This is a genomic window from Pseudomonas segetis, from assembly GCF_900188155.1.
GTDB lineage: Bacteria > Pseudomonadota > Gammaproteobacteria > Pseudomonadales > Pseudomonadaceae > Aquipseudomonas > Aquipseudomonas segetis.
The window spans coordinates 997,025-1,054,695 of the sequence record NZ_FZOG01000002.1 but is presented as its reverse complement, the minus strand read 5'-3'; the positions used below and the strand labels follow the sequence as shown (position 1 = coordinate 1,054,695).

At 57.7% G+C, this 57,671-nt stretch carries 45 protein-coding genes and 1 riboswitch; of the genes, 33 read left to right on the top strand and 12 right to left on the bottom strand.

What is annotated here, in order from left to right; all coding sequences use genetic code 11:
* Positions 1-105: 105 nt before the first annotated feature.
* Positions 106-2,769, bottom strand: a complete 2,664-nt coding sequence (locus CHB79_RS10690; RefSeq protein WP_089359839.1) for a putative bifunctional diguanylate cyclase/phosphodiesterase — start codon at positions 2,767-2,769, stop codon at positions 106-108.
* A gap of 78 nt (positions 2,770-2,847) precedes the next feature.
* Between CHB79_RS10690 and CHB79_RS10685 the strand changes: the two genes are divergently transcribed.
* On the top strand, positions 2,848-3,378 hold the full coding sequence (locus tag CHB79_RS10685) for a hypothetical protein (protein ID WP_089359838.1): 531 nt from the start codon (positions 2,848-2,850) through the stop codon (positions 3,376-3,378).
* 87 nt (positions 3,379-3,465) lie between these two features.
* Here the strand turns inward: CHB79_RS10685 and aceF are convergent, their stop codons facing one another.
* Positions 3,466-5,406: a dihydrolipoyllysine-residue acetyltransferase gene (gene aceF / locus CHB79_RS10680; protein ID WP_089359837.1), complete on the bottom strand. Its 1,941-nt coding sequence runs from the start codon at positions 5,404-5,406 to the stop codon at positions 3,466-3,468.
* Positions 5,407-5,417: 11 nt separating this feature from the next.
* Positions 5,418-8,063 carry a pyruvate dehydrogenase (acetyl-transferring), homodimeric type gene (aceE, locus tag CHB79_RS10675; protein WP_089359836.1) on the bottom strand — a complete coding sequence of 882 codons (2,646 nt, stop codon included), beginning with the start codon at positions 8,061-8,063 and terminating at the stop codon, positions 5,418-5,420.
* 264 nt (positions 8,064-8,327) lie between these two features.
* Between aceE and glnE the strand changes: the two genes are divergently transcribed.
* From glnE to CHB79_RS10610, 13 genes are all read left to right on the top strand, one after another.
* Positions 8,328-11,276: a bifunctional [glutamate--ammonia ligase]-adenylyl-L-tyrosine phosphorylase/[glutamate--ammonia-ligase] adenylyltransferase gene (gene glnE / locus CHB79_RS10670; RefSeq protein WP_089359835.1), complete on the top strand. Its 2,949-nt coding sequence runs from the start codon at positions 8,328-8,330 to the stop codon at positions 11,274-11,276.
* A gap of 71 nt (positions 11,277-11,347) precedes the next feature.
* Positions 11,348-12,271: a branched-chain amino acid transaminase gene (locus CHB79_RS10665; RefSeq protein ID WP_010488480.1), complete on the top strand. Its 924-nt coding sequence runs from the start codon at positions 11,348-11,350 to the stop codon at positions 12,269-12,271.
* Between the two features lie 100 nt (positions 12,272-12,371).
* Entirely contained in the window at positions 12,372-13,406 is a 1,035-nt protein-coding gene (gene waaF, locus CHB79_RS10660; RefSeq protein WP_089359834.1) for a lipopolysaccharide heptosyltransferase II, read from the top strand.
* Positions 13,406-14,407, top strand: coding sequence for a lipopolysaccharide heptosyltransferase I (gene waaC / locus CHB79_RS10655; RefSeq protein WP_089359833.1), 1,002 nt, complete (start codon positions 13,406-13,408; stop codon positions 14,405-14,407). The genes waaF and waaC overlap by 1 nt, the downstream gene beginning before the upstream one ends.
* Positions 14,407-15,534, top strand: a complete 1,128-nt coding sequence (locus CHB79_RS10650; RefSeq protein ID WP_089359832.1) for a glycosyltransferase family 4 protein — start codon at positions 14,407-14,409, stop codon at positions 15,532-15,534. Before waaC ends, CHB79_RS10650 begins: the two co-directional genes overlap by 1 nt.
* Positions 15,525-16,346 (top strand): lipopolysaccharide core heptose(I) kinase RfaP, encoded by an 822-nt coding sequence (gene rfaP / locus CHB79_RS10645; protein ID WP_089359831.1) that lies wholly within the window; start codon positions 15,525-15,527, stop codon positions 16,344-16,346. The genes CHB79_RS10650 and rfaP overlap by 10 nt, the downstream gene beginning before the upstream one ends.
* Positions 16,346-17,080 (top strand): lipopolysaccharide kinase InaA family protein, encoded by a 735-nt coding sequence (locus tag CHB79_RS10640; protein ID WP_010488474.1) that lies wholly within the window; start codon positions 16,346-16,348, stop codon positions 17,078-17,080. Before rfaP ends, CHB79_RS10640 begins: the two co-directional genes overlap by 1 nt.
* Entirely contained in the window at positions 17,077-17,823 is a 747-nt protein-coding gene (locus tag CHB79_RS10635) for a lipopolysaccharide kinase InaA family protein (protein ID WP_010488471.1), read from the top strand. Before CHB79_RS10640 ends, CHB79_RS10635 begins: the two co-directional genes overlap by 4 nt.
* Positions 17,820-19,271 carry a lipopolysaccharide kinase InaA family protein gene (locus tag CHB79_RS10630; RefSeq protein WP_089359830.1) on the top strand — a complete coding sequence of 484 codons (1,452 nt, stop codon included), beginning with the start codon at positions 17,820-17,822 and terminating at the stop codon, positions 19,269-19,271. Before CHB79_RS10635 ends, CHB79_RS10630 begins: the two co-directional genes overlap by 4 nt.
* A gap of 97 nt (positions 19,272-19,368) precedes the next feature.
* A complete protein-coding gene (locus tag CHB79_RS10625) occupies positions 19,369-21,123 on the top strand; it encodes a carbamoyltransferase family protein (protein WP_089359829.1) in 1,755 nt (584 codons plus the stop codon).
* Complete coding sequence (locus CHB79_RS10620; RefSeq protein WP_089359828.1) at positions 21,116-22,027, top strand: glycosyltransferase family 2 protein; 912 nt, start codon at positions 21,116-21,118, stop codon at positions 22,025-22,027. Before CHB79_RS10625 ends, CHB79_RS10620 begins: the two co-directional genes overlap by 8 nt.
* Positions 22,027-23,172, top strand: coding sequence for a glycosyltransferase family 4 protein (locus tag CHB79_RS10615; protein ID WP_089359827.1), 1,146 nt, complete (start codon positions 22,027-22,029; stop codon positions 23,170-23,172). The genes CHB79_RS10620 and CHB79_RS10615 overlap by 1 nt, the downstream gene beginning before the upstream one ends.
* On the top strand, positions 23,165-24,034 hold the full coding sequence (locus CHB79_RS10610; RefSeq protein ID WP_089359826.1) for a glycosyltransferase: 870 nt from the start codon (positions 23,165-23,167) through the stop codon (positions 24,032-24,034). The genes CHB79_RS10615 and CHB79_RS10610 overlap by 8 nt, the downstream gene beginning before the upstream one ends.
* Before the next feature lie 22 nt (positions 24,035-24,056).
* On the opposite strand, the gene CHB79_RS10605 is transcribed toward CHB79_RS10610, so the two are convergent.
* Both CHB79_RS10605 and CHB79_RS10600 read right to left on the bottom strand, forming a co-directional pair.
* Positions 24,057-24,722 (bottom strand): BUD32 family EKC/KEOPS complex subunit, encoded by a 666-nt coding sequence (locus CHB79_RS10605; protein WP_089359825.1) that lies wholly within the window; start codon positions 24,720-24,722, stop codon positions 24,057-24,059.
* Positions 24,719-25,900 carry an O-antigen ligase family protein gene (locus tag CHB79_RS10600; RefSeq protein WP_245851428.1) on the bottom strand — a complete coding sequence of 394 codons (1,182 nt, stop codon included), beginning with the start codon at positions 25,898-25,900 and terminating at the stop codon, positions 24,719-24,721. Before CHB79_RS10600 ends, CHB79_RS10605 begins: the two co-directional genes overlap by 4 nt.
* Positions 25,901-26,075: 175 nt before the next feature.
* Between CHB79_RS10600 and msbA the strand changes: the two genes are divergently transcribed.
* From msbA to CHB79_RS10580, 4 genes are all read left to right on the top strand, one after another.
* Positions 26,076-27,875 carry a lipid A export permease/ATP-binding protein MsbA gene (msbA, locus tag CHB79_RS10595; RefSeq protein WP_089359823.1) on the top strand — a complete coding sequence of 600 codons (1,800 nt, stop codon included), beginning with the start codon at positions 26,076-26,078 and terminating at the stop codon, positions 27,873-27,875.
* A gap of 38 nt (positions 27,876-27,913) precedes the next feature.
* Positions 27,914-29,335: a bifunctional D-glycero-beta-D-manno-heptose-7-phosphate kinase/D-glycero-beta-D-manno-heptose 1-phosphate adenylyltransferase HldE gene (gene hldE / locus CHB79_RS10590; protein WP_089359822.1), complete on the top strand. Its 1,422-nt coding sequence runs from the start codon at positions 27,914-27,916 to the stop codon at positions 29,333-29,335.
* A 120-nt stretch (positions 29,336-29,455) separates the two neighbouring features.
* A complete protein-coding gene (locus tag CHB79_RS10585; RefSeq protein WP_089359821.1) occupies positions 29,456-30,739 on the top strand; it encodes an acyl-CoA dehydrogenase family protein in 1,284 nt (427 codons plus the stop codon).
* Between the two features lie 44 nt (positions 30,740-30,783).
* The gene (locus CHB79_RS10580) at positions 30,784-31,989 is read left to right on the top strand and encodes an acyl-CoA dehydrogenase family protein (protein WP_089359820.1); all 1,206 of its coding nucleotides are present in this window, start codon (positions 30,784-30,786) and stop codon (positions 31,987-31,989) included.
* An 18-nt stretch (positions 31,990-32,007) separates the two neighbouring features.
* Here CHB79_RS10580 and CHB79_RS10575 read toward each other — a convergent pair whose 3' ends face one another.
* The 4 genes from CHB79_RS10575 to CHB79_RS10560 all read right to left on the bottom strand — a co-directional run bounded on the left by CHB79_RS10575 (position 32,008) and on the right by CHB79_RS10560 (position 35,505).
* The gene (locus tag CHB79_RS10575; RefSeq protein WP_089359819.1) at positions 32,008-32,964 is read right to left on the bottom strand and encodes a metal ABC transporter ATPase; all 957 of its coding nucleotides are present in this window, start codon (positions 32,962-32,964) and stop codon (positions 32,008-32,010) included.
* A gap of 106 nt (positions 32,965-33,070) precedes the next feature.
* On the bottom strand, positions 33,071-33,898 hold the full coding sequence (locus CHB79_RS10570) for an aldo/keto reductase (protein ID WP_089359818.1): 828 nt from the start codon (positions 33,896-33,898) through the stop codon (positions 33,071-33,073).
* Complete coding sequence (locus tag CHB79_RS10565) at positions 33,880-35,052, bottom strand: NAD(P)/FAD-dependent oxidoreductase (RefSeq protein ID WP_089359817.1); 1,173 nt, start codon at positions 35,050-35,052, stop codon at positions 33,880-33,882. The genes CHB79_RS10570 and CHB79_RS10565 overlap by 19 nt, the downstream gene beginning before the upstream one ends.
* Positions 35,053-35,172: 120 nt before the next feature.
* Positions 35,173-35,505 (bottom strand): DMT family transporter, encoded by a 333-nt coding sequence (locus tag CHB79_RS10560; RefSeq protein WP_010488442.1) that lies wholly within the window; start codon positions 35,503-35,505, stop codon positions 35,173-35,175.
* Positions 35,506-35,589: 84 nt separating this feature from the next.
* Here CHB79_RS10560 and CHB79_RS10555 point away from each other — a divergent pair, with 84 nt between their 5' ends.
* Entirely contained in the window at positions 35,590-36,474 is an 885-nt protein-coding gene (locus CHB79_RS10555; RefSeq protein WP_089359816.1) for a LysR family transcriptional regulator, read from the top strand.
* Positions 36,475-36,522: 48 nt separating this feature from the next.
* Positions 36,523-37,812 (top strand): lipid IV(A) 3-deoxy-D-manno-octulosonic acid transferase, encoded by a 1,290-nt coding sequence (waaA, locus tag CHB79_RS10550; protein ID WP_089359815.1) that lies wholly within the window; start codon positions 36,523-36,525, stop codon positions 37,810-37,812.
* A 59-nt stretch (positions 37,813-37,871) separates the two neighbouring features.
* Here waaA and CHB79_RS10545 read toward each other — a convergent pair whose 3' ends face one another.
* Positions 37,872-39,317: a TolC family outer membrane protein gene (locus CHB79_RS10545; RefSeq protein WP_089359814.1), complete on the bottom strand. Its 1,446-nt coding sequence runs from the start codon at positions 39,315-39,317 to the stop codon at positions 37,872-37,874.
* Positions 39,318-39,646: 329 nt separating this feature from the next.
* A riboswitch (TPP riboswitch) is annotated at positions 39,647-39,753 on the top strand.
* 97 nt (positions 39,754-39,850) lie between these two features.
* Here CHB79_RS10545 and thiC point away from each other — a divergent pair.
* Together thiC and cytX are read left to right on the top strand one after the other, a co-directional pair.
* Positions 39,851-41,743 (top strand): phosphomethylpyrimidine synthase ThiC, encoded by a 1,893-nt coding sequence (gene thiC, locus CHB79_RS10540; protein WP_089359813.1) that lies wholly within the window; start codon positions 39,851-39,853, stop codon positions 41,741-41,743.
* Between the two features lie 86 nt (positions 41,744-41,829).
* Positions 41,830-43,119: a putative hydroxymethylpyrimidine transporter CytX gene (gene cytX / locus CHB79_RS10535; RefSeq protein ID WP_089359812.1), complete on the top strand. Its 1,290-nt coding sequence runs from the start codon at positions 41,830-41,832 to the stop codon at positions 43,117-43,119.
* On the opposite strand, the gene CHB79_RS10530 is transcribed toward cytX, so the two are convergent.
* A complete protein-coding gene (locus CHB79_RS10530) occupies positions 43,088-43,828 on the bottom strand; it encodes an RsiV family protein (protein ID WP_029529587.1) in 741 nt (246 codons plus the stop codon). The genes cytX and CHB79_RS10530 overlap by 32 nt on opposite strands.
* 215 nt (positions 43,829-44,043) lie before the next feature.
* Between CHB79_RS10530 and CHB79_RS10525 the strand changes: the two genes are divergently transcribed.
* From CHB79_RS10525 to CHB79_RS10485, 9 genes are all read left to right on the top strand, one after another.
* Positions 44,044-44,661, top strand: coding sequence for an NUDIX domain-containing protein (locus tag CHB79_RS10525; RefSeq protein WP_089359811.1), 618 nt, complete (start codon positions 44,044-44,046; stop codon positions 44,659-44,661).
* Positions 44,652-45,104 carry a DUF1249 domain-containing protein gene (locus CHB79_RS10520; protein ID WP_089359810.1) on the top strand — a complete coding sequence of 151 codons (453 nt, stop codon included), beginning with the start codon at positions 44,652-44,654 and terminating at the stop codon, positions 45,102-45,104. The genes CHB79_RS10525 and CHB79_RS10520 overlap by 10 nt, the downstream gene beginning before the upstream one ends.
* Before the next feature lie 457 nt (positions 45,105-45,561).
* Positions 45,562-46,377 (top strand): 3',5'-cyclic-AMP phosphodiesterase, encoded by an 816-nt coding sequence (gene cpdA / locus CHB79_RS10515; protein ID WP_089359809.1) that lies wholly within the window; start codon positions 45,562-45,564, stop codon positions 46,375-46,377.
* Between the two features lie 93 nt (positions 46,378-46,470).
* A complete protein-coding gene (locus CHB79_RS10510; protein WP_089359978.1) occupies positions 46,471-47,079 on the top strand; it encodes a YqiA/YcfP family alpha/beta fold hydrolase in 609 nt (202 codons plus the stop codon).
* 98 nt (positions 47,080-47,177) lie between these two features.
* On the top strand, positions 47,178-49,067 hold the full coding sequence (gene parE / locus CHB79_RS10505; RefSeq protein ID WP_089359808.1) for a DNA topoisomerase IV subunit B: 1,890 nt from the start codon (positions 47,178-47,180) through the stop codon (positions 49,065-49,067).
* A complete protein-coding gene (locus CHB79_RS10500; protein WP_010488424.1) occupies positions 49,064-50,065 on the top strand; it encodes an esterase-like activity of phytase family protein in 1,002 nt (333 codons plus the stop codon). The genes parE and CHB79_RS10500 overlap by 4 nt, the downstream gene beginning before the upstream one ends.
* On the top strand, positions 50,062-50,586 hold the full coding sequence (locus CHB79_RS10495) for a retropepsin-like aspartic protease family protein (protein WP_089359807.1): 525 nt from the start codon (positions 50,062-50,064) through the stop codon (positions 50,584-50,586). Before CHB79_RS10500 ends, CHB79_RS10495 begins: the two co-directional genes overlap by 4 nt.
* Before the next feature lie 7 nt (positions 50,587-50,593).
* Positions 50,594-52,843, top strand: a complete 2,250-nt coding sequence (gene parC, locus CHB79_RS10490) for a DNA topoisomerase IV subunit A (RefSeq protein WP_089359806.1) — start codon at positions 50,594-50,596, stop codon at positions 52,841-52,843.
* Positions 52,844-53,146: 303 nt separating this feature from the next.
* A complete protein-coding gene (locus CHB79_RS10485) occupies positions 53,147-53,851 on the top strand; it encodes a PqiC family protein (protein ID WP_089359977.1) in 705 nt (234 codons plus the stop codon).
* Between the two features lie 133 nt (positions 53,852-53,984).
* Here the strand turns inward: CHB79_RS10485 and CHB79_RS10480 are convergent, their stop codons facing one another.
* Entirely contained in the window at positions 53,985-55,559 is a 1,575-nt protein-coding gene (locus tag CHB79_RS10480) for an AhpA/YtjB family protein (protein ID WP_089359805.1), read from the bottom strand.
* A 301-nt stretch (positions 55,560-55,860) separates the two neighbouring features.
* On the opposite strand from CHB79_RS10480, the gene serB reads away from it, so the two are divergent.
* Both serB and thpR read left to right on the top strand, forming a co-directional pair.
* A complete protein-coding gene (gene serB / locus CHB79_RS10475; protein WP_176443166.1) occupies positions 55,861-57,075 on the top strand; it encodes a phosphoserine phosphatase SerB in 1,215 nt (404 codons plus the stop codon).
* 34 nt (positions 57,076-57,109) lie between these two features.
* Positions 57,110-57,640: an RNA 2',3'-cyclic phosphodiesterase gene (gene thpR / locus CHB79_RS10470; RefSeq protein WP_089359803.1), complete on the top strand. Its 531-nt coding sequence runs from the start codon at positions 57,110-57,112 to the stop codon at positions 57,638-57,640.
* Positions 57,641-57,671: the final 31 nt, after the last annotated feature.

The following is a 57,671-nucleotide window of genomic DNA, read 5'->3' as shown; positions in this document are numbered from 1 at the left end:
TCATTTTCATGTACTGGGTAGACCGCCATTGTGCGACGACGTTACAAAATCGGCCAGCCCGTATTGAGCATCTGGCATTAATTCCAGGCGAAGACTTGTGTCGACTCAGTTGCGAATATAGCGCTTGAGGCTATCAATCAGGTTACGCCCGGCGATTGCCTTGTCGAATAGAAACCCCTGGCCAATATCGCAGTGCTGGCGGCGCAGGAATTTCAACTGGGCGCTGGTTTCAATACCTTCGGCGACCACTTTTATTTTCAGGTTGTGGGCCATGGCGATCACTGCCGAGGTGATCTCCATGTCGTCCTGGTTCTCCGGGATGTCCTTGATGAAACTGCGGTCGATCTTGATCACATCAATCGGGAATTTCTTCAGATAACTAAGCGATGAATAACCTGTGCCGAAGTCGTCCATTGCCAGGCTCAGGCCTAGCTTCTTCAAGTCGATAAGTTGGCTGCGGGTGTCGCTGGTCGCTTCCAGCAGCAAGCTTTCCGTCAGCTCAAGCTCAACTCGGTCAGGCGGGAGTTGTTCTTCCTCGATAATGGTACGAATCGCGCCGACCAGGTCCGGGTCGGTAAATTGCTTGGGCGAGACATTGATCGCGACCTGAATGGCGCCCATGCCCACCGCCGCGAGTTGCACACTCATCCGGCAGGCTTGGCGCAATACCCATTTGCCAATGGGGATGATCAGTCCAGTCTCTTCGGCAACGCCAATGAAGTGATCCGGGCTGATCATGCCCTTTTGTGGATGATTCCAGCGTAGCAGCGCCTCAATACCCACCAGTGCACCGGTCTTCAGGCACAGTTTGGGTTGGTAGAACACTTCAAGCTCGTTCTGCGTCAGGGCGCGACGCAGGTTGTTTTCGACAAAGAGCTTATGGTCGGCCTCGGCATTCAGTGCCTCGGTGAACACGCAGACCTGATGCTTGCCGTTGGCCTTGGCCTTATGCAGCGCCAGCCCGGCGTGCTTGGTCAGTATTTGTGGGTCGGTGCCATGGGCGGGGGCGCAGGCCAGCCCGATTGAGCCGGTAATGCTGATCAGTTGGTTATCGACAAACAGTGGTTTGTCCAAGGTTTGCAGAACCTGCGCGGCCACGGCTTGCCCTGCATCAAGATCGTGCTTATCAAGCAAGATGGCAAATTCATTGCTGGCAAAGCGCGCCAGGATCGCCGCTGGGCTCAGGGTGTTGCGCAGGCGCTTGGCCAGGCTGGACAGGAGTTTGTCGCCGGTTTGGTGACCCAGGCTATCGTTGATCCGCTTGAAGTTGTCGATGTCCACCAACAACAGGCTGATACCCGTCTTGTCGGGCACCGCAAAGCGTTTTTCCAGGGCGCGGATAAAGGAATAGCGATTGCCAAGGCCAGTCAGGTTATCGCGAAAGGCCAGGCGTTCAATGCGCTGCAATGCGCTCTTGCTTTCGGTGATGTCTTCGTAGATACCGATGTAGTGGGTCAGCGCGCCGTCATCGGCATGGACCTTGGAGATCGACAGCTGGCTCCAGTAGGGCTCAAGGTTTTTGCGCCGGCTCTTGAATTCACCTTGCCAGCTATTATGACCCGATAGGCCCGACTGGCTGCTGAATAACAATTCGCTCAGGTTCTCCAGCGCCGGTAACTCGGAAATAAGCCGGCCTTGTACTTCTTCAGCGCTGTACAGGGTGATCGCGGTAAAGCTCGGGTTCACGTACTCAACAAGGCCATCGCGGTTGAGCAATATAAATGCGCTGGCGCTTTGCTCGACCGCACGCTGAAACAGGTAGAGCGCTTGGGTCGCCGTGCGTCGTTCCTGGTTGGACAACACCTGGGCATACTGGTCAGCCAGTTCGCCGCAGAAGGCGATCTCGTCGGATTTCCACTGGCGCGGCCCACCAAGGTGTTCGAGGCACAGAAGGCCCACGACTTCACCGTCCACACGAATGCCTGCGTCCAGCAGGGCGCCAATATTCAGCGGCCTTAGGTAGTGCTGCAGCTCAATGGTTCGCGGATCATTGAGTGCATCCTCGATATGCAGCGAGCGCCCTGCACGCATGAAGTTCATGTAGTTCGAGAAGAGCTTGAGGCTCAGGTGCGTTTCTTGATGATGTTGCTGGGTGTCAGCCTGATACACAGTCACCGACTGCAAATATTCCCCATTGACCAGCCAAATGGATGCGCGCTTGAGTGCATAGGTTTCGCACGCCGCCTGGGTAATCAGCCTGGCTGCATCCTGTAGCGCGTCTTCCTGATAGATGTGGCTGGCCAGGCGCAGGATCAGCTTTTGCTGGGCAAGGGTGCGCTTTTTCTGTTGTAGCGGATCCTCGATCTGCGGCATGAGTTGTTCTGGCAACGCATGGGCGGGGCCTGGTTGAACGCCTGCTGTCAGCTCCGGTTGGCGCGTTGCCGTTACCAGCAGGTAGCCGCGCAGCAGATTATGCCCACGCTGCTTGAACGCCTCGCCCATTTCAATGAGGTTAAGCGCGCCCAGTGGCGTATGCAGGGTGTAATTCACGAGATAGTGGGGTTGCTGGCTCAGTTGCTGCTGGATCTGGTCGTGCAGTGAGTGGCGCGCTTCTGGCTCCATCAGGCTGGCATAGGGTGATTCGACCAGGGCACATAAATCGCTCGCAGCAATGCCCAGTTGACGCTCACAAGAAGGGTCAAGAAACAGCAAGGCCCAACTGGCCTCATTCATCCGTTCGAAACGCAGCATGCCCAGTCGTGATGGTACTGGCAACTGCGTCACAACCTCGGCCGCCAGTTGGTTGGCGGCGGTGGGATGGCTTCTCATTAAATGGCTTGCTTCCAGTATGCTGCGCAGGGCGAGAAAGTCTGCCCAATTCACTATAGCGTCAAGTAAGGGTGCATTATGCAAATGCGACTGACAAGAAAACTAATTTTTGCCTTATTGATCAGCAGCGGTTTGGTTTCTACATCCACTGTATCGGCCGACCCAGCCGCGGGCTTGAGCAGTCCTGAGCAAGCCAATTACCTGCATGAGATAAAGCGTCTCTACAACACCCAGGACGAGCGCAAAGCGCTGCTTGCCCATGTCAATAAATTGCTCATGACCTATGCCCTGCGCGCCGGTTACCAGGTCGGTCAGGCCGATCGCCGCGACCTCATATACAGTGTTGCGCTCAGCGCCAAGGGCGAGTTGCTATTGCGTGAGGAAAGCCGTGGTGAAAGCAGCACTGATATCGCCGTGCGTAATCAGCGTATCGATGTGTTTGGGGTTGATCCTTATATCCGCTACGACTGCCCGACGAGCGGGATCAGCTGCACCCTGAATAATCCGCACAGCGGCAGCGCCATGATAACCATAGTGCGCGATAACAATGGCGCGGCGGAACTGGCCAAGGCCATGAGCTTTTTGATTCGCAATGTGCAAAAAGGTTGACGCACCAGCGCAGCAGGATAAAAAAACCCCGCCAATGGCGGGGTTGAGGATGCGAGCGTGGCGTGCTCGAAACGTATCGCTAAGTCGTTACAGGAGCATGGTGCGGATATCGCCCAGTACATCGCCTAAACGCTTGGTAAAGCGCGCCGCAGAAGCGCCATTGATCACACGGTGATCGTAGGACAGCGACAGCGGTAGCATCAGTTTTGGCTGGAAGGCCTTGCCATCCCAAACCGGCTGGATGGTCGCCTTGCTGACACCAAGGATCGCAACTTCAGGCGCGTTGACGATCGGCGTGAAGCCGGTGCCGCCAATGTGGCCGAGGCTGGAAATGGTGAAGCAGGCACCCTGCATGGCGTCTGGGGACAACTTTTTGTTGCGCGCCTTATCTGCCAGTTCAGCCGCTTCAGCAGCCAGTTGCAGCAAGCTCTTTTTGTCGACGTCGCGGATAACCGGTACGAGCAAGCCGTCCGGGGTGTCCACTGCGAAGCCGATGTGCACGTACTTCTTGCGGATGAAGGCTTTACCGCTAGGCGCCAGCGAACTGCAGAAATCGGGCATTTCCTTGAGCAGGAAGGCGCAGGCCTTGAGCAGCAATGGCAGCACGGTCAACTTGACCCCGGCTTTCTCGGCAACCGCTTTCTGCGCAACACGGAAGGCTTCCAGTTCGGTGATGTCGGCCGAATCGAACTGAGTGACGTGTGGCACGTTCAGCCAGCTACGGTGCAGGTTGGCGGCGCCTATCTGCATCAGGCGAGTCATCGCCACTTCTTCGATTTCACCGAACTTGCTGAAATCAACAGCCGGAACCGGAGGAATGCCTGCGCCGCCTGTTGCGCCAGTGGCTGCTGGTGCCTGCTTGGCCTTGTTCATCATGGATTTGACGTATACCTGCACGTCTTCCTTGAGGATCCGGCCTTTCGGGCCGCTGCCCGGTACATCTGCCAGGTCAACGCCAAACTCGCGCGCCAGTTGGCGAACAGCAGGGCCGGCGTGAACCTTGCCGCTGGTCACTGGGGCCGAGCTGGCTGCTGCAGCCGGAGCTGGAGCTTTTTCCGGTGCTTGAGGTGCTGCTTCTGCTTTGGCTGGCGCCTGGGCAGGTGCGGCTTCGGCAGGGGCGCTGCCAGCAACCTTGAGCTTGAGGATCAGGTCGCCAGTACCGGCTTCGTCGTCCAGCTTGATCTCGACGCTTTCAACCACGCCAGCTGCGGGAGATGGCACTTCAAAGCTGGCTTTGTCCGACTCAAGGGTGAGCAGGGACTGATCAACTTCGATGGTGTCGCCAGCCTTGACGAACAGTTCGATGACTTTGCCTTTGGCATCCGAGCCGGTGTCAGGGATGCGCACTTCTTCAATCGAAGCGCCCTTGGCTGGAGCCGGTGCGGCCGCTGCAGGTGCTGCTTTAGCCGGCGCCGGGGCGGATTCTTCTTTAGCCGCCGGTGCCGAGCCAGAGCCAGCAACCTTGAGCTTGAGGATCAGGTCGCCAGTGCCGGCCTCGTCGTCAAGTTTGACTTCGACGCTTTCAACCACGCCCGCTGCAGGGGATGGCACTTCAAAGCTGGCCTTGTCCGATTCGAGGGTGATCAAGGATTGATCAACTTCGATGGTGTCGCCAGCCTTGACGAAGATCTCAATGATCTTGCCCTTGGCATCCGAACCTGTGTCCGGAATACGCACTTCCTCGATGCTTGAGCTACCTTGGGCGGCTGGCGTCGGGGCTGCTTCGGCTTTTGGCGCCGGGGCTTTTTCTGCCTCGGGTTCAGGCTTTTTCTCAGGCTCGGCTGCTGCGCTTTCGCCCGCAACTTCGAGTTCAAGCAGTTCGTCACCTTCTTTCAGGGTGTCGCCGAGCTTGACCTTGATGCTTTTGACGACCCCGGCCTTAGGCGCCGGGATCTCCATGCTGGCCTTGTCAGACTCAAGGGTCAGCAGGCTTTGTTCGGCTTCAATGGTGTCGCCGACCTTAACGAACAACTCAATTACTTCACCCTCACCACTGCCGATGTCGGGTACGCGAATCAATTCACTCATCGTTTCGCTCCTTAGCAGTCCAGTGGGTTGAGTTTTTCTGGGTTGATGCCGAACTTGGCGATGGCTTCAGCCACTACCTTAGGTTCGATATCACCGCGATCAGCCAAGGCTTCAAGCGCGGCCAGCACGACGAAGTGACGGTCAACTTCGAAGAAGTGACGCAGCTTCTTGCGGCTGTCACTGCGGCCAAAGCCGTCAGTGCCCAGGACTTTGTACTCTTTGCTTGGAACCCACTGGCGAATCTGGTCAGCAAACAGCTTCATGTAGTCGGTGCTGGCGATAACCGGGCCTTTACGCCCGCTCAGGCACTGCTCAACGTAGGTTTGCTCAGGTTTCTGTTCTGGGTGCAGGCGGTTGCGACGCTCCACAGCCAGGCCATCGCGGCGCAGTTCGTTGAAGCTGGTAACGCTCCACACGTCAGAGGCGACATTGAATTCGTCACGCAGGATCTTCGCGGCTTCGCGCACTTCGCGCAAGATGGTGCCGGAACCGAGAAGCTGCACGTGGTGGGCGGCTTCCTTGGTGTCTTCTTCGAGCAGGTACATGCCCTTGATGATGCCTTCTTCGGCACCTTCAGGCATTGCTGGCTGCTGGTAGGCTTCGTTCATCACGGTGATGTAATAGAAGATGTTCTGTTGCTCTTCCATCATCAGGCGCGTGCCTTCACGAATGATCACCGCCAGCTCGTAGCCGTAGGTTGGGTCGAACGTGCGGCAGTTCGGGATGGTCGCCGCCATGATGTGGCTGTGGCCATCTTCGTGCTGCAGGCCTTCGCCGTTCAGCGTGGTGCGCCCAGCGGTACCGCCGATCAGGAAGCCACGGGTGCGGCTGTCGCCTGCGGCCCAGGCCAGGTCGCCAATGCGCTGGAAGCCAAACATCGAGTAGAAGATATAGAACGGCAGCATCGGCTGGTTGTGGCAGCTGTAGCTGGTGCCGGCGGCGATGAACGAAGACATCGCGCCTGCTTCGTTAATGCCTTCTTCGAGAATCTGGCCTTTCTTGTCTTCGCGATAGAACATCACCTGGTCTTTATCGACCGGCTCGTACAGCTGGCCTACGGATGAGTAGATGCCAAGCTGGCGGAACATGCCTTCCATACCGAAGGTACGGGCTTCGTCGGGGATGATCGGAACGATGCGCTGGCCGAGTTCCTTGTCCTTGACCAGTTGCGCGAGAATCCGCACGAAAGCCATGGTGGTGGAGATTTCACGGTCACCCGAGCCGTCAAGGATCGCTTTGAGCGTATCCAGCGGTGGTGTTGGGATATTGAAGCTGTTGGCGCGACGCTGAGGTACGAAACCGCCCAGTGCTTCGCGGCGCTTGTGCAGGTACTTGGCCTCGGCGCTGCCTTCTTCAGGTTTGAAGAACGGCAGGTTCTCGAGCTGGTCGTCATTGACTGGGATGTCAAAGCGATCGCGGAATTTCTTCAGGCTTTCAACATCCACTTTCTTGGTGTTGTGCGCTGTGTTCTTCGCTTCGCCTGCGCCTGTGCCGTAACCCTTGATGGTCTTGGCCAGAACCACGGTCGGCTGACCTTTGTGGTTGACCGCATCGTGGTACGCGGCATAGACCTTGTACGGGTCGTGGCCGCCACGGTTGAGCTTCCAGATCTCGTCGTCGGAGAGGTCAGCGACCATCGCCTTGAGTTCTGGGGAGTTGAAGAAGTGTTCGCGAACGAAGGCGCCGTCTTTGGCCTTGTAGTTCTGGTATTCACCGTCGATCACTTCATCCATGCGGCGCTGCAGAATGCCGTCGGTGTCCTTGGCCAGCAGCGGGTCCCAGAAACGGCCCCAAACCACTTTGTTCACATTCCACTGGGCGCCACGGAATACGCCTTCGAGTTCCTGGATGATCTTGCCGTTGCCGCGAACCGGGCCGTCGAGGCGCTGCAGGTTGCAGTTGATGACAAAGATCAGGTTGTCGAGCTTCTCGCGGCCAGCCAGGGAGATGGCGCCGAGCGATTCCGGCTCGTCACATTCGCCGTCGCCGAGGAAGCACCAGACTTTCTGCTTACCTGCAGGGATAAAGCCGCGATCTTCGAGGTACTTCATGAAACGTGCCTGGTAGATCGCCTGGATCGGGCCGAGGCCCATCGATACAGTCGGGAACTGCCAGAAGTCAGGCATCAACCATGGGTGCGGGTATGAGGATAAGCCCTTGCCGTCGACTTCCTGGCGGAAGTTGACCATTTGCTCTTCGCTGATGCGGCCTTCCATGAATGCGCGGGCGTAGATGCCGGGGGCAACATGGCCCTGGAAGTAAATCAGGTCGCCGCCGTGCTCTTCGGTCGGGGCTTGGAAGAAGTAGTTGAAGCCGATGTCATACAGGGTCGCACTGGAGGCGAAGCTGGAAATGTGGCCGCCCAGGTCAGGGTCGAACAAGTTGGTGCGCATCACCATCGCCATTGCGTTCCAGCGTACCAGCGAGCGAATGCGGCGTTCCATGAACAGGTCGCCAGGCATGCGTGCTTCGTGGGTTACCGGGATAGTATTGCGGTAGGGCGTGGTGATTGCGTAAGGCAGTTGCGCACCACTGCGGGTGGCCAACTCACCTAGGCGAGTCATCAGGTAGTGAGCGCGGTCTTCGCCTTCTTTGTCGAGTACAGACTCAAGTGCGTCCAGCCATTCCTGGGTTTCGACGGGATCGAGGTCTTGCATGGCTTGCTCCAGGGCGGAAAGGCTTCCAGAATCGGAGGCCAGGATTCACAGCCGGTTTTGTAAACTGGCCATTTAAAATTCTTGGATGTACCGGAGGTAGGACCGGCGCCGTGTAGTTTTACTACATTTGGACGTTTATTTCAGCACTTTGGATACAATCTTTCGTAGCAAAACTACAATTTTTTTGGTTGCAGCTTGTGTAAAGCGCTCTAGATCAAGGGTTTAGCCTTTTTACACGATTGCAGCCTGTCAAAAGGATAGACCATGAGCCTGCCCATGCTGGTTGCTTTACCCGCCACCTTGCAAGCCCTGGCAAACAGTGCCAAGCAATCGCTGTGTAGTGCCATGAGCGAACTCTCTGCCGATGCCCGTGCCCAGTTCGACAACTGGCCGGCTGAATATCAGGAGGCGCTGCTGCGTGTCTGTGCGTGCAGTGATTTTGTATTGCAGCAGTCTTTGCGCGATCCGCAGATGCTGCTTGATCTGCAAGCCAGTGGCGAGTTGCAAGCTGCGCTTGCGCCAGGCGAGTTGCGCGGGCAGTTGGCTGGCGTGCTCGATCAGTGCGCCGACGAAGATGGGATGTCGAGCGGCTTGCGGCGTTTTCGCAATCGTCAGCAGGTGCGCATCATCTGGCGTGATATCAATCGTCTGGCGGACTTGCGCGAAACCTGCCGCGACCTTTCCGACCTGGCCGATTCCAGCATCGACCTGGCCTACCATTGGTTGTACCCGCGCCACTGCGAGCAGTTCGGCACGCCAGTCGGGCGACGAACGGGCGAGACGCAACACATGGTCATTCTCGGCATGGGCAAGCTCGGCGCCCATGAGCTTAATCTGTCATCCGATATCGACCTGATCTTTGGCTATCCCGAAGGCGGCGAGACAGAAGGCGTCAAGCGGCCGCTGGATAACCAGGAGTTCTTCATTCGCCTGGGCCAGCGGTTGATCAAGGCCCTGGATGTGATCACCGTTGACGGCTTTGTATTTCGTACCGATATGCGCCTGCGTCCTTACGGGTCTTCGGGTTCGCTGGTGTTCAGCTTCAATGCGCTGGAGCAGTATTACCAGGATCAGGGGCGTGACTGGGAACGCTACGCCATGATCAAGGCGCGGGTGGTCGGGGGTGATCAGGCCAAGGGCGCCGAGTTGCTGGAAATGCTGCGTCCCTTTGTCTACCGGCGCTACCTGGATTTTTCGGCGATCGAAGCGCTGCGCAACATGAAGCAGTTGATCCAGCAGGAAGTGCGCCGCAAGGGCATGGCGGCAAATATCAAGCTTGGTTCCGGCGGTATTCGTGAAGTCGAGTTTATTGCCCAGGCGTTCCAGTTGATTCATGGCGGGCGTGACCTGAGCTTGCAGCAGCGGCCGTTGCTCAGCGTGCTGGCAACGCTTGAGGGTCAGGGGTATCTGCCGGCTGCGGTAACCGATGAACTGCGCCAGGGTTATGAGTTCCTGCGCTACACCGAACATGCGTTGCAGGCGATTGACGACCGGCAGACGCAGATGCTGCCCGACAACCAGCAGGACAAGCAGCGCGTGGCGCTGATGCTGGGTTTCGACGACTGGGATGCATTCCACCAGCAGTTGATGTACTGGCGGGGCCGGGTCGACTGGCACTTCCGCCAGGTCATCGCTGACCCCGATGAAGATGAGAATGCCGCCGACGCCACTGAAGTGGTCGGCTGCGAGTGGATGCCGTTGTGGGATGACGTGCAGGACGAGGAATCGGCCTGTCGGCAACTGACCGACGCTGGCTTCAGTGACGCCCAGGCGGCGTGGCGACGCCTGGTGGATCTGCGCACCGGCAACCAGGTTCGCGCCATGCAGCGCTTGGGGCGCGAGCGCCTGGATGCCTTTATCCCCAGGCTGCTGGCACAGGCGGTCGAGCACGACAACCCGGACTTGGTGATGGAGCGGGTGCTGCCGCTGATCGAGGCCGTGGCGCGGCGCTCTGCCTATTTGGTGTTGCTCAGCGAAAACCCGGGGGCGCTTGAAAGGTTGCTCAACCTGTGTGCGGGCAGCCCCTGGATTGCCGAGCAGATCACCCGCTTCCCATTGTTGCTTGATGAGCTGCTGAACGAGGGGCGGCTGTTCAACCCGCCGTTGGCGCCTGAACTTGCGGCCGAGTTGCGTGAGCGGCTGGCGCGGATACCTGAGGATGATCTCGAGCAGCAAATGGAAGCCCTGCGTCACTTCAAACTGGCCCATCGCCTGCGGGTTGCGGCTTCTGAAATTACCGGGACCTTGCCATTGATGAAGGTCAGCGACTATTTGACCTGGCTGGCCGAGGCCATTCTTGACCAGGTGCTGGCATTGTCATGGCGCCATACTTGCGCCAAATACGGCACGCCCAAGCGTGTGGATGGCAGCGATTGTGATCCGGGTTTTATTATTGTCGGCTACGGCAAGGTCGGCGGGATTGAAATGGGCCATACCTCGGACCTTGACCTGGTGTTTATCCACGACGGTGATCCGCAGTCCGAGACCGACGGTCCCAAGTCAATCGATACCGCGCAATTCTTCACCCGCCTGGGTCAGCGCATCATCCACCTGCTGACCACCCAGACCAACTCGGGGCAGCTCTACGAGGTCGATATGCGCCTGCGTCCATCTGGTGCGTCCGGCCTGTTGGTCAGTTCGCTCGGTGCATTTGAGCGCTATCAGGAAAACGAAGCCTGGACATGGGAGCATCAAGCACTGGTGCGGGCCCGTATGTTGGTTGGCTGTAAGCTTGTTGCAGCAGAATTTGAGCGGGTGAGGGCGTCTGTTCTGGGGCGTAAGCGTGATCTGGATAAGTTGCGCGCAGAAGTCAGTGAGATGCGTGCGAAGATGCGCGACAACCTTGGAACCCGGAAAACGGCAGCGGGGACGGCTGAAAATGCCTTCAGCGCGGATTCGGTGTTTGACCTCAAGCAGGATGCTGGAGGTATCGTCGATATTGAATTTATGGTGCAATACGCGGCTCTGGCATGGTCGCACGAACACCCTGAACTCCTTGAGTTTACCGACAATATCCGCATATTAGAGGGATTGGAGCAGGTCGGCGCCCTGGCTGGAGACGATGTTCTGTTGTTGCAGGATGTCTACAAGGCTTACCGTTCAGCCGCTCACCGTCAGGCGCTACAGAAGCAGCCGGGGGTGGTTAGCGGTGATCAGTTTCATGAACAAAGACGCAGCGTCCTGCGAATCTGGCAGGTACTGGGTCTAACCTGAATTTAGCTCGGCTGTGGGGCGCGAGACGCTCTGGGCTGGTGTGTTTGAATCAAACTTGAGGACTGGCAACTATGTCGATGGCCGACCGTGATGGCGTGATTTGGTATGACGGCGAACTGGTTCCGTGGCGCAATGCGACCACGCATGTGCTGACCCACACGCTGCATTACGGCATGGGTGTTTTCGAAGGCGTCCGTGCCTACAACACCCCTGAAGGCACCGCGATCTTCCGTTTGGAAGCGCACACCGACCGCCTGTTTGATTCGGCCCACATCATGGGCATGAAGATTCCGTTCAGCAAAGAGCAGATCAACGAAGCCACCCGTGCCGCAGTACGTGAAAACAACCTTGAGAGTGCCTACATCCGGCCCATGGTGTTTTACGGATCAGAAGCCATGGGCTTGCGTGCTCACGGCCTGAAAACCCAAGTGATAGTCGCGGCCTGGAATTGGGGCGCCTACATGGGTGATGAAGCCTTGCAGGTGGGTATCAAGGTGCGTACCAGCTCCTTTACCCGTCATCACGTCAATATCTCGATGACACGTGCCAAGGCCAACGGCAACTACATCAACTCGATGCTGGCGCTGCAAGAAGCCATTTCCGGCGGTGCTGATGAAGCGATGCTGCTTGATCCGGAAGGCTATGTTGCCGAGGGGTCGGGCGAGAACATCTTCCTGGTCAAAAATGGCGTGGTGTACACGCCGGAAGTGACTTCATGCCTCAATGGCATTACCCGCGACACCATTCTTACCTTGGCCGAAGAGCAGGGTATCAAGGTTGTCGAGAAGCGTATCACCCGCGATGAAGTCTATATTGCCGATGAGGCGTTCTTCACGGGCACTGCTGCTGAAGTCACGCCAATTCGTGAGGTTGACGGTCGCCAGATTGGCGAAGGTCGTCGTGGCCCTGTAACCGAAGTGCTGCAGAAGGCTTACTTTGACCTGGTTACCGGCCAGACCAGTGCTCACGCACAGTGGCGCACGCTGGTTAAATAAGGCCTGGGGTTAACCGCAACAGGGAGGCATGCAGGCCGGTTAAGCGTTGTTCGTGACGCTTGCCGGCCGGTCTGCCTCCTTGGTCGTTTCTGGAATGAGCATGAAAATACTGATCGTAGGCCCTAGTTGGGTGGGTGACATGGTGATGGCGCAGACACTGTTCCAGTGTCTCAAGGTGCGCTATCCCGGCTGCGAAATTGACGTTCTGGCGCCAGACTGGAGCCGACCGATCCTTGAACGCATGCCTGAAGTGCGCAGCGCGCTCAGCTTCCCCCTGGGCCACGGCGTACTGCAGTTGGCGACGCGACGCAAAATCGGCAAGTCGCTCAAGGGCCAGTACGACCAGGCAATCTTGCTGCCTAATTCGCTGAAGTCGGCATTGGTGCCGTTTTTTGCCGGCATTGTCAAGCGCACGGGCTGGAAAGGCGAGATGCGCTACGGCCTGCTCAATGACGTGCGCACGCTGGACAAAGAGCGTTATCCGCTGATGATCGAGCGCTTTATGGCGCTGGCATTCGAACCGGGCGCTGAGCTGCCAAAGCCGTATCCGAAGCCATTGCTGGAGATCGATCCAGTCAGCCGTGATGCGGCGCTGGCCAAGTTTGGACTGAGTCTTGATCGTCCGGTGCTGGCGCTCTGTCCCGGTGCTGAGTTCGGTGAGGCCAAGCGCTGGCCGAGTGAGCATTACGCCAAGGTTGCAGAGCTGAAGATTCGCGCGGGCTGGCAAGTGTGGCTGTTTGGCTCGAAGAATGACCATGCTGTTGGCGAAGATATTCGCAGTCGCCTGATCCCCGGCTTGCGTGAAGAGGTCAGCAACCTGTCGGGTGATACCAGCCTGGCCGAAGCGATCGATCTGCTCTCATGTGCCCAGGCCGTGGTCTCCAACGACTCTGGCTTGATGCATGTTGCCGCAGCGCTGGGGCGTCCGCTGGTTTCGGTGTACGGCTCTACTTCGCCGCAATTCACCCCGCCACTGGCCGAACAGGTGGAAATTGTCCGCCTGGGGATCGAGTGCAGTCCATGCTTTGATCGTACCTGCCGGTTTGGTCACTACAATTGCCTGCGCCAGCTAAAGCCTCGTCCAGTCATTGAAGCGTTGGATCGCTTGGTGGCTGACCCGGCTGAGGTGCAATAGTGCGAGTTCTGCTAGTCAAAACATCTTCGCTTGGCGATGTAGTGCATACCTTGCCTGCGTTGACTGATGCTGCGCGGGCAATTCCCGGTATCCAGTTTGACTGGGTGGTCGAGGAAGGCTTTGCCGAGATACCGGCATGGCATCCCGCCGTGGCCCAGGTTATTCCCGTGGCGATCCGTCGCTGGCGGAAAAACCTGCTGCAAACCTTGAAAAATGGCGAGTGGAGCCGGTTCAAGGCACGCTTGCGCGAAACCCGCTACGACTTGGTCATCGATGCCCAGGGCTTGCTGAAAAGCGCCTTGTTGACGCGCTATGTCGACGCGCCGGTTGCCGGGCTAGATCGTGATTCGGCGCGCGAGCCAATTGCCTGTCGCTTTTACGACCGGCGCTATGCCGTACCGCGCGAGCAGCATGCCCTGGAGCGAGTGCGCCAGCTCTTTGCCCAGGCCCTGGGGTATTCGTTGGCCGGGCACGGGGCTGACTACGGTCTTGATCGCGTGGCAATGGCCGGGGACGTGGGCGAGCCTTACTTGTTGTTCCTGCACGGCACGACCTGGGCCAGTAAGCATTGGCCGGAAGCCAACTGGCGCGAGCTGGTAGGGTTGATGAGCCAGCAAGGTTGGGCCGTACGTCTGCCGTGGGGCAATGAGGCCGAGAAGGCTCGCGCCGAACGTATTGTCAGTGGCTTTGACAAGGCCCAGGTTCTGCCTAAGTTGAACCTGGCGGGCATGGCCAAGGTCATCGCCGGTGCGCAAGCCTGCGTTGCAGTCGATACCGGACTGGGCCATCTGGCGGCGGCACTCGATGTGCCGAGCATCTCCTTGTATGGGCCAACATTGCCCGGGCGGGTAGGTGCGTACGGTCGTTCGCAGGTACACCTGTGCGCCACAGGCCCGAATGCAGGGTCGGGTGACCGGCATAAGCCATGTTTTGAAAATCTACCAGCGAGCCAGGTTGCGGCTGAGCTGGACACGCTGCTTTCAAACCGGGGGGCGGTGTAATGCGTCTGGCTTTTGTTCTCTATAAATATTTCCCGTTCGGCGGCCTGCAGCGCGATTTCATGCGCATCGCCCTTGAATGCCAGCAACGCGGCCATAGCATTCGCGTGTACACACCCATTTGGGAGGGTGAGATACCCGAAGGTTTCGAGGTCGTGGTGGTGCCGGTCAAGGCGCTGTTCAATCATTGGCGCAACAAGAAGCTTACCGCTTGGATCAAGGCGGACCTGGAACGACGTCCAGTCGACCGCGTGGTCGGTTTCAACAAGATGCCAGGGCTTGATGTCTACTATGCCGCCGACGGCTGCTTTGAGGACAAGGCGCAAAACCTGCGCAACTCGATCTACCGCAAATGGGGGCGCTACAAGCACTTCGCCGATTACGAGCGCGCGGTGTTTGCGCCGGAGTCAAAGACCGAGGTGCTGATGATCTCCGAGGTCCAGCAGCCGCTGTTCATCAAGCATTACCAGACTCCGCTCGAGCGCTTTCATCTGCTGCCGCCGGGTATCGCCCAGGACCGCCGCGCACCTGCTAACGCTGCCGAGATCCGTGCCGGGTTTCGCCGCGAGTTCAAGCTGGCCGATGATGATCTGTTGCTGGTGCAAATTGGCTCCGGGTTCAAGACCAAGGGCCTTGATCGCAGCTTGAAGGCACTGGCCGCACTGCCGCGGGAGCTGAAGAAGCGCACACGGCTGATCGCGATTGGCCAGGATGATCCGACACCCTTTTTACTGCAGGTCAAAGCCCTGGGTTTGTCGGATCAGGTGCAAATTCTCAAGGGCCGCAGCGATATTCCGCGGTTCTTGCTGGGGGCTGATTTATTGATTCACCCCGCCTATAACGAAAACACTGGCACGGTATTGCTCGAGGCCCTGGTTGCCGGGCTGCCGGTGTTGGTAACCGATGTGTGCGGCTATGCCCACTACATCAGTGATGCCGATGCCGGGCGAGTATTGCCCAGCCCCTTTGAACAACAGCGCTTGAATACAATGCTGGCCGAGATGTTGGCCGATGACCAGCAGCGGGCAAGCTGGCAGCGAAATGGATTGGCCTACGCCGATCACGCGGATCTATACAGCATGCCGCAACATGCGGCTGATGTGATATTGGCGGAGCGCCCATGCAAGTGATATTGAACGAACCGTTCAAAACCCTGTGGGCCGGCAAGGACCCCTTTGTAGAGGTCGAACAGCTGCAAGGCGAGGTTTACCGCGAGCTGGATGGACGCCGCACGCTGCGTACGGTGGTGGACGGGCGTGGTTTTTTTGTGAAGATCCATCGTGGCATTGGCTGGGGTGAGATCGTCAAGAACCTGCTTGTGGCCAAGCTGCCCGTGCTGGGCGCGCGCCAAGAGCATGATGCGATCGAGCGTCTGCAAAGGGTAGGCATTGACACCATGACCTGCGTGGCTTTTGGTGAGCGCGGCAGCAACCCGGCGCGACAGCATTCATTCATCATTACCGAAGAGCTGGCGCCGACCATCAGCCTTGAAGACTACGCTGTCGATTGGCCGGCGCAACCGCCCCAGCCAGGTCTCAAGCGCGCGCTGATCAAGCGTGTGGCGCAGATGGTTGGACAAATGCATCGCGCCGGAGTGAATCATCGCGACTGCTACATTTGCCATTTCTTGCTGCACACTGAAAAAACGGTTGTGGCGGACGACTTCAAGCTCTCGGTGATTGACCTGCACCGTGCCCAGCTGCGTGACGCAGTACCGCGTCGCTGGCGTGATAAAGACCTCAGCGCTTTGTACTATTCGGCGCTGGAGATTGGTCTGACCGAGCGTGATAAATATCGTTTTCTGCGAGACTACTTTGCCGCTGCGGGTCGTGCGCGGCCGCTGCGGCAGATCCTTGCCGAAGAACAACCTTTACTGGCGCAACTGGAGCGCCAGGTGGCAAAGCTTTATGCGCGTAAAGAGCGTTATGGGGGCGCACTGTAATGGCGGGTTGGAAACTGGAGGCCGCTTACAGTGGCTTGGCCAAGGATTTTGGCAGTTTGGATGCAGTTTTTGCTTTGCAAGGCGACCCGATTACCCGCGATCCAATCTCCGAGGTTATTCGGGTTGAGCGTGAAGGGGTGCGCTACTACGTCAAGCGTTACAAGAGCGCTGGCAAGGGCTTCAGGCGTTATATCGGGCGTACGCGGGTGCGCACTGAATCTCGCAATCTGAAGCGTTTCGCCAAGTGGGACATACCAACATCGAAAGTGGTTGCCTCGGGCCTTGAGCGTAACAATGGCGCCTTTGTGCGTGGAGCCCTGGTGACCCAGGAACTGCCGAATACGCAAGACCTGGCTGCCATGGCCAATGCTCAGGATCCACGCTTGAAGCAGGGTGGCTGGGTGCGTCAGGTCAGCGAGCAGATCGCAACGCTGACACGCCGCATGCACGACAATAACTTCACGCACAATGATCTAAAGTGGCGCAATGTGCTGGTCGACAGCCAGGGCAAGGTCTTTCTGATTGACTGCCCGACCGGTGGTTTTTGGTGGGGCGTTTTCCTGCGGTACCGCATTATCAAAGACCTGGCCTGCCTCGATAAAGTGGCCAAGTACACCTTGTCGCGCACCCAGCGCTTGCGCTTTTATATGCAATACAGCGGGCATCAGCGGTTGGATATGCGTGATAAAAAGAATATTGGCCAAATCCTGAAATTCTTCGAGGGGCGAGAGTGAAAGATTTTATCGCCAGCGAGGAACAGCAACTCCTTGCGCGCAATGGCCTGGATAGCTTCGATGCGCTTTGGGCGCTCAAGCTCGAGGCCGTGGACGAACCAAACACCGAGCGTGGCGGTTGGAGCACAGTGTTTCGCCTGGAGTTGGAAGATAAGGCCTTTTACCTCAAGCGCCAGAGCAATTACCTGACGCATACCTTGTCGCACCCATTTGGCGAGCCGACGTTTTCGCGTGAGTTTCGCAATATCCAGCGTTATACCGAGCTTGGCATACCGGCGTTGCAAGCCGTGTTCTATGCCCAGCGTAGAGTGGCCGGTGAGCAGCGAGCCGTGCTGCTGACCCGCGCCCTGGATAACTGGCAAGACCTCGACCAGGTATTGCAAGACTGGCCTGCAATGCCACTGGCGCAACGCAATGCGGTGCTTGATGCGTGCGGGCTGCTGGCCCGGCGGCTGCATGGGCGCGGCCAGATCCACGGCTGCTTTTATCCCAAGCATATCTTCTTGCAGCCACGCGGAGAGGCATTTGCAGCGCAACTGATTGATCTGGAGAAAACCCGCCCTGTGTTGTGGGGGGAGCGTGACCGGGTCAAGGATATCGAGCCCTTGCTGCGCCGGGCACAGGTCTGGCAAGACGCTGATATTCAGCGTTTCCTCAGTGCCTATCTGGGGTCCAGGGCAAATATGGATCATTGGCTTGAACGCTTGACCAAGCGCCGCAAAGCCAAGGCGGTGAGCGCATGAGGCTCGGTGAGCTCAAGGGAGCGGGGCGCTCGCCTGAGCTGCCCTTGCTCGTTGAAGGTGTTGCTCAGTCGGCAATACAGTTGCAGAGTCTGTTGCGTGTGCTTCCCGGCCAGCGTTATGTCGGCAAGGCTTTGTGGAATGAACAGCCAGTACTGGCGAAGATTCTGACGGGCGCCAGCGCCCAGCGGCATTTCCAACGCGAGCTTGACGGTGCCCAGGCGCTCGCGGCGCAAGGCTTGCTGACCCCCAGGTTGCTGGAGCATGGCTCAAGCGCCGAGGGTGGCTGGCTGCTCTTTGAATACCTGGACAATGCGCAGAGCCTGGCCGATGCATGGCGCCAGCTGCCGGCACAGGCTGCACTTAGCGCGGCCCAGCAGGCACTTTTGGGCGAAGCGCTTGCGGTCATTGCGCAAATGCATAGCCGTGGCCTTTGGCAGGATGATTTACACCTCGACAACCTGATGCGCCGTGCCGACCAACTTTACCTGGTCGATGGCGGTGGCGTTCGTGCTGAAGTGCCGGGTCAGGCACTGAGTCGCGACAAGGTGTTGGCTAACCTGGGTGTTTTCTTTGCACAGTTACCGGCCAGTGTCGACGGCCACCTTGAAGAGCTGCTGGTTCACTATGTGCTGGTCAATGGCGAACATGCCTTGCCGCTTGAGGCATTGCAGAAGGAAATAGCCAAGGTTCGTCGCTGGCGCCTGGGCGACTACATGCACAAGCTCGGGCGCGACTGCAGCCTGTTCAGTGTGCAGCGTGGGGCATCGCTGCTGCGTATTTTCAAACGTGACGAGCAAGCCGGGCTTGAGCCTCTGTTGGTCAATCCAGATGCGGCAATCGAGGCGGGCAAGGCGCTCAAGCTCGGAGGCTCATCAACGGTCACCCAAGTGCAGTTGGGCGAGCGCAAACTGGTAGTCAAGCGCTATAACATCAAGAACTTCATGCACTGGCTAAAACGCTTCTGGCGTCCGAGTCGGGCCTGGCATAGCTGGTGTGAAGGTAATCGCCTGGCGTTTTTGGGCATTGCCACTCCCCTGCCGCTGGCCATGCTGGAGTTGCGCAGCTTTTGGTTACGACGCCGGGCATATCTGATTACCGAACATCTTGCCGGTGAGGATATAATCAGCCGTTTTGAGCCCCATGCCGCAGCAGATTCGCAGTCGATGCCTGCAGAATCCGAGCTTGGCGCCCTGGATGAGTTGTTTGCAGCGCTCAAGCGCGAGCGGATCAGCCATGGTGACCTCAAGGGCACCAACATACTGTGGCAAGAGAATCGCTGGGCCTTGATTGATCTTGATTCGATGCAACAGCATGGGTCTGAGCGTAGTTTTGCACCGGCATTTGCCCGTGACCGGGCACGGTTTCTGCGTAATTGGCCAGCAGGCAGTCGCTTGCACCAGTTACTTGATCAACGTTTACCCAAGCCTGGCGAGGCCGCTGAAGACTGAGTGTCGAGGCCTGCTGGTGTAAGTAGCCATCAAGGCTATGTAAATAAATTTTGCGCCGCGCTTTGTTCTGCGCGGCAGATTTCAAGAGGTTTACCCTGTGGCACTGACGATTCTTGGATTATCTGGCGCACTGAGCCATGACCCATCGGCTGCACTGTATATCGACGGCAAGTTGATCGCAGCTGCAGAAGAAGAGCGCTTCGTGCGAGACAAGCATGCAAAAAACCGCATGCCCTATGAATCGGCAAAGTTCTGTCTTGAACAAGCGGGGATCAAGCCGTCTGATGTCGATGTCGTCGCCATTCCCTTTGCGCCGATCAGCATTTTTGACAAGGCACGTTGGCACTATGCCAAGCGCTACTGGTATGCGCCGGATCGCGCACTGGATGCGATCCTGACCGGCAACCGTCGCTACAAGCGCTACCGCAACAAGATCAAATGGTGTCTGGAACAGCTTGGCTTTGACCTGAAGAAGGTCAAGATCGAAGCCGTGGAGCACCATTTGGCCCACGCTTCCAGCGCCTATCACTGCTCCGGGTTCACCGAGAAAACGGCGATCCTCGGCATTGATGGTAAGGGCGAATACGCTACGACCTTCTTCGGTTATGGCGAGAACGGCAAGATCCACAAAATCAAAGAATTCTTTGATCCGGACTCGCTCGGCGGCCTCTATGGCGCCATGACCGAGTTCCTTGGCTTTGAAATGCTCGATGGTGAGTTCAAGGTCATGGGCATGGCGCCTTATGGCGACGCATCCAAGTACGATTTGTCGCGCCTTGCGTCCTTTGAAAACGGCGAACTGGTGATCAACACCGAGTACGCCAACGTGATTGGCCTGCGCCGCTACAAGGAAAACGGCAAGGGCTTCTACTTCTCGCAAAAGCTGATCGACTGGCTTGGTCCAAAGCGAGAAGGCGATATCGCGGATGACCCATACATCCATTATGCCGCCAGCATTCAGGCACTGTTTGAGAAACTGGCGCTGCAGATGATGGATTACTACCTGGGCGACATCATCAAGGAAACCGGCAAGATTGCCTTTGCTGGCGGCAGCGCCTTGAACGTGAAGCTCAATCAGAAAATCATCGCTCGTCCTGAGGTCAAGGAACTGTTCGTGCAGCCAGCAGCTGGTGATGCGGGGACCGCGGTTGGCGCTGCGGCTTATGTGTCGACCCAGCGCGGTGTGCCGGTCGAGAAGATGGAACACGTCTACCTCGGGCCGTCTTACTCCAATGAAGATGTCATTGCGGCCTGTGCGCGTCATCCGAGCAAGCCGGTTTTCAAGCACATCGACAACATGCCCCAGCGCATCGCCAAGATCATGGTCGCGGGCAATCCAGTGGCCTGGTTCCAGGGCCGCATGGAGTTTGGTCCGCGTGCATTGGGCGGACGATCCATTGTCGGTTGCCCGAGCATTGCCGGTGTGGCCAACCGGATTAACGAACAGATCAAGTTCCGTGAGCGCTGGCGCCCGTTCTGCCCGTCGATGCTGGATACCGTGGGCCCGCAGATGCTCAAGGTCGATCATCCTTCGCCCTTCATGACCTTCACCTTTGAAGTCAATGAAGAGTGGAAAACCCGGGTCTCTGAAGTGGTTCACGAAGACGGTACTTCACGCGCCCAGGTGCTCAAGCGTGAATACAACCCGCGTTACTACGACATGATGAAAGAGCTGGAAAACCTCACCGGCAACGGCGTTTCACTGAACACCTCGCTGAACCGGCGCGGCGAGGCCATGATCTGCTCGCCAACCGACGCGCTCAACATGTTCTATGGTTCGGATCTGCAGTACCTGATCATGGAAGATATCCTGGTTGTCAAAGACGGCGTGGACTGGTTCGACGATGTCTGAACCCCTGATCAGCGTGATCATCCCCGCGTATAACTACGCGGAGAAGATATCGCGGGCAGTCGAGTCGGTGGTCTCGCAGCTTGGCGAAGCCGCCGCCGACCTGCTGGTGATAAACGATGGTTCCACTGATCATACCTTGCAGGTGCTCGAACAGTTACAGGCTCAAAACCAGGGGCGTTTTCGGATTGTGAGCAAGGCCAATGGCGGCTCGGCCTCGGCGCGTAATCTTGGAATCAAGCAAGCCACCGGCCAGTACCTGGTCTTCCTTGATGCCGATGATGAAATGGCGCCCGGAGCCCTGTCGGCCTTGACCGAGCATATCCAGGACAATCCCGAGACGCGCATGGTCATTGGCGGGTTCTGGTCAGTGGCTGTCGATGGCAAGCATCGTCAGCGCCAGGCGCCAGTCATTCCCCGTACCGCCCGTGAACGTGTCTCCGGCTACCTGATAAAGAAAACCATTGCTGTGAGCAATGGTGCCTGCGCCATGCATCGCGAGGTCTTTGCGCCAGGCAACTATCCCGAAACATTTCGCAGTGCCGAGGATATCCCGGTATTTGCCCAGGTGTTGGCGCGCTTTCCCTGTACGGCCTTGGACCAGCCCCTGGCGTTTATCTATAAGCACCCGACGAGCTTGAGGCATAACTTGAAGTTTGCGTATGAAACCGGGCTGACGCTGGTCGACGAAGTGTTCGATCCGGTTCGCATGCCGGCTGAGCTACAGGACTTGAAGCGCAGCTTCACTGCCCAGCGTTGTGCTTCATTGTTCCGCACCTTCTACAGTGCCGGCGAGCGGCAAGCCAGCCTGGGTTTCTACCGCAAAGCGCTACAAGCAGACTGGCGTCTAATAACAAATTGGTCTTATACCCGCAAGGCACTGAAGCTCTTGCTGAGAGGGCGTTAATGTCGCGCAGACTCAAGGTTCTACAATTGCAGGGCAGCTACAACATAGGTATTTCAGGCTTGGCTGAGCAGATCATTCAGGGTCTGCCGACGGATCGGGTCGAAGTGGTCAATGCCTTTCTGTCGAGCGCTCCAAGCGAAGCGCCAGTGCAGAGCGTCGCATCTCGCACGGTTTACTTTGATCTCAGCCAGTCGCAGCTCAAAGGGTTGCGTCTCAAGGCCTTGTTCCGGTTGTATGCATTCTGCCGTGCCGAGTCATTCGATGTGGTGATTGCCCATCGATTCAAGCCAATAAGCCTGCTGATGCTGCTCAACCGTTGGTTGAACATTTCGCTTTGCATTGGCGTCCAGCATGGCGTTGGCGATTTCGACCGCGCCTACCGGCGCTGGGAAACGCGCAGGCTCTTGACTGGAAACTGGCGGATTGTGGCGGTTTCCCGCGCCGTATATGAATACCTGCTCAATTGCGGTGGCGGCTTTACAGCGGCCAATACCCTGAGGATTGACAACGCAATTGATATTCAGCGCGCTGAAAGCATCCAGTTGTCGCGCCAGCAGGCGCGGGAGGCGCTGGGGATTGCGCCAGAGCCGTTCATCTTCGGTGCCATCGGCCGCCTGGTTCCGGTCAAGGGGCATATCTATCTGCTAGAAGCGTTCGCCCTGATCAAGGATGACCACCCGAATGCGCAGCTAGTGATTATCGGTGAAGGTCGCACGCGGGCTGAACTGGAGCACGGCATCGAGCGCCTGGGGTTGCAAGGGCGCGTGCATCTTGTCGGTGACCGCAACGATGCACAGCAATACGTTAAGGCCTTTGACGTCTTTATGATGCCTTCGCTTTCCGAGGGCTTGCCACTGGCGATGCTTGAGGCAATGGCTGGGCATTTGACGGTGATCGGCTCTGATATCGACAGCCTCAAATCCATTCTTGAAGATAGCCAGGGCTATCTGTTCCCGGTCAAGGATGTCCCGGCGTTGGCTGAGCAAATGGAGAAGGTGTTATCCCTGTCCGCCGAGGAGTTGCAAGCCAAGGGGAGTAGTGCCTATGCCTACGTGTGTCGGTCTCACTCTATCGCTGACTATCAGCAACACTACCGAGATTTGATCGAACAGATAAGCATTACAGAGGCTTTGCCCCATGGATAAGTTGCTTGAATCCCCTTTGGTTACGGTGATTATCGCCTCGTACAACCATGCCCAGTACATCGAAGAAAGCATCAAAAGTGTATTGGCCCAGACCTATCCAAATATCGAGCTGATGGTTATAGATGACGGCTCAAGCGATGATAGCGTCGAGCGCATTAGCGCATTGCAACAGCAGCACGGCTTCTATTTCAAGGCACAACAGAACCAGGGGCTCTCAAGAACCTTGAATCAGGCCATCGCCTTGTCCAAGGGTAGCCTTATCGCGCCTTTTGGCTCGGATGACATCATGTTTCCCGAGCGCATAGCGTTACAGGTCGCCCATATGGCAACGGCGCCCGAGGCTGGCATCTGCGCGGGTAATATCGAAAGAATAGACAGCCAGGGGCGGGTAAGGGAAAGGCAGCGCATTCGTGCTGCAAGGCGTATGGATTTTGACGCAGTATTTCTCAAGACCGAACCGATTGCGCCTGCGCCCACCTTGCTGTTTCGCCGTGAAGCGCTGGAGAAGGTTGGCGGCTTTAACCCGGAAATCCGTCTTGAAGACCTGTATATCGAGCTGAAGATTACCCAGGCTGGCTACTATATCGATGTGTTGCAGGAAGTCTTGGCGCAATACCGGATGCACGACACCAATACCTATAAAAACTTGCGATTCATGATTGATAACGTCCTGGCCACATACGCCTGCTTTAGCGATCACCCGCGCTATCCGGACGTATGTAATCGCTTTATCAACTCCATGTTGGTCAGGTGTGCTCGCACAGATAAAAAACTGGCCCGGGAGCTTATCAGGCGTTTGCCCGTCAGTGCCTGGAACACCAAGACGCTGCGTGCATTTGGCCGTTACCTGATGCCCGCCTGAATTGCCGATTGGGCAGCGCGGCTTAACTGACGCGCTGTCTATGCCTGGCAAAGGCCTGGGCTAATTGTGCGGCAGCAGATGGCCCGGCGCTTTGGGCATAACCGCGTAGCAGTGTTGCCTGGTGCTCATTGGCCAGCCAGGTGGCGTCTTCCTGATAGCGCAGCAGGTGCTGGACATTGCGCGCGCGCTGCCACGCCGAGAGCGGTCGCGAGAATATCTTCATGTCGGACACGTCAATCAGCGCATACTGGCCATCGGGCATGCTCAAGACATTTCCCAGGTGCAGGGAGCGGAAGTAGATCCCGGACTGATGCACGCGGCCGAGAAAGGTACCGAATTTGAACAGTTGCTCTTCCAGTTGCTCTGGATTGAGTTCGCGCCAGTGGTTGCGCAGGGTGACACCGGCAACGGGCTCGTAGCGCAGGCCGTTGAGTTCCAGCTCCGGAACCAGGATTAGCTCCAGGGTTACTGGCGCTGGAATACCCAGTGCGATCAAGCGCTCGGCATTACGGGCGAAACGTACCGAGGGCGGTGCCCACAGTGCCGAGGAGAGCAGGCGCTTGCGTCGAAACAGCTTGAGGAAGCTGCCGTCGGCAAGTTCTGCGACCTTCAGGCCATGGCCATCTTCCTCAATGGTTTTCGAGCCTTCCAGTCTTGCCTTCAGTTGTGCTTGCGTCAGCGTGGTCATGCTGGGGCCTGCATACGTTGGCGAATAGACAAGGCAGCAAAAAGCGCAACCGGAATCCAGGTCAGAAACCAGTTCTCGTTTGGCCTGGAAAGAAAGGCGCTGCCCTCGGTGAGTCCGGCGAACACCCCATAACAGGCCAGGGCAGACACCAGTTGAATGGTCTTGTCGTGCCGCAGTTCCACCGTCTTGCGTAACAGCGCGGCATACATGGCAAACCAGAGTGTCAGCCCGATCAGGCCGGTATCGAGCAATACCGCCAGTTCGACATTGTGCGGGTCTTCCAGCTTGCGTCCGCCGGCGTTGAAAATGAACTCACTTTGATAGCCGTGGCCCAGCCAGAGCTTCTCTTGGGCGATGGCCAGGGCTTGCTGCCAGATTTCCGGGCGGTAGGAAAAACCTCGGGACATCAGTGTGCCGGGTAGGAAAAAGTACAGTGCGGCGCCCGCCAGGCAGACAGCGAGAAACAGATAAAGGCCTTTCTTACCCGATATCAGCATCAGCCAGATGGTTACGGCAAAAAGCGCCATCAAGGGGGTTCTCGATCCGGTTTCGATCAGAACTGCTAGCAATGGCAAGGCCAGAAGGATGCTAAAGCGGTTGAATCGACCTTGTTGTGTGACCCAAAAGGCTAGCCAGTAGGTGCAGAAAAAGCCGAATACGTGGGATGAAAGCAATGGGTTGCGCATGGCGCCTGTACCGATCAAGCGGGCACTAGTGCTGGCGTTCGGCAAAAACTGGATCAGGTTCACCACGGCGCCAATGGCCATGATGATCGCACTGAACTGTAATGCCTTGAGCAACAGTTGTTCATCCCGGCACGCCATCATTGCGCATCCGACAAACAGCATCAGTACGTACACGGGACGTTTTGCTACGCTTGAGGGGCTGGAGTCGGTGAGGCTCCAGCCCAGGCTGATCAGCAGCCAGGCCGAAAACAGCACAAAGCAAATAACGATAGGCTCGCGCAGCAACTGCTTTATATAGTGCGGTCTCAATACCAGCCCCAGCAGTGCAGGGAACGCAAAGAGACCGTAGTACAGCTTGGTATAGAGACTGGTGTCGGACACCCAGATCAGCCCGGTCAGCAGCACCATGTAGCCAAGCGGTATCCAGTACTGCTCAAGCAGCGTATGTAGCCGTGCACCTGCACTTATTTTTGCTGTCGAGGTAGATTGCATTGTCAGGACGGGGTTGTTAGAAAGGCGCGTAGCATAATTCATCTGCCCAGAAGATGGAGCTTTTGTAGGCTTTATGTGCTGATTTGTGATCAGTTTTATGCGTGCAGTACAGGTGCATCTCGAGACATAGAGGGCCTGTGATATACTTTTTTATCCTACCGGTGCGTCGAGCCCTATGAGCGTTAAAACTCCTGCCTCAACCAGTCTGAAAATATATTTTCGCCTACTGAGCTATGTAAAACCTTACATTGGCTACTTTAGCCTGAGCATCCTTGGCTATGTGATTTTTGCCTCGACTCAGCCCATGCTTGCCGGGATTCTCAAGTATTTCGTTGATGGCTTGTCCAATCCACAGGTGGTGCTCTTTCCCAGCGTGCCCTACCTGCAAGACCTGCAGTTGTTGCAGGCAGTGCCGCTATTGATAGTGCTGATTGCCGCCTGGCAGGGCCTGGGTTCGTTTCTGGGTAACTTCTATCTGGCCAAGGTCTCTCTGAGCCTGGTCCATGACCTGCGCACTTCATTGTTCAACAGCCTGCTGAGCTTGCCCAATCGTTATTTTGACAGTCATAACTCGGGCCACCTGATTTCACGGATCACCTTCAATGTAACCATGGTGACCGGGGCCGCGACGGATGCGATCAAGGTCGTGATTCGCGAAGGCCTGACCGTGGTGTTCCTGTTCGGCTATTTGCTGTGGATGAACTGGCACCTCACGTTGGTCATGCTCGCGATCTTGCCGGTCATCGCGGTGATGGTCAGCAGTGCCAGCAAAAAATTCCGCAAGCAAAGCAAGAAGATCCAGGTTGCAATGGGCGACGTCACTCACGTGGCCTCGGAAACCATTCAGGGCTATCGGGTGGTTCGCAGTTTCGGTGGGGAAACCTATGAGTCCGCCCGTTTTGAGACTGCAAGTCGCGACAACACCCTCAAGCAGTTGAGAATGACCAAGACCGGAGCGGTCTATACCCCAATGCTGCAGTTGGTTATCTACATCGCCATGGCTGTTTTGTTGTTCTTGGTTCTATATCTGCGCGGTGATGCAACTGCGGGGGACTTGGTCGCCTACATCACGGCTGCCGGCTTGTTGCCAAAGCCGATCCGCCAGCTGTCAGAGGTCAGCGCCACCATCCAGAAAGGCCTGGCGGCTGCCGACAGTATCTTCGAGCAGTTGGATGAGGCGCCCGAGGTTGACACCGGTACCTACGAAGTCGACAAAGCCATCGGCCGTCTGGAGATCAAGGATCTCAACTTCAAATACCCCAGTGCCGAGAAACAGGTGCTGCAGAACATCAATTTCACTGCCGAGCCCGGGCAAATGGTCGCCTTGGTCGGACGTTCCGGCAGTGGTAAATCGACCCTGGCAAACCTGATTCCACGCTTCTATCATCATGAAAGCGGACAAATCCTGCTCGACGGCGTCGATGTCGAGGATTACAAGCTGCGCAACCTGCGCCGCCACATCGGCTTGGTGACCCAGCAGACCACATTGTTCAACGACACCGTTGCCAACAACATCGCCTATGGCGATTTGGCTGGCGCACCGCGTGAAGCGATTGAACAGGCTGTGGAAGCGGCGTACGCCAAGGAGTTTGTCGACAAGCTTCCCCAGGGGCTCGATACCGAAGTGGGCGAAAATGGTGTCCTGCTTTCCGGAGGCCAACGCCAGCGTTTGGCTATTGCCCGGGCCTTGCTCAAGGACTCGCCGGTACTGGTGCTTGATGAAGCCACCTCTGCACTGGATACCGAGTCGGAGCGACATATCCAGGCGGCGCTGGACCGTGTGATGAAAGGACGCACGACCTTGGTGATTGCCCACCGGTTATCGACGATTGAAAAAGCAGACCTTATCTTGGTTATGGATCAGGGGCAGATTGTGGAACGGGGCACCCATGTCGAACTCCTGGCATTGAACGGTTATTACGCCCGTTTGCATGCCCTGGGTCTGGATGAAAACGCACCACTCGATCACGCCTGATAAACTATCGACCGCCATCGAAGGCCCTCGGAGTCCAAATGAAGTTGTCCATGCCACGTTTTGAACAAGCCCCGGTGTTAGTTGTGGGCGATGTCATGCTCGACCGTTATTGGCATGGCGGAACCTCGCGGATATCTCCCGAAGCGCCGGTGCCAGTAGTCAAGGTCGATCAAATTGAAGACCGCCCGGGCGGTGCGGCCAACGTTGCCTTGAACATTGCCGCGCTGGGCGCGCCTGCCACACTGGTGGGTGTCACTGGCGAAGATGAAGCCGCCGACAGCCTCAGCGCCAGCTTGAGCTGCGTGGGTGTCAAGACACGTTTTCAGCGTATCCATGACCAGCCAACCATAGTCAAACTGCGGGTCATGAGCCGACACCAGCAATTGCTGCGCATGGATTTCGAAGAGCTGTTCAATACCGACTCCGATGCATTGGCCAAGGATGTCGATGCGCTGCTTGATGGGGTCAAGGTGCTGGTGCTGTCCGATTACGGCAAAGGCGCGCTGAGAAATCATCAAGCCCTGGTCCAGCTTGCGCGCAAGCGTGGCATTCCAGTATTGGCTGACCCGAAAGGCAAGGATTTTTCAGTCTATCGAGGTGCCAGCCTGATCACGCCGAACCTCAGTGAGTTCGAGGCGATTGTTGGCATCTGTACCGATGAGGCCCAGTTGGTAAGCAAAGGCGCCAAGCTGATGCAGGAGCTGGAGCTTGGGGCCTTGCTGGTTACTCGCGGTGAGCATGGCATGACGCTGTTGCGTCCACAATTTGCTCCCTTGCACCTTCCCGCTCGTGCGCGTGAAGTATTTGATGTCACCGGCGCGGGCGACACTGTCATTTCAACCCTGGCAGCCTCTATTGCAGCTGGCGAAGAGTTGCCACAGGCAGTGGCGCTGGCCAACCTGGCCGCTGGCATCGTTGTTGGCAAGCTCGGCACGGCCGCTATCAGTGCACCTGAATTACGCCGTGCGGTGCAGCGCGAGCAAGGTTCCGAGCGTGGCGTGATGCGGCCCGACCAACTGCTTATTGCAATCGAAGATGCACGCGCCCACGGAGAGAAAATAGTCTTCACAAACGGCTGCTTTGACATACTTCATGCCGGGCATGTGACCTATCTGGAGCAAGCGCGGGCCCAGGGTGACCGCCTGGTGTTGGCAGTTAATGACGACGCCTCTGTCAGCCGACTCAAAGGGCCGGGCCGGCCGATAAACTCGGTTGATCGACGCATGGCAGTGCTGGCGGGGCTGGGTGCTGTGGACTGGGTGGTGAGCTTTACAGAAGACACCCCTGAAAACCTGCTCAAGCTGGTTCAGCCGGATGTCCTGGTCAAGGGCGGCGATTACTCCATTGATAAAGTCGTCGGCGCTGATATCGTCACCGCCTATGGTGGTGAAGTTAAGGTGCTGGGCCTGGTCGAGAACAGCTCCACCACCGCAATAGTGGACAAGATTCGTAATCGTTAAGCTGCGCAATACTGGCCACTGGCTCCATCGCCACTGGCCACTGGCTGTGCGGTCATGGTCTGGCTATCCGCCTAGCGGCATGATCTTCGGCATCATCCATCGCTCAAGGAGCGTGATGCCATGCCATCGACTGTTAATGGCCATGCCCTGGCGTTGCTTAATCGCTTCGCCCAGGCTGACTGGCCCGACTACCTGAAGTTACGCAAACCTTTCGAAACCTTGGTTTACAGCAGTGCGCGAGCAGGTTTCAGGCTTGCCGCGCGACGCTCCACCAAAATCCAGCCCCGTCTGGCCTTGCAGGCTTCGAGCGCACTCTTTGACCTGTCCTTGTCGGATGAGCAGAAAATGCTGGTTGAGATGCTTGAAGGCTTCGCCAGCGAGGTGTTGCGCGCTGCGGCCCATGAGGCTGATGAGCAGGCGGCAGTCGCACCGCAGTTACTCACGCAAATGGATGAGCTGGGCCTGGTTCATTATGCGGTGCCTGAGCTTGACGGCGGTATGGCGGGCGAGCGTACGGCACTGACCAATGCGTTGATGGCCGAAGCACTCGCCAAGGGTGATTTATCCCTAGCCGCGACTATGCTGGTGCCATTGTCCAGCGCCAACTGCATTCGCCGCTGGGGCTCGGCCGAGCAGCAGCGGTACTGGTTGCCACGCTTTCTCGCCAACAATGACCGACCTCGTATGGCGATAGCGGTCAATGAACCTTACCCCTTGTTTGACCCACGCAAGATGACGACCCGAGCCCGCCGCAAGGGCAAGCATTATGTGCTCAGGGGCGAGAAGTGCCTGGTGGTTGCTGGCCTTGATGCAAGCCACTTGATTGTTGCTGCGCAGGCCGCGCGCGGGCCTGCGCTGTTTATTGTCGAGGCAGCTAGCAAGGGCGTCCAGCGTAAAGCCGAGCCGGCGATGGGCTTGAAGGCAGCCCGTACCTGCAGGGTGCAGTTAAATGCGGTGAAAGTACCGCTTGAGGCACGCTTGAGTGCCCAGGATTTCAATTATGAGGGCTTCCTCGATTATGCCGACCTGGCATGGTCTGCGTTGGCGGTAGGCACCGCCCAGGCGGCCCTGGACTACGTTATTGGCTACTGCAACGAGCGGGTCGCCTTTGCCGAGCCGATCAGCCACCGCCAAGGGGTGGCATTTATGATCGCCGACATGGCAATCGAGATCGACGCCATGCGACTTATGGTGTGGAACGCCTGTTCGAGGGCTGAGCGTGGCAAGCCTTTTCATCAGGCCAGTTACCTGAGCCAGCTCCTGTGCGCCGAAAAATCGATGAAAATTGCTACCGACGCGGTGCAGTTGCTGGGTGGGCACGGGTTTACCAAGGAGCATCCAGTAGAGCGCTGGTATCGAGACATTCGCGCCATCTCCCTGCTCAAGGGTGGATTGCAGATCTAGCCAGTGACAGCCATGTCCCGGCCACTTTGCCTGGAGGAATGACAATGAACCTCGATATCCCGAAGAAATTCAGCGGGCTGGTAAGCCAGGCTCACCAGGTCGCCGAGCGTTACTACCGGCCAATCTCGCGCAAGTACGATAAAGCCGAACACAGTTATCCGCGTGAGCTGGATCTGCTCGCCGGGTTGCTTGATGGAATGAACGCCAGCTCGCCTGAGGCCGTGGGGGCCACCTCGGCCAGCAAGCGTAGCGTTGACAGCCAGGATCATGCCAACCAAAACGGCGGCAATATGGCTGCCCTGCTGGGCATTATGGAGCTGTGCTGGGGGGACGTCGGCTTGTTGCTGGCGATGCCACGCCAAGGCTTGGGTAACGCCGCGATAGCCGCAGTGGCAAACCCTCAGCAGCTTGAGCGCTTCAAGGGCGTTTGGGCTGCAATGGCGATCACTGAGCCAGGCTGTGGTTCGGATTCCGCTGCCATCCGCACAACTGCAACAAAGCTGGGTGACGAATATGTGCTCAATGGTGAAAAGATTTTCGTCACCTCGGGCGAGCGCGCCGATGCGGTAGTGGTTTGGGCCACGCTGGACAAGGCCCTTGGCCGTGCGGCAATCAAATCCTTCGTGGTTAAGAAGGGTACGCCGGGCATGACTGTGACGCGGCTGGAGAAAAAACTCGGTATCAAGGCTTCGGACACGGCATCCATCAGCTTCAACGATTGTCGGGTGCCAGCCAGCAACATGTTGGGGCGGCCTGAAGTTGATGTCGAGAAGGGTTTTGCCGGGGTCATGGAAACCTTTGACAACACCCGGCCGTTGGTTGCCGGCATGGCCATTGGGGTGGCCAAGGCCTCGCTTGATCGTACTCGCCAGTTACTCGGGAAAAGCTGTCCGCTTGATTACTCCGCGCCGCTACTGAGCGTCAGTCATGCCGAAGCCAGGTTGTACGAGCTCGAAGCCAACTGGCAAGCTGCCCGATTGCTGACCCTTAAAGCCGCATGGATGGCAGACAACCGGATTGCCAACTCGAAAGAAGCCTCCATTGCCAAGGCCAAGGCCGGACGAATGGCCAATGAAGTGACCTTGACGTGCGTGGAGTTGGTCGGTGCCCTGGGTTACGGCGAGGATGAGTTGCTGGAAAAATGGGCGCGAGACTCAAAAATCCTGGATATTTTCGAGGGCACCCAACAGATTCAGCTATTGATAATCGCCCGTCGCTTGCTGGGCAAGACTTCATCAGAACTGAAGTAGCTGCATGCTTGCACGATTCTATGCATGAGCTGCTGCCTTGAGTGGCGGGTTGTTGGGGATGTCGCTGGTTGCGGCTTTAGGCGCGTGTTTGGTTTTTGCTTGCAGCTTTTGCTGCTGCAGCCAGTCCTTCCAGTGAATGTGCGAGTCTCGTACCACCCAGCCGTCCTGGGGGGCAAAGCTCTCGGCCAGCCAAATGCCGCGAGTCGATGCGGCTTTGAGCACCCCTTTGCGCAAGGTGTACAGCTCGCCGGTTGGGCGGCCTTGTTCCAGGGGCATCAGGAACAGGTCGGGCCGGGTGCGCTGCAAGCGTGCAACCAACTTGCCGTCTTCAAGGCACTCATCGACATGGAACAGGCTCAGGTGCTTAGCTTCTCTTGGCAATTCCAGCTTGAGGTCGTAAACCAACTGCAATGAAGCGGTCGGCAGGTGTACGTACGCGCGAGGGCGCTCCAGTAATCTCAGGTTGCCGCACTGCACCGGGCGAGCAGCGCCGGAGAGCGGGCTTAAACTAAAGTTGACTGCTTCGCGATAATGCAGGGTGCCCTGATAGGGAGCAGGTAGCCAGGTGTCGCCAAACCGGCCGCTGAGCCAGCCTTCCGGCGTTTCCAGCAGGCATTCCTCCGCGACTTCTTGAATGGCGGTGAGCAGCGGCAGGTTGAGTTCGTGAGCCGGAACATAGCCCGATATCAGCTTGAGCACGACATCGCCCCGATCGAGGCGGCGTTGGCGGACCAAGACCCAGTACTCCCGGCCTTGCCAGTTCAGTGTCAGGCGCACTGAAACGCCAAGGTTGGCCAGTTCCACCGAAAAACGTTGCGGGTCGGTGATATCTACGTCTTTTCGGCGTTCAAGCATTTCATCGAAGTTGAGCGGCCATCCGTAACCCTGGTAGGTCAGTCCGTCGGGAGTGGCTTCGACACGCAATGGCAGGGTTTTAAAGTTGCCAGGGTCTTTGCTGATCAAGGTGCGCGACATCTCAACTCCTATGCGGTTAGCCCCAATGCAGTGGGTGACGGCTCTAGAGGCTAGAGACTGCCACAACTTCACTGTTACCCAAGCGATAAGCTAGGCAGCATGTGTTTCAGTTGATGTCTCGAATCACTGCTGCTGCGCTTGCGACGTTAGCGGTCAAATGTTGCGGGTTAATGGTCCCGATAATGGCACTGGAAACAGCCGGGTGCGCAAATATCAACTCGAAGCTTGCGCGCACAGGGTCTTCGCCCGGGGCCAGGCATGCATGGCCGCTGGCCAGTGCCTTTTTGATCAGAATGCCCTTGCTGTGTTGCTGGGCGTAATCCAGTACAGGTCGTTCGTCTTGCTGGTTAAGGTTATAGGTCACCATTGCGCAATCGCCATCGGCCAGTGCCAATAGGCCGCCTTCAACGGTTTTTCCGGATAAGCCGAAACCACGAATCTTGCCCTCACGCTTCAACTCTGAAAGTGCGAGGTAAATACCGCTGTCGCGGAGTATCGAGACGTCGTTGCCGTCAGAATGTACCAGCAGCATATCAATATAGTCGGTTTCCAGGCGTTGCAGGCTGCGTTCCACTGACAGGCGCGTGTGCGCCGGGCTGAAGTCAAAATACGACAGGCCGTTTTCAAACTCTTCACCGACCTTGCTGACAATCACCCAATCCTGGCGCTGGCCACGCAATAAGGGACCCAGGCGCGTTTCACTGGTGCCATAAGCGGGGGCCGTGTCGATCAGGTTGATGCCCAGGTCCTGGCTGAGGGCAAGCAGGTTGCGCACACTGGCATCATCGGGAATGGTAAAACCATTAGGGTATTTCACGCCTTGGTCGCGCCCGATCTTGACGGTGCCCAGGCCCAGCGGGGAAACCATCAGGCCTGTGGCGCCAAGCGGGCGGTGCAGGCCATGTAGCGTTTGAGTCAAAACAAAGTCTCCCATACGGGCTGGGCGATGGCGGGGCGAGGCAGCTCCGGCAGTTCGGGTTGGCGGCCCGGTCGGATGCCATCGCGTTCCAGCGTTGCAAGCACCCGGTCAGCAAAGTCTGGGGCAAGCGCCAGTTTTGTCGGCCAGCCAATAAGCAGGGGGGCTGACTCCGCGAGAAATGCATTGTCGGGGCGTACCAGGCCTGATTGCGCGGGCTCGGCACGATCAACGCGCAAGGTTGACCACTGCGCGTCAGAGAGATCAATCCAGGGCAGTAAGTCGCCAAGCTCCTTTTGCGCTGCTTTTATCTGCGCATCAGCTTCGCGGTTTATCGCGTCGCCTTCGGCAATGTCGCCTCCCAAATACCAGACCCACTGACCGTCCGCTGCCGGATGCGTGGTGACAGTGACGCGAGGTTTGGGGCCGCCGCCGAGGCAGTGAGCGTAGAGTGGTTTCAAGATCGGACCTTTGACTAGCACCATGTGCAGCGGGCGCAACTGTTGCGCAGGCTGGCTGATATCGAGGGCCTTGAGCAGCGCTTCATTACCGCTGCCTGCGCTGAGGACTATCCGTTGTGCGCGGATTTCGCGACCATCAACTCGCAGCCCAACCAGCTTGCCAGATTCCAGTATCGGCTCGATAGTCTGGCCTGCAAGCAAGCTGTCGCCCGCCAGTTCAGCAAGGCGCGTGATCAAGCTTGGTACGTCCAGCACCAACTCGGCGAGGCGGTAGACCTTGCCCTTGAATTTGGGGTGTTGCAGCGCGGGTGGCAGTTGATCGCCTTTTACCTGGTCGACGCGTCCGCGCACGGCCTTGCTGGCAAAAAAACTGGTGAGGTTGCCGGCAATTGTGCCTGGTGACCATAAATAGTGAGCGTCGGAGAGTAGGCGTACACCGCTGAGGTCCAGCTCGCCAGTGCCTGCCAGCGCTTCGCGCCAGCGTCTAGGCATATCGGCAATCGCCTCGGATGCCCCAGTGAGGGCGCCATGCAGCGCGTATTTGGCCCCGCCATGGATGATGCCTTGTGATTTAACGCTTTGGCCGCCTCCCAAGCTGTCTTTTTCAACCAGGAGGGTGGCGAAACCTTCTTTGCGCAAACGTGCATTCAGCCAGAGGCCAGCGATGCCGCCGCCAATGATTAGAACGTCTGTGCTTAGAGTGCTGGGCATGCTCGCGTCTCATCAAAAATATCAGACGCCCAGTATAACCTGCCTGACGGATTGAGCTTGCCTGGCTACGCCGAAAACCTATGGGCAGCCCAAGGTTCTCGACGTGCTCGTATGTGAGGATCAGTGCCCTGTGGACTGTGAAAACAGTTGAATCACCATGACGCCTGCGATAATCAAGCCCATGCCGAGCATGGCAGGAAGGTCGAGGCGTTGCTGGTAGATAAAGGTCGCGGCAATACTGACCAACACTATTCCCAGCCCTGCCCAAACGGCATAGGCAATGCCTACCGGAATGGTCTTGACCACCAGGCTGAGCATCCAGAAGGAGATTGCATAGCCGACAATCACCAGGATCAGCGGCAGCGGTTTGCTCAGGCCACTAATGGCTTTCATTGATGTTGTCGCTATGACTTCAGCCGTCACTGCAATTGCCAGGTAAAGGTATCCGCTCATATCCAGTCTCCTCTTCAATGCGCGCTATTCTAGTTATTAAGCTGATGGGATAAAGTCATTACCTGCCTGTTATGGAGATAGGTTGTGCAATGGAATCTTGAGCAGATCCGGTTATTTGTGAGTGTTGCCGAGGGCCAGTCGTTCTCTGCCGTGGCTCGGCAAATGAAGCGGGTCCAGTCGGCCGTAAGTAGTTCGATCGCGATGCTTGAAGCGGATCTTGGGGTGTTGCTGTTTGAGCGCAGCAGTGGTCGACAACCACGCTTGACCGAAGAGGGCGCGGTGCTCCTGGAGGAGGCGCGCGAGGTGTTGCGCCAATGCCAGCGTCTGGAGGGAAGAGCGCTTGGCCTGGTGCGTGGCGAGGAATTGCGTTTGCGCCTGGCGCAAGACGAGGCCATGCCTTATCAACCCGTGCTTGATAGCCTGGAGGCGCTCTCGCAGGCGTATCCCTTGATCGAGGTTCAGTTGGCGAGTGGTGCGCAAGGCGAGGTTGCGCGCAAATTACTGGAGCGCCGTGCAGACCTGGGCCTGTTGTTTCATCATGAACAAATGCCTGACACCCTTGAACGTCAGCGCTTGGGCACGGTGGAGATGGTCACTGTCTGTGGTGCCGGGCACCCGCTTGCCGGGCTCAAGCGGGTTGACCGGCGTGAACTGGCTCGTCACAGGCAGTTATTGATGGCGCTCCAGGACAGCCGTTACCCCGGCGGTGAGCAAATCAGTCCAGCCGTATGGCGTGCCGACAGCTTTTACGCCATGGCCGAATTGTTGATACGCAACCTGGGCTGGGCGTGGTTGCCGCGTCACGTTGTGCAGTACCCTACCTATCAAAATCATTTGGTTGAATTGAGCAGTGACTGGACTCCGCCGCCGCTGGTGGTTGAGTTGGTCTGGCGGCGAGATGAAACCCTGGGGCCGGCGGCGCGTTGGTTGGCGGATCGCTTCGCCGAGCACCTGCGCGCAATTGGCTGAGCCTCTGATAAGCTGATCGCCGTTCAAAATTGACTAAGCCGAGCGCCAATGAATCGTTTGCTTTATACCTTGTTATTTCACCTCGGACTGCCATTGGTGGCTGTGCGTCTGGCCTTGCGGGCACGCAAGGCTCCTGCCTATGCGTTGCGAATCGGCGAGCGTTTTTCCTTTGCTTTGCCTGCGCTCAAGCCCGGTGGCATTTGGGTGCATGCAGTCTCTGTGGGGGAGAGCATTGCTGCTGCGCCGATGATCCGTGAGCTGCTGGCACGATACCCCGACTTGCCGATTACCATTACTTGCATGACGCCAACCGGCTCGGAGCGTATCCAGGCGCTGTTCGCTGGTGCCGAATACCAAGGCCGCATTCAGCACTGTTACTTGGGGTACGACTTGCCTTGGGTCGCGGCGCGGTTTCTGGATAGGGTGCAGCCCAAACTTGCAGTGATCATGGAAACCGAGTTGTGGCCCAACCACATTAACCAATGCGCCAGGCGCGGCATTCCGGTTGCGCTGGCCAACGCGCGCTTGTCCGAGCGCTCGGCGCGCGGTTATGCAAGGTTTTCCAGGCTGACAGCGCCAATGCTGGCCCAGATGAGCCTGATTGCCACGCAGACTGCGGTTGAAGCCGAGCGTTTCCGTCAGTTGGGTGCGCGTCCCGACTGTGTCGAGGTGACCGGTTCTATCAAGTTCGACCTGAGCATAGACCCGGCATTGCTGGAGCGGGCCCAGGCATTGCGAGCCGAGTGGGGCGCACTTGAGCGGCCGCTGTGGATTGCCGCCAGTACCCATGAAGGCGAGGATGCGCAGATGATCGCGGCGCATCGGAGCCTGCTCCAGCAGTGGCCTGATGCGTTGTTGATTTTAGTGCCGCGCCACCCCGAGCGTTTCAATTCGGTGTACGAGCAGCTCAAGGCCGCTGGCTTGCAGGTTCAGCGGCGCTCGACTGGTGCGCAGGTTACGGCTGAACATCAGGTTTTGCTGGGCGATACCATGGGCGAGTTGCTTTTCCTGTATGCCCTGGCTGATGTTGCATTCGTTGGCGGCAGCCTGGTGGCCAATGGTGGGCATAATCTGCTGGAGCCGGCGGCGTTGGGCAAACCTGTATTAAGCGGGCCGCACCTGTTCAACTTTCTCGATATCGCCAACCAACTGCGTCAGGCAGGCGCACTGGTTGAGGTAAGTGATGCCGCAGGCTTGGCCAGGGAGATTGGCCGGTTGTGGCAAGCGCCGGAGCAGGCGCAGGCGATGCGCGATGCAGGTGTGTCGGTGATGCGGGCGAATCAGGGTGCCCTGCAGCGATTGCTGGCAAGTTTGCAGCGACTTATGAAGGTTCAATGATTGTCTGCAGGTATAAAAAACCCGACTGATGCCGGGTTTTTTATACCTGCAATCCAAACTTAGTAGTTTGGATTGCCTTGCATCTGAGCTTCTGCTGCTTTGGCCAGGTCCGGCGGCAGGAAATCCTTGTCCGGGTTGTAGTCTGGCTTCAGGTAGGTGTCCAGCGCCTCCAGGTCGGCTGGGCTCAAGGTGCCTGCCGCCTGCTTCAGGCGCAGGTTGTTGAGGATGTAGTCGTAGCGCGCATCGTTATAGGTGCGGACCGAGCTGTATAGCTGGCGCTGGGCATCGAGCACGTCAACGATGTTGCGGGTACCCACCTGATAACCGATTTCGGTCGCTTCCAACGCGCTTTGGTTGGAGACGATCGACTGTTTGCGTGCCTTGACCGTTTCAACATCGGTGTTCACGGCGCGGTGCAGGTTGCGCGTGTCCTGTACCACCTTGCGACGCAGGCTTTCGCGCTGTTGCTCGGTTTGGTCCAGGCGCTGGTAGGCTTCACGCACTTGCGAGCTGGTTAGGCCGCCGCTGTAGATCGGGATATTCAACTGCAAGCCAATCGAACTTTGCTCGACATCACCGCTGTAGGGCGGGATGCCGCTGTTCAAGCCGCTGTTGGTGAAGCCCAGGCTGTCGTTGTCACCTTTTTGATAGCTGGCAACCGCATCGAGCGTTGGGGCGTGGCCCGACTTACGCTGGCTGAGGGTTTCCTTGGCTGCGTCGACGGCATAGTTGCTGGCCAGCAGATTGAGGTTCTGTGCTGATGCAGTATCGACCCAGGCCTTGGCATTGTTTGGCGTTGGCGCCAGGATCGGCAGCGTGTGGCGCATGCCTTCAAGCGCCGGGTATTCGCGGTTGGTCAGGGTGGTCAGCGCTTGAAAGGCGTCGTCAACCTGGCGTTCGGCGATGATCCGGTTGGCTCGTGCGGTGTCGTAGCCTGCTTGTGATTCGAGTACGTCGGTCTTGTCCGAAAGGCCGACATCAAAACGTTCGTTGGACTGGTCCAGCTGACGTTTGAACGCAGCTTCTTCAGCCTTGGTCGAGGCCAGGTTGTCCTGCGCACGAAGCACGTTGAAGTAGCTCTCGGCGCTTTGCAAAATCAGGTTCTGCTCGGTGGCCGAGAGATCAAGTGCAGCTTGTTCGCTTGTTGCTTCGGCGGCTTGCAGCTGGAACCAGCGATCGGCACGGAACAGCGGCTGGCTCAGGTTGGCCTGGTACACGGTACCGCTGCGGTTCGCCGTGTAGGACGGGGAATCAAGCTTGGTGCGGGTGTCGGCGAGCTCGGCGCCAGCAGACAGGTTGGGCAGCAGCCCAGCACGTGCTTGCGGCACGACTTCGCGGCGTGCCTGGTAGTCGGCGCGGGCAGCGGCGATATCAGCGTTGTTCTGTGCAGCTTCGCGGTATACCGATATCAGGTCATTCATTGCGGTGGTCGGAGCTTGTGCAGCCCAAGCTTGACCGGTCATCGCGGACGCAACAGCGACAGCCAGAGAAAGTCTACGCAACATTAGGGGTGTTCCTAGAATTAGCAGTAATCGACAAGGCTAAGCGTCGCTGACGGGAGGGTCAAGGCTGACAATTAGCGTCATGGGTGTAGTTTGCAACAAGCTATGTTGCTTGACCGCAACAATTCACAGCTCAGTGTAGGCACTGTTGTGGATCTTAATACTTCTTTTATTACCGCGTCACGAATCGATCGGCAGGCAATGAAAGATGCAGGCAAATAGATCAGTGGCTAAATAGGGCTGCTGCAAGTATCGGGGTCGAAAAACGACGCGTGGGTCAGCTTATTTTGACTGGCGGGTTGGATTTCCCGGGCGTGCTGATTAGAATGGCGATGTTCTTGTCGGGGTGCCCTAATCGAGGGGCTGAGATTGGCTGTCGCCGGATCCCGTTGAACCTGATCAGGTTAAGGCCTGCGTAGGGAACAAGATGTCCTCGCCATTGCCTCGGCGAGTCCTCTGTGCACCGTCTCGGTGCCCCGCGCCAGCACTCCCTCGTTCATGTTCGCTCCGACAACTATCTCAGGAGAGAGACGTCGATGAGCGTACAACAACAAAGTAGCCACAAGAACCTCAGTGAGTCCGCCCAGGTTGACCTGCAATCAGTCCAGCCGTTTACCCGCTCGCGCAAAATCTATGTTGAGGGCTCGCGCGCCGATATCCGCGTGCCAATGCGTGAAATCAGCCTGGACGTTACGCCGACTGACTTCGGCGGTGAAGTCAATGCACCGGTATTGGTCTACGACACATCAGGCCCCTATACCGACCCGCAGGTGCAGATTGATGTGCGCAAGGGCTTGGCTGATGTGCGCACGCCGTGGATCCTGGACCGTGACGACACCGTACAACTCGAGGGCTTGAGTTCGCATTTCGGGCAACTTCGCCTGGCTGATGAAGAACTTGGCAAAATGCGTTTTGCCCATGTGCGTAATCCGCGTCGGGCCAAGGAAGGCCGTAATGTCAGCCAAATGCACTACGCGCGCCAGGGCATTATCACGCCTGAGATGGAATACGTGGCCATCCGCGAAAACCTCAAGCTGCAAGAGGCCCGCGCCGCTGGCTTGCTGAAAGAGCAGCATCCGGGGCAGAGCTTTGGCGCGTCGATTCCTCAGCAGATCACTGCCGAGTTCGTGCGCGAGGAAGTTGCTCGTGGCCGGGCAATTATCCCGGCCAATATCAACCACACCGAGCTTGAGCCGATGATCATCGGGCGCAACTTCCTGGTGAAGATCAACGGCAACATCGGCAACTCGGCGCTTGGCTCATCCATCGAAGAAGAAGTCGCCAAGCTGACCTGGGGCATTCGCTGGGGCTCGGACACGGTGATGGACTTGTCGACTGGCAAACATATTCACGAAACCCGCGAGTGGATCATTCGCAACTCGCCAGTGCCAATCGGCACCGTGCCAATCTACCAGGCGTTGGAGAAGGTTAATGGGGTTGCCGAAGACCTGACCTGGGAGTTGTTCCGCGATACCTTGATCGAGCAGGCCGAGCAGGGTGTCGACTATTTCACCATCCATGCTGGAGTCTTGCTGCGTTATGTGCCCCTGACGGCAAAGCGGGTGACCGGGATTGTCTCGCGCGGTGGCTCAATCATGGCCAAGTGGTGCCTGGCACATCATCAGGAAAACTTCCTCTATACCCATTTCGAAGAAATCTGCGAAATCATGAAGGCCTATGACGTCAGCTTCTCGCTGGGCGATGGTCTGCGCCCCGGCTCGATTGCCGACGCCAACGATGCCGCGCAGTTTGGTGAGCTGGAAACCCTTGGCGAGCTGACCAAGATTGCCTGGAAGCATGATGTGCAGTGCATGATCGAAGGTCCGGGGCATGTGCCGATGCACCTGATCAAGGAGAACATGGACAAGCAGCTTGAGTGTTGTGACGAGGCGCCGTTCTATACCCTAGGCCCGCTGACCACGGATATTGCCCCGGGCTACGATCACATCACTTCGGGCATCGGCGCGGCGATGATTGGCTGGTTCGGTTGCGCCATGCTTTGCTACGTGACGCCCAAGGAGCATTTGGGCCTGCCGAACAAGGATGATGTGAAGACCGGGATCATCACCTACAAGATTGCCGCTCACGCTGCCGACTTGGCCAAGGGCCATCCCGGGGCGCAGATTCGTGACAACGCCTTGTCCAAGGCGCGTTTCGAGTTCCGTTGGGAGGACCAGTTCAATCTCGGTCTTGATCCGGACACCGCGCGCAGCTATCACGATGAAACCCTGCCTAAGGATTCGGCCAAGGTCGCGCACTTCTGCTCCATGTGCGGGCCGAAATTCTGCTCGATGAAAATCACCCAGGAAGTACGTGAGTACGCCAAGGTCAATGGCCTTTCCGAGGAGAGCCAGGCCATCGAGGCGGGTTTCAAGGAGCAGGCGCAGCGCTTCAAAGAGGAAGGCTCGGTGATCTACCGCCAGGTCTGAACAAAAGGCTGAGCAAGGCTGCAAACGCCCGGCTGCCCTCAGTCGGGCGTTTGCGCTTCCAATACCAATTTTAGAGAGTCTTGCGTGTGAACACTCCTAGTACTTATTCACCACATCACGCGGTACCTGCCGATCAGCGGGTTTTTGGCGCGCGCGATTTGTTTTCACTCTGGTTCTCGCTTGGCATCGGCTTGATGGTGCTGCAACTCGGTGCGTTGCTGGCGCCGGGCCTGGGCATGTCTGGGGCGATGCTGGCAATCGCCTGCGGCACCGCTGTGGGCGTGTTGTTGCTGGGTGCCGTGGCGGTGATAGGTGTCGATACCGGCCTGTCAGCCATGGCTGCGTTAAAGCTCAGCCTGGGCGCTAAAGGCGCTGTGGTGCCTGCCTTGCTGAATATCCTGCAACTGGTCGGTTGGGGCGCGTTTGAAATTATTGTCATGCGTGATGCGGCCAGCCTGCTCTCGGCCCGTGCCTTTGGTGAGGGCAGTGTGCTGACAAATGCCGCGTTGTGGACCCTGTTTTTTGGGGCGATCGCAACCTTGCTCGCGGTGACCGGCCCCTTGACCTTTGTCCGGCGTATTTTGCGCAAGTGGGGGATTTGGTTATTGCTGGGCGCTTGCCTGTGGCTGACCTGGAACCTATTCGACAAGACCGATCTGTCTGTGCTGTGGGCGCGTGCGGGTGACGGTTCCATGCCATTTGCCCTGGGCTTTGACATTGCCATCGCCATGCCGTTGTCCTGGCTGCCACTGATTGCCGACTATTCACGGTTTGGCAAGCGTGCGCGCAACGTTTTCGGCGGTACCGCAGCGGGGTTCTTCCTGGGTAATTTCTGGCTGATGAGCCTCGGCGTGGCTTACACCCTGGCCTTCGCACCGAGCGGTGAGGCCAATGCGCTGTTGCTGGCATTGGCAGGCGCAGGGCTTGGGATTCCGCTATTGCTGATTCTGCTCGATGAGTCAGAAAACGCCTTTGCCGATATCCACTCGGCGGCAGTGTCTGGCGGTATCTTGCTCAGGTTCAAAGTCGAGCACCTTGCGCTGGCAATAGGTGCCTTGTGCACCTTGATCGCCTTGTTGGCGCCCTTGGCTGAGTACCAGAACTTCTTGCTGCTGATCGGCTCGGTGTTTGCGCCGTTGTTTGGCGTGGTGCTGGTCGATCACTTTATCTTGCGCAGTCGCCAGGCCGCTCTAGCGCCCAAGGTCGGCCTGCGCTGGGATACCTTGCTGGCCTGGGCGTGCGGGGTGGTGGTCTATCACATGCTGAGCAATTTGCTGCCGGACGTCGGCGCAACCCTGCCAGCGTTGGTGATTGCCGGCGGGTTGCAATGGGTGCTTGGCAGGGCTATTGCGAAGCCGGCATGTACTCCGGCTTGAGTATTGCCCCAAGTTGCGAGTAAGGAATGGTCAAGGGCACGTGGCCGCTGGAGTATGGCGCCAGGGTGTAGACGTCATACTTGAGCAAGACTGACTTTTTCAGCAGGGCTATGTTTTCGGTGCGTGCAAAAGGCCAGGTTTTTACATACTCCGGGTCCTGGTCGAGCTTGTTGGCTTTCAACCAGCGCTGATGGGCCTGCTCTGCCAGATGCCAAAAGGCGTCTTCGGTGCCCGGCTTGAGCATGTCTTTAAGGGTCAGGGCCTTGTGCTGGTCGCGGTCGTAGTTGATGAAACCGCGACCCGGCATGCCATGTGCGCCGCCGGTCGCCAGGTAGCTGGAAAGCTCGATGATCACCATTTGGTCATGTTGCTCGCGCAATTTGGCCTGCAGGTAGGTTTTCCAGCCAGGCTCGGCGCGTACCAGGAAGTCCTTTTCATAGGATTCCAGTGAGGCAGGCAGCGGCGCGTCCGGTGCATCGGTGGTCATGCGTAGCAGGGCGCGTTCGATCAGTGGATTCAGCTGCGGCTCCTGGGCAAAACGCAGTGTGTCGATATTGACCAGCGGGCAAGGTTCACCGGTACAACCTGGCGTTACGTGTTCCCAGGCGACACGCTGGGCAACCAAGGGTTTTTCGCCAGTCATCATGCTTTGGCAGGCACCAAGGAAGAGACTGATGCCGACGATTGCGAGCTTTTTGGTCAGTGACATGTAATCCAACATTTGGCTGAAGGCTGTTAAGGGTTGCAGGCTTCGACTACAGGCAGGCGCTTGAGTTCGAGCCTTGGCGACCCCATCTATGCTGCATGATTCCAGCCGCACGTGCATCTGCAAAGTGCTGGCCGAGCCAATGTAAAGAGGCTGCGTCGCGCGAGTTGCAGGGGTAGGATGCGTGAAAGTCAGGTTAACAGCCGAGTGAGGACTCCATGCCAGATACCTTCAAACCGGGGCCGGATGCGGTCGAAATTGTTGAGCGTGAAGCCTGCTTTCGCGGGTTTTACAGCCTTGATCGCCTGCATTTGCGCCATCGTCAGTTCTCCGGCGAAATGGGGCCGGTGCTTAATCGGGAAGTCTTTCTGCGCCATGATGCGGTCTGTGTGCTGCCTTATGATCCGCAGCGCGATAGGGTGGTGTTGATCGAGCAGTTCAGGGTCGGCGCCATGCACAAGAGTGACAACCCGTGGCTGCTGGAGCTGGTTGCCGGGCTGATTGACAAGGACGAGGAGCCCGAAGCGGTGGCACACCGCGAGGCGATGGAAGAAGCAGGGCTGAAGTTGGGGGCGCTGTGGCCGATCACTCAGTACTATCCTTCACCTGGAGGCTCCAACGAACGTGTGCACTTGTTTGTTGGCCGTTGTGACAGCGAAGGGGTCGGCGGAGTCTTTGGTCTCGCCGAGGAAGGCGAAGACATCCAGGTGCATGTCTGGCCTTTTGAAGACGCATTGGATGCGGTAAAAGATGGGCGAATCGATAACGCCGCAAGCATTATTGCCTTGCAATGGCTGGCGCTTAACCGCGCCGAGGTTAGGGGGTTATGGCAGTAAATGTGATCCGTGATCGTTACCGCGTTGACCTGGTCGAGCTGCAAACGGCTTGCGAGGCTAATTATGCGCGGTTGATGCGTTTGCTCCCGGCGATGCGCGAAGAGCCTAGTGCTCGCCGTGTTGCGGTCAGCCAGGGCGAGAAGCTGTTGGGGGTGCTGGCGCTGGATGTATTGGAAAACTGCCCATACACCTCGACGATCCGCGTACGCCAGGAGCACAGCTTGCCCTGGTTGCCGGTCCCGGCGCTGGAGGTGCGCGTGTACCACGATGCGCGCATGGCTGAAGTGGTGGGAGCCGAAAGCTCACGGCGCTTCCGTGGAGTCTATCCCTACCCCAATGCCGACATGCACCAGCCCGATGAGAAAACCCAGCTCAATCTCTTCCTCGGTGAGTGGCTAAGTCATTGCCTGGCGTGTGGGCATGAAGCCGAGCTGCAGATCTAGGGAGCCTCTTAAATATAAGGGCGTCGAAAGCTGCCCACAGCCATTGGACTGAACGAGCTGTAGCCTGGGCGCGTGCACGATTCTGCTGAATAATGCCTATTCGGAACAACTAAAGCCGAGGGCGCTGCTGGCCGCATTTCACACCTTCACTGCCTGAGAGGCCCTGCAACCCGTTTTTCGCAGCCCGGGTGACTTGGCTCCTGTACAACTCCCATCATTTGCTACGCTGGATTTAACAGACTGGCCGGTGCCTTGCGTCGGGACTTGCAAGGCTTGGGCAAGGACGAAGTCGTTGAATAGGGCGGGCAGTGTTTGGGGGGATTGCTGGGTTTGGTTCACTGAAACCGATGGTTTTGCTGCAGTTGTGCACAGGTTCTGTGAACCAGGCCGCGCAAATCGAGTTTCCCCTCGCTATGCAAGCCGCCATAATTAAACTATTCCGCTCAAGGAGACGGCCTTGCCGAGCGCGCAAACTAATACCGCCGACTCATCGATACTGCTGGTTCAGCTATCTGATAGTCATCTTTTTGCCGAGGCTAATGGCAAGCTGCTAGGTATGGATACCGAGGACAGCTTGCAGCGCGTGATCGATCGGGTTCTCGAAGAGCAGCCGCAAATCGACCTCGTGTTGGCCAGTGGCGACTTGTCGCAAGACGGCAGTGAAGCCTCATACACTCGTTTCCGGCAAATGACTTCGGCTATCCGTGCACCGATGCGCTGGTTTCCCGGTAATCACGATGAAATTCAAGCCATGCAGGCGGCCTGTGTCGGCAGTAACTTGCTCGATACCCTGGTTGATGTTGGCAATTGGCGAGTGATCCTGCTCGACTCTGCAATTCCCGGGGCGGTGCCAGGCTTTCTCTGTGATCGCCAATTGGCGTTGCTGGAGCGAGCGCTAAGCGAGGCGCCCGAGCGCCACCATATGATCTGCATGCATCATCATCCAGTTCCCATTGGTAGTCGCTGGATGGACCCGATTGGCTTGCGCAACCCCGATGCGCTGTTTTCGATTGTGGAGCGTTTCCCGCAGGTGCGCTGCCTACTCTGGGGGCATATCCATCAAGAGTTCGATCAAGTGCGCAACGCGGTGCGGCTGCTGGCTTCGCCTTCGACCTGTGTGCAGTTTGCGCCGGGTAGTGAAGAGTTTCAGGTCGATACCAGTGCCCCAGGCTATCGCTGGCTGCGCCTGTTTGCAGATGGGCGGATTGAAACTGGCGTATCGCGAGTGACCGGAATCGATTTCGAAGTCGATTACAGCGTCAAGGGCTATTGACCGCCATCTCGGCCAGGCACTTCGTATTTTGCTACAAGCACCATGAACCAGGCCCTTGCAGCCTGTGGCCGTGAACGAGTAGCCTCCTGCTCCATGACTGAAACTATCCTTTATTTGCATGGACTTAACAGTTCACCAGACTCGCTTAAAGCCAGTCAGCTGCGCCGTGCGATGACAAGCATGGGGCTGGCTGGGCAATTACGGGTTCCGGCATTGCATCATCATCCGCGCCAAGCCATTGTGCAGATTGAGTCCGAAATTGCAGCCCTGGGTCGTCCGTTGCTGGTCGGCAGCTCTCTGGGCGGCTACTATGCGACGCATCTGGCTGAGCGTCATGGCTTGAAAGCGCTGCTGATTAACCCCGCTGTTCGCCCGCATACACTGTTTGACGGTTACCTCGGACCGCAAAAGAACTTTTACAGCGATGAAACCTGGGACCTGACCGCCGATCACGTCAGCGCCTTGGCTGAGTTGGAGGTCGCGCCGCCTAAAGACCCCGAGAGTTATCAGGTATGGTTGCAAACGGCGGATGAAACCCTGGATTATCGCCAGGCCCAGGCTTTTTACCGGGGATGTGCGCTGCGTATTCAAGCAGGTGGCGACCATGGTTTCCAAGGGTTTGCCCAGCGCTTGCCCATGCTCTTTGCTTTTGCCGGTATTGCGCCCAAATTGTGGAGCGATATCGATTTTTCTGGCCTTTGAATGGCTCGGATTCCGCTTGGCCGTCGTTGCCTTTTACTTTCGGCAGCGCAGCCAGCGACTTTGTGAATTTCTCGATTAACTGATGATTAAGAGACCCTATGGCCAGTTATAACGCCGATGCCATCGAAGTCCTTTCCGGTCTTGACCCGGTGCGCAAGCGCCCGGGCATGTATACCGATACCAGTCGCCCCAATCACTTGGCCCAGGAAGTCATCGACAACTCGGTCGATGAGGCGCTCGCCGGGCATGCCCGCAGCATTCAGGTGATCCTGCACGAGGATAATTCCCTCGAAGTCACCGATGACGGCCGCGGCATGCCGGTTGATATCCACCCCGATGAAGGGGTGCCCGGGGTCGAGCTGATTTTTACCAAGCTCCATGCCGGCGGTAAGTTTTCCAACAAGAACTACCAGTTCTCCGGCGGTTTGCACGGAGTTGGTATTTCCGTGGTCAACGCCTTGTCGACCCTGGTCGAGGTGCGGGTCAAGCGCGACGCCAGTGAATACCGCATGACCTTCGAAAACGGCTTCAAGGCCAGTGAACTCGAAGTCGTCGGCACCGTGGGCAAGCGCAATACCGGTACCAGCGTGCACTTCTGGCCCGATGGCAAGTATTTCGATTCCCCCAAGTTTTCCATCAGTCGCCTCAAGCACGTGCTCAAGGCCAAGGCGGTACTGTGCCCGGGCCTGAGCGTCAGCTTCGAAGACAAGGCCAGTGGCGAGCGTGTCGAATGGTTGTTTGAAGATGGCTTGCGCTCCTATTTGGTCGATGCCGTCAGCGAGTATCAACGCCTGCCGGATGAACCATTCTGTGGCAGCTTGTCGGGTAACAAGGAAGCCGTCGACTGGGCGCTGTTGTGGTTGCCCGAGGGCGGCGACAGTGTCCAGGAAAGCTACGTCAACCTGATTCCGACGGCCCAGGGCGGTACGCACGTCAATGGACTGCGCCAGGGCCTGCTTGATGCCATGCGTGAGTTTTGCGAGTTCCGCAACTTGCTGCCGCGCGGGGTCAAGTTGGCTCCGGAAGATATCTGGGAGCGAATTGCTTTCGTCTTGTCGATGAAGATGCAGGACGCCCAGTTCAGTGGACAGACCAAGGAACGCCTTTCTTCGCGTGAAGCTGCGGCTTTTGTCTCGGGTGTGGTCAAGGATGCCTTCAGCCTGTGGCTGAACGCGCACCCTGAATTTGGCCAGCAGTTGGCCGAGCTTGCGATCAGCAATGCAAACCGGCGCCTCAAGGCGGGCAAGAAGGTCGAGCGCAAGAAAATCACTCAAGGGCCAGCATTGCCGGGCAAGCTGGCTGATTGTGCGGGGCAGGACCCCATGCGCTCCGAACTGTTTCTGGTTGAGGGTGACTCCGCCGGCGGTTCGGCCAAGCAAGCACGCGACAAGGAGTTTCAGGCGATCATGCCGTTGCGCGGCAAGATCCTTAACACCTGGGAAGTCGACGGCAGCGAAGTTTTGGCCTCGCAAGAAGTGCACGACATTGCTGTGGCCATTGGTATCGATCCCGGCTCCAGCGACCTGGCGCAACTGCGCTACGGCAAGATCTGCATTCTCGCCGACGCCGACTCCGACGGCCTGCACATCGCAACCTTGCTCTGTGCATTGTTTGTCCAGCATTTCCGTGCCCTGGTCGATGCCGGGCACATCTTCGTCGCAATGCCGCCGTTGTACCGGATCGACTTGGGCAAAGAGATTTTCTACGCCCTTGATGATGCCGAGCGTGACGGTATCCTGGACCGCCTGGTAGCCGAGAAGCGTCGCGGCAAACCTCAGGTCACTCGATTCAAGGGCCTGGGTGAGATGAACCCGCCGCAGTTGCGTGAGACCACCATGGACCCGAATACGCGACGGCTGGTGCAGTTGACGCTGGATGATTACCCCGCGACCCAGGAAATAATGGACATGCTGCTGGCGAAAAAACGCGCGAGCGATCGCAAGGCGTGGCTTGAGTCCAAAGGTGATCTGGCTGAGGTTCTGCTTTGAGGCGTGCGCTTTACGCCCTGCTGTTGCTTGCTGTTTCGCCACTTGTAGCGGCTGCTTCCCAGGCGATGGCTCAGCCTGAAGAGTCGCTCAAGCTCGTCAGTGAACACCCGGTCGATGGTATGTCTGCGGGCAACCTGTCAGGTTTTGCCTGGTGCGGTGATGCCCTGTGGGCGGTTTCGGACCGGGATGATGGTCGCATCTACCGTCTCAGCGGTGGCGAGGGCGTTTGGCAGGCTGAGCCCGAACTGTTTACCGCTCCGCCTGCACCCGATTCAGGCTTGCCCTGGGGGATTCGCATGCGTGCCTGGGCGACAGGTCTGGTGCGCGGCGGCTCGCTCGACTTCGAGGGCATGACCTGCGACTCCAATGGAAACCGTTACCTGGTCAGCGAAGCCAAGGTGGCAGTGTTGCAGTTGCCTGTTGCGGCCGACCCTGAATGGCTCCGGTTGCCTGAATCGTTGGTGCGCCAGGCCCGGGGTAGTGGCATGCTGCTGCACTTCAATGCATTGCTTGAAGGTATTGCAATTGACCCGGCAGGTGAACGCATGTGGCTGGCCGCCGAACGCCAGCGCCGTGGGTTGTTGGTGCTGCACAAGAAAAACTCGGTTTGGGGCTGTACCGGCGGCTGTGTACTGCTCAGCGAGAGCGGCAAGGTACCTGCGCCCGAGAAGCTTGGCGGCAAACCGCAACCCAAGGACTTTTCTGATGTGAGCTATTACGCAGAAAAGCTCTTCACCCTTGAACGCCAGGCCCATCGCATATGCCGGCGTACCTTGAGTAATGGTGAAGTTGAGCGTTGCTGGTCATTTGCCGATCAAGTGTTGACCGATGCGCGACGCTACCCGAGTACTTTCGGGCGGGTTGAAGCCCTGCAGATTGATGAACAGGGCGCCTGGCTGGGCGTTGATAACGGTGGCCTGGTTCGTGCCGATGGTGAATCACGCCCAATCGTATGGCGCTTTGCCGCGCCGAAAGATGGCTGGGAGCACGGCAAGTGAGTTCGCAGCCAGCCGGCAAACGCGCGGGGCGGGTGATGCTGTTCCTGGCGTGGGGGGCGGGCATGTTCCTTGCGACACACTTTTTTGGCAACCTTGAAGATAAACAGCGCAACCCGAACCGCGATCCACAATCGATACATGCCAACGGCTATGTCGAAGTTCGCCTGGCCAGCAGCCGACAGGGGCATTATTACGCCAATGGGCAAATCAACGGCGAAAACGTCGAGTTTTTACTGGATACCGGGGCCACTGATGTCGCTGTCCCGGCAGATCTGGCCAGGCGACTGGGTTTGCCTGCAGGAGCCGAGGTCCGGTTGAGAACCGCAAATGGTCAAACAACCGGGCATCGAACGCGACTCAAACAGCTTAAATTAGGCGATATCGTGCTGCAGGATGTCGCCGCTCTGATTGCTCCCGGCATGGCCGGTGATGAAGTATTGTTGGGCATGAGTGCCCTGAAGAAACTTGAATTTACCCAGCGCGACGGCACGTTGTTGCTGCGCCAATCAACCTTGCAATGAGGCACGCATGAGCGATTCTCTCGATTTGAGTCTGGACGGCGTTGAGCGCCGCTCCCTTGCCGATTTTACCGAGCAGGCTTACCTCAATTACTCCATGTACGTAATCATGGACCGTGCATTGCCACACATTGGTGATGGCCTGAAGCCGGTTCAGCGCCGCATCATCTACGCCATGAGTGAACTGGGGCTGGATGCGGACTCCAAGCACAAGAAATCGGCGCGTACAGTCGGCGACGTGCTGGGCAAGTTCCACCCGCACGGTGACTCGGCGTGCTACGAGGCGATGGTGCTGATGGCGCAACCGTTCAGCTACCGCTATACCCTGGTTGATGGCCAGGGTAACTGGGGTGCGCCGGATGATCCAAAGTCCTTTGCGGCCATGCGCTATACCGAGGCGCGCCTGTCGCGCTATTCGGAAGTCCTACTGACCGAATTGGGGCAGGGCACAGTTGATTGGGTGCCAAACTTTGACGGCACCATGAACGAGCCGGCGACCTTGCCTGCACGTCTACCCAACCTGCTGCTCAATGGCACCACCGGCATTGCTGTCGGCATGGCGACTGACGTGCCGCCGCATAACCTGCGGGAGGTCGCGGCAGCGTGTGTGCGCCTGATCGACGAGCCCAATGCCACGGTCGAGCAGCTTTGCGAGCATGTATCCGGCCCGGATTACCCTACCGAAGCCGAGATCGTTACCCCGCGCGCGGATTTGCTGAAAATCTACGAAACCGGCCGTGGCTCGGTGCGCATGCGAGCGGTCTACCGGATCGAAGATGGCGATATCGTCGTCACTTCGCTACCGCATCAGGTTTCGGGTTCCAAAGTGCTGGAGCAGATTGCCGGGCAAATGCAGGCCAAGAAACTACCAATGGTGGCTGACCTGCGTGATGAATCCGACCACGAAAACCCTTGCCGTATCGTGATCATCCCGCGTTCAAACCGGGTTGATGCAGCAGAGCTGATGCAGCACTTGTTTGCCACCACGGACCTGGAGTCGAGTTACCGGGTCAACACCAACGTGATCGGCCTGGACGGCAAGCCCCAGGTGAAAAACCTGCGCCAGATGCTGCGTGAGTGGCTGGAGTACCGGGTCAATACCGTGCGCCGCCGCCTGCAGTTCCGTCTGGACAAGGTCGAGCGCCGCTTGCACCTGTTGGAAGGTTTGTTGGTGGCGTTCCTCAATCTGGATGAAGTCATTCATATCATCCGGACCGAAGACCAGCCAAAGGCGGTGCTCATCGAGCGCTTTGCTCTGACCGATATCCAGGCTGACTACATCCTCGATACGCGTTTGCGTCAGTTGGCCCGTCTTGAGGAAATGAAAATCCGTGGCGAGCAAGACGAACTGGCCAAGGAGCGTGAAAAACTGCTCAAGTTGCTCGGTAGCGAGGCGCGCCTGAAAAAACTGGTGCGTGACGAAATCATCAAGGATGCTGAAACCTACGGCGATGATCGACGCTCGCCGATTGTTGCGCGTGCCGAAGCCAAGGCGCTGTCTGAAAACGAGCTCATGCCTGCCGAGCCGGTCACTGTGGTGATTTCCGAGAAGGGCTGGGTACGTTGCGGTAAAGGCCACGACCTGGATGCCACCGGTTTGTCGTACAAGGCCGGAGATGGTTTCAAGGCCATGGCGCCTGGGCGCTCGAATCAATTTGCCGTGTTTATCGACTCGACCGGGCGCAGTTATTCATTGGCCGCCCACTCTCTGCCTTCGGCGCGCGGGCAGGGTGAGCCTCTAACCGGGCGCTTGACGCCGCCACCTGGCGCTACGTTTGAGTGCGTGATGCTGCCGGACGATGAGGCGCTGTATGTGATCGCATCCGATGCGGGGTATGGTTTCGTGGTTAAAGGCGAGGACCTGCAAGCCAAGAACAAGGCGGGTAAAGCCTTGTTGAGCCTGCCCAATGGGGCGAAAGTGATACCGCCGAAGCCTTTGGTCAGTCGCGAAGATGATTGGCTGGCTGCGGTGACAACCGAGGGTCGGTTGCTGTTGTTCAAGGTGGCAGACTTGCCGCAATTGGGTAAAGGCAAGGGCAATAAGATTATTGGTATCCCTGGTGACCGAGTCGCTTCGCGCGAAGAATACCTGACAGATCTCGCTGTTCTTCCAGTCGGAGCGACCCTGGTGTTGCAAGCAGGCAAGCGCACTTTGTCACTCAAGGCCGAAGACCTTGAACATTACAAGGGTGAGCGAGGCCGGCGTGGTAACAAGCTGCCACGGGGCTTCCAGCGAGTTGATAGTCTATTGGTTGAGTAGCGCGGTAACACCTGAAATACTGATTGGCAGATCAGCGCTGGAGTCTGGCGCAGCTTTCTAGGATGATATGACCGCTGGAAGCTTCTGGCGGTTTCATTTTCAAGGCGTTGCCGTGGGCGCTGTAATGGCTAATTGCTATTGCAAAAACTTCCACAGCATATCTGATCTTAGGGCTGGTATTTGTATTTCAGGTAAGCCCTATTCGGGGTTATAAACTCGCTAAGAATGGATAGTTGTAACCTCCGCCATATTTTGAATTTTATGGATATATAGACCGGTCTCGTGACTGGCTGGATGATATTGATGATTGCAATGCGACTCCCCTCGATTCTGTTGGTGGCTCTACTCGGGTTGGCTGGATGTGCACGTTACCAGCCAGTGCCTTTGTACCAGCTCGATAGTGGCGACGCTGAAGTCCCGTCCGCTAAAGAGGGTCTGGCGGTATTGCTGGGCCCGGTATCCATTGCCGACTACTTGCAGCGCGAAGCCTTGCTGCAGCGCCAGGAAGACGGCAGCTTGATCGCCTCGAGAGATGCGCGTTGGGCTGGTAGCCTGGCAGCTGACATTGACCAGCAGTTGCTCCTGCAACTGTCTTCGCAGCTCAATAGCCAGCGTCTGGCGCTGGCGCCTGCAGCACCTGGCTTTACGCCGCAGGTGCAAATCCTGATGTCGATTGCCCGGCTTGATTCAGGCCCGCACCGGCCTGCCGTGCTTGAAGCGCAATGGCGCTTGATGGGCAAGAATGGTGAATTGCTCGATGGTCGATTGGTGCGCCTGGAGCAGGCCCACAGTGGCACTATTGCTGATCAGGTGCATGCCCAGAGTACGCTGATGCGGCAACTGGTCGAGCAAGTCGCCTCGGCGGTCAAGGCGCATGATGGCGAAATTCCGGCAATTGCCGAGCGCGCACCTAAAAAGGCGCCGGTGACCACGCCCAAGAAGGAAGCTCCGCCGAAGATCCCAATGGCTCAGCCAGTACGGATTGATTCTGAAGTGTTCCGTTTCTAGAGCGACTGAGCAACACACTAAAAAACCCGCTATTGCGGGTTTTTTAGTGTCTGCAAGGGTGCATTAGCGGCAGTTGTACACAGCAGGTCTTGAGCGCGAGCCGCAGCGCATTAAACGCTGCGAAGAAGCAGCCTTAGTGGTCGCGCAGCTTGCCTAGCTGACGCTCGAGCAGGGCTGGGTACGGGTCAAGCAACCTTTCGACGCAATAGGCACCCTCTGGACTGGCAATCGCGCGCGTGCGGGCGCGTTGGCGAACCAGTTCGTCGTCGGCGACGCCACGTTCAACCAGCAGTAAATTACGGCTGTGTTGTGATAATGCCAGCGCATCCTGGGAGGTTTCGTTCAGGAGCAACTCACCCTGGCTAAGGTCCATCAGGTCTTCGCCCAGGGTCATGCCCAGCTGCAACTGCAAGGTGATGCCGCTGTCGGCGACCTCGATTTGCAAGGCGTGGCCGAGGGCGCGCATCAGTTCGCCGCAGCAAATGGCGTGGATCAGGAACTCTTCGCCGCTATCCTGGTGGTGGAACAGCATCAGGCTGCTGCCGTCCTTGAGTGTGTGCAACTCGGCCTGGTAGAGGTTTGCCGCACGTTCCAGGCAGTCGCGATAACGCTTCAATAAATCCATCAGGCGCGCGCGTGGCAGGCGACGCAGCTGTTCCTGTGCCCCTAGCTGAATTGCCAGCACGGCGCTTGGCTGGGATGCCTTGGCGGCTTTAGCGGCAAAGGGCGCAGATTCTGGGAGCGGGTTGTCTTCTGGCTCGTCGATATCGTGCAAGTCTGCAAAGGGGTCTGGCTTGGCCTGCTGCGCCGCATGTGGCGACGGGTTCGCTACTGGGCGTGGTGCAGGCTCGTCAAAGTCGTGCAGGTCATCGTCCCTGGCGCTGAGGTTGGGCATCGAAAAACCTGGTTCATCGGCGTCGTCATCATAGGCCTGGTCATCGGCGTCATGCTCATCGTCGTAGTCCGTATCCTCGTACAGGTCTTCGGGTTCCAACTCGTGTTCCGGCTCAGGTTTTTCTGGAACCAGCCGGGCTTGCAACTGGCGAGCGAGATCGCCAATTTCATCCTGGCGGCCGGCGCCGGGGGCTGGGTCATCAGGGTCACGTAGCCACACGCGCAGTTGCAACAGCGGCGTCGAAATATAGCGGCCCAGACGCAGGCTCAGGGTCAGGGCCAGCGCCAGCAAAATAAGGCTGAGAATGCCCATGCTTTGCAGGCTGATGGTCATTGGTTGTTCAAACTGGCGCATGTCCAGGCTGATGCGCAGTTGTCCAGCGATCACTTCTTGGAAGGTAATGGGGGTCGAGTACAGGCCTTCTGTCTCGCCCAGCATGCCTTGGCTTGGGCGTGACCCGGCCTCGGCCAGAATGCGGTTGTCGACGCTGTAGATGGCTGCATGGGCGACCAGCGGGTTTTTCACCAGGTTATTGAGCAGCACGTTGAGGCTGAGAATATCGTTGGAGACCAGCAGTTCAGTGGCCGAGGATGCGGTCTGCGTAATCAGGCTGGTTCCCAGGGCTTCAGCCTGTTGCTGCATGGCCTGCTTGAATTGCATGCCGATCACCCAGGCATAGATCACCAACGCCATGGCGACGAGCAATAAGCTGTGGCTAGCGATGCGCAATACCAGCGGCACGCGACGTTGGCGCAGTGCCTGGAAAAGCAAGATAAAGAAGTTATCGGATTTCACGGGGGCGGGCCGGTTCACAGCGCTCGGTTCTTGTCGACTGAAGATGCCGCGCAGTATAGCGAGCGGCCCGCGTACGGCAAAGCACTGCGCATGTCCGAATTGCTGGGAAAGTGGGTAGAATGTGAGCGCTTCACCGGCCCTGCTGGGTATAACCTCCTGTTGAAAAACTATTTTCCAGGCTGGGCAGGTGTCGAAATAGGCTGGAAAAATGCTTTTTCCGTCTAGCTATTATCTTTTGGCGTCCTATTTGGCACGTCACTAATTGCCTTAACGGTCATTTTCGACTGTTTATAACTTCCTGAGCCTCGGAGGGTGCGCCTTGCGCGAAATCGTCCTGATCAACATTACCGGTGAAGATCGTCCCGGTCTTACAGCCGCCATCACAGGGGTATTGGCCCAGGGTGGCGTCAATATTCTTGATATTGGCCAGGCGGTCATTCACGACACCCTGTCGTTTGGCATTCTGGTCGAGATTCCTGATACCGAGCGCGGCTCTTCAGTGCTCAAGGATGTATTGTTCAGTGCCTATGAGTTGGACCAGCAGGTGCGCTTCACCCCAGTTTCCGAAGCCGACTACCAGCTCTGGGTCGACGGCCAGGGCAAGGCTCGCCACATAGTGACCTTGCTTACACGCAAGGTCACGGCCGAACAGCTGCAGCGAGTCAGTGCAATCACTGCCAAGTACGGCTTGAATATCGATCATATCGACCGCCTTTCCGGGCGTATGCCGCTGGACATGCCTGCTGAGCAAGGCAAGGGTTGCATCGAGTTTTCCGTACGAGGCGAGCCTGCTGATCCGGCGGCATTGCGCGCGGAGTTCCTCAGTGTGGCGCAGGAGCTGAATGTCGACATCGCCTTCCAGAGCGACTCGCTGTTTCGCCGTAACCGTCGCCTGGCCGTGTTCGACATGGACTCGACACTGATCGAGGCCGAGGTCATCGATGAGCTGGCAAAGGCGGCGGGTGTTGGTGACCAGGTTTCTGAAATCACCGAGCGGGCCATGCGTGGCGAGCTGGATTTTGCTGCCAGTTTCAAGGAGCGCCTGGCCTTGCTTAAAGGCTTGCCGGAGTCGGTGTTAAGCGAAATTGGTGCTTCATTGCGCCTGACCGAAGGCGCCGAAACCCTGTTCAGCGAACTGCGTCGCCTGGGTTACAAAACGGCGATCCTGTCTGGTGGCTTCAGCTATTTTGCCAAGCAATTGCAGGCCAAGCTGGGCATCGACTACGTCTACGCCAATGAGCTGGAAATTGTCGACGGCCTGGTCACCGGCGTTGCGGTCGAGCCCATTGTCGATGCCCAGCGCAAAGCTGATCTGTTGCGTTTGCTTGCCGACAAGGAAGGCTTGCGTCTGGAACAGACCATTGCCGTGGGTGATGGTGCCAATGACCTGCCAATGCTGGCGATTGCCGGGCTTGGCGTAGCGTTTCGTGCCAAGCCGCTGGTGAAGCAGTCAGCCAAGCAGGCGATCTCGACCTTGGGACTCGACGGGATCTTGTACCTGCTCGGTTTCCGTGACCGCGACGGCCTGGACTAAAAGGTGCTGGCGCGGTTACGGGATTGGAGGCGCGATGCCCTTGTTGAATGCTGAACCCAGCAAGCGCCTGTTCTTCGCCTTGCCATGCTCGGCCGTGCAGCGTAGCGCCATTTCACAGTGGCGCCGGCATTTGCAGTTGCGTTCTGGTCGACCGGTTGTCGCTGAGAATTTCCATCTGACCCTGGCGTTTCTTGGCGCGGTTCCGGTCAGCATGATTGGCGCAATCTGCGCTGCAATCGATCATATGCCGGTGAGCAATAAATCCATGAGTCTTTGCCTGGACACCCTGGATGTCTGGCGCCAATCCAATATTTTATTGTTGGCGCCACAAGACCCTCCGCCAGCACTGGGACGCTTGGTCTACGCGCTGGAGCAGGCGCTGTTGCCTTTTGGCCTGGTGCTGGACAAGCGTGAGTTTCGTGCACACCTGACCCTGTCCCGGGATTACAGAATGGCGGTTCCAGAGGCTGTTACGCCTCCAGAATTCTGGCTCAAGACCGATCACTTTGTTTTGTATGAGTCGCACAAGGGCCGTTATCGAGCACTTGCGCAATGGCCACTCTAGCCCTCGAGCGCGGAGGCCCAGGGCGTTATAT

Bases quoted from the DNA above. Each gene is read 5' to 3' on its own strand.
- CHB79_RS10545 (WP_089359814.1), bottom strand. From the start codon at position 39,317: ATGTTGCGTAGACTTTCTCTGGCTGTCGCTGTTGCGTCCGCGATGACC.
- CHB79_RS10580 (WP_089359820.1), top strand. From the start codon at position 30,784: ATGAACCTCGATATCCCGAAGAAATTCAGCGGGCTGGTAAGCCAGGCT.
- CHB79_RS10665 (WP_010488480.1), top strand. From the start codon at position 11,348: ATGTCGATGGCCGACCGTGATGGCGTGATTTGGTATGACGGCGAACTG.
- CHB79_RS10650 (WP_089359832.1), top strand. From the start codon at position 14,407: ATGCGTCTGGCTTTTGTTCTCTATAAATATTTCCCGTTCGGCGGCCTG.
- CHB79_RS10630 (WP_089359830.1), top strand. From the start codon at position 17,820: ATGAGGCTCGGTGAGCTCAAGGGAGCGGGGCGCTCGCCTGAGCTGCCC.
- CHB79_RS10575 (WP_089359819.1), bottom strand. From the start codon at position 32,964: ATGTCGCGCACCTTGATCAGCAAAGACCCTGGCAACTTTAAAACCCTG.
- msbA (WP_089359823.1), top strand. From the start codon at position 26,076: ATGAGCGTTAAAACTCCTGCCTCAACCAGTCTGAAAATATATTTTCGC.
- CHB79_RS10610 (WP_089359826.1), top strand. From the start codon at position 23,165: ATGGATAAGTTGCTTGAATCCCCTTTGGTTACGGTGATTATCGCCTCG.
- CHB79_RS10685 (WP_089359838.1), top strand. From the start codon at position 2,848: ATGCAAATGCGACTGACAAGAAAACTAATTTTTGCCTTATTGATCAGC.
- parE (WP_089359808.1), top strand. From the start codon at position 47,178: ATGGCCAGTTATAACGCCGATGCCATCGAAGTCCTTTCCGGTCTTGAC.
- CHB79_RS10510 (WP_089359978.1), top strand. From the start codon at position 46,471: ATGACTGAAACTATCCTTTATTTGCATGGACTTAACAGTTCACCAGAC.
- waaA (WP_089359815.1), top strand. From the start codon at position 36,523: ATGAATCGTTTGCTTTATACCTTGTTATTTCACCTCGGACTGCCATTG.
- CHB79_RS10640 (WP_010488474.1), top strand. From the start codon at position 16,346: ATGGCGGGTTGGAAACTGGAGGCCGCTTACAGTGGCTTGGCCAAGGAT.
- CHB79_RS10620 (WP_089359828.1), top strand. From the start codon at position 21,116: ATGTCTGAACCCCTGATCAGCGTGATCATCCCCGCGTATAACTACGCG.
- CHB79_RS10565 (WP_089359817.1), bottom strand. From the start codon at position 35,052: ATGCCCAGCACTCTAAGCACAGACGTTCTAATCATTGGCGGCGGCATC.
- CHB79_RS10560 (WP_010488442.1), bottom strand. From the start codon at position 35,505: ATGAGCGGATACCTTTACCTGGCAATTGCAGTGACGGCTGAAGTCATA.
- CHB79_RS10530 (WP_029529587.1), bottom strand. From the start codon at position 43,828: ATGTCACTGACCAAAAAGCTCGCAATCGTCGGCATCAGTCTCTTCCTT.
- rfaP (WP_089359831.1), top strand. From the start codon at position 15,525: ATGCAAGTGATATTGAACGAACCGTTCAAAACCCTGTGGGCCGGCAAG.
- waaF (WP_089359834.1), top strand. From the start codon at position 12,372: ATGAAAATACTGATCGTAGGCCCTAGTTGGGTGGGTGACATGGTGATG.
- CHB79_RS10485 (WP_089359977.1), top strand. From the start codon at position 53,147: ATGATTGCAATGCGACTCCCCTCGATTCTGTTGGTGGCTCTACTCGGG.
- CHB79_RS10690 (WP_089359839.1), bottom strand. From the start codon at position 2,769: ATGAGAAGCCATCCCACCGCCGCCAACCAACTGGCGGCCGAGGTTGTG.
- aceF (WP_089359837.1), bottom strand. From the start codon at position 5,406: ATGAGTGAATTGATTCGCGTACCCGACATCGGCAGTGGTGAGGGTGAA.
- hldE (WP_089359822.1), top strand. From the start codon at position 27,914: ATGAAGTTGTCCATGCCACGTTTTGAACAAGCCCCGGTGTTAGTTGTG.
- CHB79_RS10525 (WP_089359811.1), top strand. From the start codon at position 44,044: ATGCCAGATACCTTCAAACCGGGGCCGGATGCGGTCGAAATTGTTGAG.
- aceE (WP_089359836.1), bottom strand. From the start codon at position 8,063: ATGCAAGACCTCGATCCCGTCGAAACCCAGGAATGGCTGGACGCACTT.
- thiC (WP_089359813.1), top strand. From the start codon at position 39,851: ATGAGCGTACAACAACAAAGTAGCCACAAGAACCTCAGTGAGTCCGCC.
- glnE (WP_089359835.1), top strand. From the start codon at position 8,328: ATGAGCCTGCCCATGCTGGTTGCTTTACCCGCCACCTTGCAAGCCCTG.
- CHB79_RS10615 (WP_089359827.1), top strand. From the start codon at position 22,027: ATGTCGCGCAGACTCAAGGTTCTACAATTGCAGGGCAGCTACAACATA.
- parC (WP_089359806.1), top strand. From the start codon at position 50,594: ATGAGCGATTCTCTCGATTTGAGTCTGGACGGCGTTGAGCGCCGCTCC.
- CHB79_RS10570 (WP_089359818.1), bottom strand. From the start codon at position 33,898: ATGGGAGACTTTGTTTTGACTCAAACGCTACATGGCCTGCACCGCCCG.
- CHB79_RS10520 (WP_089359810.1), top strand. From the start codon at position 44,652: ATGGCAGTAAATGTGATCCGTGATCGTTACCGCGTTGACCTGGTCGAG.
- CHB79_RS10605 (WP_089359825.1), bottom strand. From the start codon at position 24,722: ATGACCACGCTGACGCAAGCACAACTGAAGGCAAGACTGGAAGGCTCG.
- CHB79_RS10585 (WP_089359821.1), top strand. From the start codon at position 29,456: ATGCCATCGACTGTTAATGGCCATGCCCTGGCGTTGCTTAATCGCTTC.
- CHB79_RS10600 (WP_245851428.1), bottom strand. From the start codon at position 25,900: ATGCAATCTACCTCGACAGCAAAAATAAGTGCAGGTGCACGGCTACAT.
- thpR (WP_089359803.1), top strand. From the start codon at position 57,110: ATGCCCTTGTTGAATGCTGAACCCAGCAAGCGCCTGTTCTTCGCCTTG.